Genomic DNA, 57,671 nt, shown 5'->3' with positions numbered 1-57,671 from the left:
CCTGCCCGATGTCCGCCCGCTGCTCGGCGGCGTCGGCGTCGGGCGCCTCGACGTCGCGGTCCTCCGGATCCGGTGCCTGCGCCTCGTCGTCGAAGGTGTCGGGGTCGGTCGGGTCGACGGTCATGCTGGGCTCCCTTCCTACGGACGTCCCCGGGGTGCAGGGGTCACACGCGGGTGCCCACTTCACGAGCCTAGGAGACACCCGATCCGGACGCCATGCGTCGCCGGTCCCGGTCTTGTGCGCCCGGTCCCGGCGCCGACGGCATCCGTACCCGGGCGACGCGCCGCCGCAGCACCCTTGTGACGGCGAACACATGAACCACTGCGTGATCGTCTCGTAACATTGCCGCATGCCTTCGACCGAGCCGCCGTCCGTGCCGCCCGCCAGCGTGCTGCCGAAGGTCGCGGCCGTCAGGGTCGCGGACGGGGAGCGGCTCAGGTCGGTCCACCTCCCCGGCATCACCCTGACGGTGCGGTCGAGACGGCCCGCCCGCGAGGGGCTGCCGCCCGCCCTCTACGTCCACGGCCTCAGCGGCTCCTCGCAGAACTGGTCGGCGCTCATGCCGCTGCTGGACGGCGTCGTCCACAGCGAGGCCCTCGACCTGCCCGGCTTCGGCGACTCCCCGCCGCCGGACGACGGCCACTACTCGATCACGAGCCACGCGCGCGCGGTCGTCCGCCACCTCGACGCGTCCGGGCGCGGTCCCGTGCACCTGTTCGGGAACTCGCTGGGCGGCGCCGTCGTCACCCGCGTCGCCGCGGTGCGTCCCGACCTGGTGCGGACGCTGACCCTCGTGTCGCCCGCGCTGCCGGAGATCCGCGTGCAGCGCAGCGCACTGCCGACGGGGCTGCTGGCGGTGCCGGGGGTGGTTCCGCTGTTCAACCGGCTCACCCGGGAGTGGACCGCGGAGCAGCGGGTCCGTGGCGTGACGGCACTCTGCTACGGAGATCCGGGGCGGGTGACGCCGGAAGGCTTCCGCAACGCGGTGCAGGAGATGGAGCGGCGGCTGCGGCTGCCGTACTTCTGGGACGCCATGGCGCGTTCCACCCGGGGACTCGTCAACGCGTACACGGTGGGCGGCCAGCACGGACTGTGGCGACAGGCCGAGCGGGTTCTCGCACCCACGCTCCTGGTCTACGGTGGACGCGACCAACTCGTCGGCTACCGCATGGCCCAGCGGGCCGCCCGCGCCTTCCGTGACTCCCGGCTGCTGACCCTGCCGGACGCGGGACACGTGGCGATGATGGAGTATCCGGAAGCCGTTGCCACGGCGTTCCGCGAACTCCTCGCGGACACCGCGGACGCTGCGGACACCGCGGCTGCCCCGGACACGGTGGGCACCGCGGACGCGGTGGGCACCGGGAAGCCGGCGGGTGGCGAGAGGACCGACGGGGCCGTCGACGACGAGCCCGCCAACCAGACGTCAGGAGGCTGAGGCGCGACGTGGGACGCCACAGCCGCCGCGGGCCCGCTCCCAAGGCAGACGCCGCGGACACCGCCGCGACAAGTGAGAACCGGGCCGGTCGGCCCGACCCGCGCCGGACGAACGGGCCGCCGCAGGGGCCGCAGGGGCCCTACCGGCCGCAGGGCCCTCATCAGCCACAGTGGCCCCACCAGTCACAGGGCCCCCACCAGTCACGGGGGGTCGAGGGGGCGGCGCCACGCGGGGCGGCGCCGGGCGACGTCCCGGGTGGCCGCCAGGGGTACGTGGGCCCCGGTCCCGGTCCGGGGCGGGGTCCGGGCGCGCGATTCCCGGACGAGACGCCGGCCCACGGTTTTCCGCGGACGGCGGACGGTACGCCCGCGCAGGGCGTCCCCGGGTTCCCCGACGGCACCCCGGCACACGGTGTGCCGCGGGTCCGGGGCGGTCACCCCGAGCAGCGGGAACCGGGCGGAGGCTGGGGCGAGCCGGCCGGGCGGCCCGGTGCCGGGTACGGACCGGCGGCGGGACCGCGCACCGGGGCCCCCGCGCCCTTCGTCCCGCCCTCGCCGTCCGGACCGGCCCCGCCCTTCCCGAGGCAGCGGCAGGCGCCGGCGGAGGGGCCGCGCCAGGACTACCTGGACGCCTTCGGCGCGGACGACGACGTCTTCGCGGTCCGTCCCCGCGGCCGTACCCCCGGTGCGGCCCGGCCCGCCGACCCGTACGCCTCCGTCACCGACTGGAGCGCCGCGGACGGGGGCGCCTCCGGAGGCGGCGGCATCCCCGGCGGTGCCGACGAGGACGCCGACGACGAGCCGCCCACGGGCGAACCCGCACCGGTCAAGGGGGCCAAGGGCCGGACCTTCACCGGTGTCGCGGCGGCCGCCGTCACCACCGTGCTGGCCGTCGTCGTGGCCGGTCAGGTCGCCGACGGGTCGGACGAGGGCGACATGCGCGCGCAGTCCGCCACCGACCAGGCCCGCGGTGCCCACGACCCGGCGTCACGGGACGACGAGCGGCCGACGCCCTCCGCGTCCGCCTCCGCGAAACCGCTGACGTACGAGCAGAAGATGGGCAAGAGGTACCCGCTGGGTGCCACCCTCAAGGCCTCGGGGAAGTTCGACGCGATCCCGGGCATCGCCAAGGGGACCGGGAAGGGGCAGAAGTACACCTACCGCATCGACGTGGAGCAGGGGCTCGGCCTCGACGGCGAACTCTTCGCCGAGGCCGTGCAGAAGACCCTCAACGACGACCGGAGCTGGGCCCACAACGGCGCCCGTACCTTCGAGCGCGTCGAATCGGGGCAGCCGGACTTCGTCCTCACGCTGGCCAGCCCCGGCACCACCGCCGAGTGGTGCGCCAAGTCGGGCCTGGACACCACCGAGGACAACGTCTCCTGCGACTCGGCCGCCACCCAGCGCGTAATGATCAACGCCTACCGCTGGGCCCAGGGCGCCGCGCCGTACGGCGATGCGATCCACGCCTACCGGCAGATGCTGATCAACCACGAGGTCGGGCACCGCATCGGCTACAACCACGTCACCTGCGACAAGGACGGCGAACTCGCCCCGGTCATGCAACAGCAGACGAAATTCGTAGACCACGACGGAATCGACTGCCGCCCCAACGCCTGGGCCTACCCGAACGGCTGACGGCCGGTTCGGGCCCACGCGTCGCACTCGGTGACCGCTTGATCTCTTAACGCGACCGAACGCGCCTCGCACGGGAAAGTTACGACCGTTCACCCCTTTTGGTGGTGCGATGGACAACCGTCCATCGCACCACCTCCTTGTCCGCATACGTTCGTCCCGCTGCGAGCCGCCGGGCCAACGGCGGCTCCCCAAACGGGAGATCGGGGGTGCGCGCGTGCGCATCGGACTGCTTACGGAGGGTGGCTATCCGTATGTGAGCGGTGAGGCCGGGCTCTGGTGCGACCGGCTCGTGCGCGGCTTGGAGCACCACGAGTTCGACGTCTACGCGCTCAGCCGCAGCGAGCGCGAGGAGGACGAGGGCTGGGTGCCGCTGCCGCCGCAGGTCGGCCGGGTGCGCACCGCCCCGCTGTGGGAAACCGTGGACGACGGAATCGTCCACGGACGGCGTGCGCGCCGGCGCTTCGCCGAGTACTACGGCGAGTTGGCCACGGCCCTGTGCACCGCCGCGCCCGGGGATCCGGCCAGGAGCTCGGAGGCGGAGCCGGAAGGGCAGTCGGAAGGGCAGTCGGCCCTTGAGGCGGACCGTTTCGCCAGCGCGCTGTACGGCCTCGCCGAACTCGCCCGCGACGAGGGTGGACTGCCCGCCGCACTCCGCTCGGAGACCGCCGTACGCGCCCTGGAACGCGCCTGTCGCGCGCCTGGCGCCCACCGCTCCGCGCGCGAGGCGCGCGTTCCCGATCTGCTGGCCGTCGCCGCGCGCCTCGAACGCGTCCTGCGCCCCCTGTCCCTCGACTGGTACGAGGACGACGACCTCGGTTCGGTGGACCTGTGCCACGCGGCCTCCGGAGGCACGGGCGCCCTCCCGGGCCTGCTCGCCCGGCACTTCTGCGACGTACCGCTGCTCGTCACCGAATACGGCGTGCGGCTGCGGACGCACTACCTCACGGAACCCGATTCCTCACCCGCGATACGGTCGCTGCTCGCCGCCTTCCACGGTCGGCTGGCCACCGAGACCTACCGGTGCGCGGCCGTGGTCACCCCGGGCAACACCCATACCCGTCGCTGGCAGGAGCGCTGTGGCGCCGAGCGCGCCAAACTGCGCACGGTCCACCCGGGCATGGACGCGGCTCCCTTCGCCGAGGCCGGGGAGTCCCCGGAGTGCGCCGACCCGCAGACCCTCGTCTGGGTCGGCCGCGTCGAACCGGCCAAGGACCTGGTCTCGCTGCTGCACGCCTTCGCGGAGGTCCGCAGGGCGGAGCCCGGCTCGCGGCTCAGGATCGTCGGTGCCCCCTTCGGCCCCGAGGGCCCCGCCTACCTGGCCCACTGCAAGGGGCTGGCGGCGCAGCTCTTCCCGGACGAGGCCGACGGTCCGCACGCCGTCGGCCGCAACCCGGTCTCCTTCGAGGAGACCGGCGGACCCGAACTGCCCTCCCGCGCCGACGCCTACGCCTCGGCGGCGCTGGTGGTGCTCTCCAGCGTCGTCGAAGGGTTCCCGACCGGACTCGTCGAGGCCATGTTCTGCGGCCGGGCGACGGTGTCCACGGACGTCGGCGCGGTGGTGGAGGCCATCGGAGGCACCGGACTGGTCGTGCCCCCGCGCAATCCGCGGGCGCTCGCCGAGGCGTGCGTCGCGCTGCTGCGCGACCCCGAGCGCCGCGAACGCCTGGGCGCCGCCGCGCGCGCCCGCGCACTGGAGCTGTTCACCGTCGAGCAGAACATCACGGCATTTCACGGCATTTACCTGGAGATCCTCTCGCGTACACCGGTCCGCCGCGTCGTCCTCGACGACACCGGCGAACCCCTGCCCTTCGGCGTCCCCGCCGAGGCCCACGTCCCCGGCCGCTGGAGCGATGCCACGGCCCGGATCGCTGCCCGGGGCGGTCCCGGCGCGGTCCGGACCGGTCCCGGCTGGGCGACGGACGGCGGCCGGCCGGGACCGGTCCGGGCCACGACACCGGTTTCGGCGGCCGAGGGAGCGTCCCGATGAGCGGCCTCGGCGAACTGGACCGGCCCGGGGCCCCGCGCGGCACGGGCCCTGGCGAAGGCAGGCAGCCGCCACCCGCGTCAGGCGTTCGCCGCTCCGCCGCGGACCCCGTGAAGGGGCTGCTGCACCGGCACCGCGAACTGTGCGAACGCGCTGTGGACCCGCTGGAGATCGCGGCGGGCCTGGAGGCGCACGGCGTCACCGACCGGACCGCCGCACGCTTCCGCCACCGGGACGTCTTCTCCCTCGCGGAAGAGATGTACGCCCGGGTCCCGCGCGACGGCGACACCCCCGCACCCTCCGAGGACGGGCCGACGCCCCGTCCGGGCGGGCCCCGCGCCGCCGGGTTCGTCCTCGCCCTGCTGCCCGGCGTGCTGTGCGCCGCCGCCGTGGCGGGACTGCGCCTGACCGACGGCCGGCCGCGCCTGATCGCGGCCGCCGTCGGAGTCCTCGCGGTCGCCCTGGCCCTGGGCGCGGCACTGCGCCGCGGGCCGCTGAGCGCCGCGCCGCGCACCACCAGCACCTGGACCTGCTGGCTCCTCGGCTACGCCCTCCTGGGCGACGGGCTCCTGCAGACCGCGGCCAGCGGTGGCCCCGACGGCCTGCCCGACGGCACCGCCGACGGGGAGTGGCCGGTCACCCTTGCCCCCGTCCTGGCCCTCGCGCTGTCCTACGCGCCGGCGGCCGGCTGCGCCCACCTCTTCACGGCGGGCGCCCGCCGCAAACTGTCGTCCAGCCGGGGTCTCACGGACTTCTCCGCCTCCGTGCGCCCCCTGCTGCTCGGCGCGTTCACCCTGTACCTGGGGGCCCTGGCGGCTCTGCTCACGCTGACCGGCGCCGTGCTCGGCGAACCCGCCGGCTGGCCCCAGGGACTCGGTCTGGGCGCCCTGTTGCTGCTCGCCCGGCTGCTCGGCGTGCACGGCCACGCCCACGCCGGTCCGCTCGTCCTCACCGCCACGGCCGCCGCGGAGGCGGCCGCCCTGGCCACGGTCTTCGCCGGCCGCCTCCCCGGCTGCGGCTTCCTGTCCGCGCCCGTGGAGGCACTGGTCGCCGCCTGCGGCCCGGCCGGTGTCCCGACGGCCGCCTGCGGCATCGGCGCCCTCACCCTCCTCGTCCACGCGTGCCGTCGCCTGACCAGGGCCTCGGCCCACGCCCCGACGGAGCGAACGCGGTGAGCGCGCGCACGGACAGCCCCTCAACCGTCCGCAACACCCTCGCATCACCCCCTGAAGGAGCCCCCAGATGACCACCTCCCGACCCGACGCCTCGGCACCGGGAGCCGCCCGATGAGAGTCCTGCTGATCGGAGCCAACGGCTACATCGGCCGCTTCGTCGCCGACCGTCTGCTCGCCGACCCCGCCGTCCAGCTCACCGCCCTCGGCCGCGGTGACGACGCCGACGTCCGCTTCGACCTCGCCACCGGAAGCCCGGGCGCCCTCACCCGCTTCCTGGACGCGGTCCATCCCGGAGTGGTCGTCAACTGCGCGGGCGCCACCCGGGGCGGCGCCCGCGAACTCACCCGGCACAACACCGTCGCCGTCGCGACGGTCTGCGAGGCCCTGCGCCGCAGCGGCTGCGGCGCCCGCCTCGTGCAGGTCGGCTGCAGCGCGGAGTACGGACCCAGCCAGCCCGGTTCCTCGACCGCGGAGGACGCCGTCCCCCGCCCCGGCGGTCCCTACGGCGTCAGCAAACTCGCCGCGACCGAACTCGTCCTCGGCTCCGGCCTGGACGCCGTCGTCCTGCGGGTCTTCTCGCCCGCGGGGCCCGGTACGCCCGCCGGCTCCCCGCTGGGCCGGCTCGCCGAGGCCATGCGCCGCGCGATGCAGTCCGGCGACGGCGAACTCCGGCTCGGCGGCCTCGGCGCCCAGCGGGACTTCGTCGACGTCCGCGACGTCGCACGAGCGGTGCACGCCGCCTCGCTCTCCGCCGCGCAGGGCGTCATCAACATCGGCTCCGGCCGCGCCGTCCGGCTGCGCGACGCCGCCGCCACCCTCGCCCGGGTCGCCGGCTACGGCGGGGCCCTGCACGAACTCGACGGACCCCCCGGAGCGCTGCGGCCCACGATCGGCCACCCCCGTACCGAGTCCCTCGGCCACCGGGTCGACGCCCTCGGCCACCACCGGAGCGACGCCCTCGGCCACCACCGCCCGGACCCCCTCCAGAGCCGCGGCGAGCGCACCGACCCCGAGCACGCGGTCCCGGCGGCGCACCCGTACCCCGACGGCTGCGGCAGCTGGCAGCAGGCCGATGTGCGCACCGCACGCGACCGGCTCGGCTGGCGGCCCCGGATCGCCCTCGAAGAGTCCCTCGCCGACATCTGGATGGAGGCGGCATGTCGTATCTGACCAGCACCAAAGCGGGCGTCCCGAGCACCGGCGTCCGCACCGGCCTCGGTGTCCCGGGGCTGGCCCACCCCCTCGTCGCCCCCGACGAGTGGGCCGGCCTCACCTGCCCCGGCACCCCGCTGCACTGGGTCGTCCTCAACATCGCCGACGGCCCCGGTGCGCACCCCGACCCGCGATGCCTGGAGGCCGCCGGCCGCCTGCGCAACGCGGGCGTCCGCGTCCTCGGCCATCTCGACGCCGCGTACGGAACCCGCAGCCTCGGCGAGCAGATCTCCGACGCCCACCGCTATCTCGACTGGTACCAGGTCGACGGATTCCTCCTCGCCCACTGTCCCTCCGACCGGGCCGCCCTGCCCGAGGTCCGCCGCACGGTCACCACCCTGCGGGCGGTCCGTGACGATGCCCACATCGTCCTCGGCCACGGCACCCATCCCTGCCCGGGCTATGCCGAGAACGCCGACCAGCTCGTCACCTTCTCGGGCACCTGGGCCGACTACCGCTGGTCCCAGGCGGCCGAGTGGAGCGCGGACTATCCGCCCGAGCGCTTCTGCCACTTCGTACACGGCCTGCCGCGCGGGCACCTGGAGGAAGCGCTGCGCATCGCCCGTTGGCAGGGGGCCGCGACGATCTGCTTCACCGACCGCACGGACCGCGGCGGCCGGGCCGACCCCTGGGAGACGATGCCCGGTTACTGGGACGAAATCGTCTCGCGGGTCGGGACGGGTGTCTCGGAATGAAAAAGGCCGTGGCAGTGTTACTTGGAGAACAACCGTAATTACTGACCGACCAACGGAGTCCCCGTGTCGCTGCCACCCCTGGTCGAGCCGGCCGCCGAGCTCACCGTAGACGAGGTCCGCAGGTACTCCCGCCACCTGATCATCCCCGATGTGGGGATGGACGGGCAGAAGCGGCTGAAGAACGCCAAGGTGCTCGCCGTGGGCGCGGGCGGCCTCGGTTCGCCGGCCCTGATGTACCTGGCGGCAGCCGGCGTAGGCACGCTCGGCATCATCGAGTTCGACGAGGTCGACGAGTCGAACCTGCAGCGGCAGGTCATCCACAGCCAGGCCGACATCGGCCGGCCCAAGGCCGAGTCCGCCCGTGACACCATCCAGGGCATCAACCCGCTGGTGGAGGTGATCCTTCACCAGGAGCGGCTCGAGGCCGACAACGTGATGGACATCTTCAGCCAGTACGACCTGATCGTCGACGGCACGGACAACTTCGCGACCCGCTACCTGGTCAACGACGCCTGCGTGCTGCTGAACAAGCCCTACGTCTGGGGTTCGATCTACCGCTTCGACGGCCAGGCCTCCGTCTTCTGGTCCGAGCACGGCCCCTGCTACCGCTGCCTCTACCCGGAGCCCCCGCCCCCCGGCATGGTCCCCTCCTGCGCCGAGGGCGGCGTCCTGGGCGTGCTGTGCGCGTCCATCGGCTCCATCCAGACCAACGAGGCCATCAAGCTCCTCCAGGGCATCGGCGAGCCGCTGGTCGGCCGCCTGATGATCTACGACGCCCTGGAGATGACCTACCGCCAGGTCAAGGTCCGCAAGGACCCCAACTGCGCGGTCTGCGGCGAGAACCCGACCGTCACCGAGCTCATCGACTACGAGGCCTTCTGCGGCGTCGTGTCCGAGGAGGCCCAGGCGGCCGCCGCCGACTCCACGATCACTCCCAAGCAGCTCAAGGAGTGGATCGACGACGGCGAGAACATCGAGCTCATCGACGTCCGCGAGCCGAACGAGTTCGAGATCGTCTCCATCCCGGGCGCCCGACTGATCCCGAAGAACGAGTTCCTCATGGGTTCGGCCCTCGAGAACCTCCCGCAGGACAAGAAGATCGTCTTGAACTGCAAGACGGGTGTCCGCAGTGCGGAAGTCCTCGCGGTCCTCAAGTCCGCCGGCTTCTCGGACGCCGTCCACGTCGGCGGCGGCGTGATCGGCTGGGTCAACCAGATCGAGCCGGAGAAGCCCGTCTACTGATCACCGGCTCCGCTGACCAGCGGGACAGGCGAAGCCCACGGCTCTGACCAGTTCAGATGCTGTGGGCCTCTGTCGTTGGTGGTCGGCGTTAGGTGGCCTCGGACGGCCCAGGGACGGCCCGAGCTCTTAGCTGTGCCGCCGCAAGCTGGGGGATATGACCTCTTCCTGTATGGCAACGGTGTTCAGTTGATTCGCTAGGCTCGCTGAATGATCAGTTGCGACCCGTGAAGCTTGGGAGAGCTATGCCTCGATACATCCGAGTCAAGATCCTTACTCCTGAGGAAGAGGCGGCGGAGTGGCGAGCGGGAATCATCCTCTTCCTCACTGTCGCTGGGGTGGCCATCCAGCTGGTCGGTATTTTCCTTCTGAGTCGAGGGATCGCTGATTCAAGCGTCAGCCAGATCATGGCGGGTGTGATCGTCATACCGCTGGGATCATCGGCGGGGCAGTCTGCAGAGAGCTGGTTACGGCGCCGTCCCTTCAAGACACGGAGAGTCATAGTCGGCACGTGCGTTGCCATCGCCATGGCAGTCCTGCTGGGAACGAATACGTTCTCCCTGTGAACAGAACGTCACGCTCATGGCGTGTTGACTACGTATCTGTCTCCCCTGGCCGATGGAGCGGCTTTGCTCGGCACTCAAATTTGGAGCACCGGTGTGGAAGACCGCGTATGCGCACCCGCTTTGAGCATGAAAGGCGCTGACCCGCGCGTTCTCGAGGCGCTCGCCGAGACTCCCCGTTGTTTCCCCGCTCCGTTCCGCTCCATCGGGCACGTAGGGGGCACAGGCGCCTACCTCCCGCGCTCCCCGGCGAGAGTAGGCCCCCTCGGGGGCCATCCATCCCTGTTCGGTCGTCACGGAGGCGCTGTCGACGCCCAGCCCCGCGTCAAACTACGGTGGGGGCAGTCAGTGCCGGGTCCTGGCCCGAGTGGCGCAGCGCCTCCGCGACGAACCCGGACGCCACCAGCTCGGTCACGAGTTCACTGAGGAACTGTGTGGTTTTCGGACGCCGCTCCTTCGTGGTACCCATGGCCTGTCGGATCGTCATAAACGCTGGCTCTAGCAGGCGCAGTTCGGCCCGCTGGGAAATGTGCGCGGTCAGTGGTTGGCGGATGCCGGCCGCCACGTCCAGGCCCTGGGCGTGAAAGACATCGGTCCCCTCGTCGCCGCGCACCACGCTGGCGTGACGCAGGGTGCGGCTCAGGTGGAGGTCGTACGCGGACCCCTTCTTGACGCCAATGCGCACCCCGTCCCGGTCCACGTCGTCGGCAGAGGCAAAAGCCGAGTTCACTGGTGCCGCGTACACCCCTTCGATGTGCACGTACGGCGTGCTGAACGCGACTTCCTTCTCGCGATCCGGATCCACTGCCAGGAAACACAGGTCGGCGTGGCCCTCGGCCATCGCGGCGTAGGACTTGCGGGCCGCATCGAAGCAAATGAACTGCACCGGCAGAGCCAGACGTGTAGCAACCTCGCGGGCAAGCTCGACAGTGACCCCGGACGGCTCGTCGGGTGTGCCTTGAGCAAGGACTGGGTTGCCGAGGTTGATGGAGGCGCGCAGCACTCCGGTGGGGGCCAAGTCGTGCGCGAGCTCTCCGTCTATAGGCGTCATGGCCCGAGCCTAGATGGCTGTTGCTCAATCGTTCGTGGACGAAGGTTCAAGGGCAGGTAAGGAAGATCGCGTCTGCACGCCGTATGAGCACATTTTGTTGATGCTCCATGGGAACCTGGTCCAGCCCCGTAACCGCCCGGTGTTCGCGCCGCCCAAGGGAGGGAAGACGCGCACGGTCCCGCTCCCCGAGAGCGTCGCGCGGTCCATCGAGGAGCACATCAGCCAGCATCCGCCGCGGCTGTCACGCTCCCTTGGCGGACGGTCGACGGAGAGCCGGTTACGGCGTCGCTGCTCTTCCACCGGGATCAGGCCCGTCCGGTCAACCGAAACGACTTCAACCGTTGGACCTGGCGCCCGGCCCTCGCAGGGGCAGACGTGCCTTTCGGGCGTGCGAGCGGGATGCACGCGTTGCGGCACTTCTACGCGTCCGTTCTGCTGGACGCATGGGAGAGCGTCAAGGCCCTGTCCGAGTACCTCGGTCACCATGACCCGGGCTTCACGCTGCGCACGTACACCCACCTGATGCCCAGCAGTGAGAAGCGGACCCGGGAGGCAGTGAACCGGGCCTTCGCGGACGGCCCCGAAACGGACGACGGCCCCACGACGGCCCAGGAGGAGTGAGACGAGTCCGAACGTGCAGGCCATGGCCCGCCCGCCCTGACTCGCCCGTCTACTGACCGGCTCCCGAACCCGCTTTCCCGGCGGCGGGGGTTTCGCGCACCGCAGGTGCCCGAAGCCCCCGCCGCCGTCATGAGCAGACCTTGCCGTCCTTCGGCACCGTCCCCTTCAACAGGTAGGCGTCCACCGCGGAGTCGACACAGTCGCTCCCGCTCCCGTAGGCACCGTGCCCCTCGCCCTTCCAGGTCAGCACCACGCCGACGTCCTTGCCCAGCTCGTCCGCCATCCTGCGGGCGCCCTCGTAGGGCGTGGCCGGGTCGCCCGTGTTGCCGACCACCAGGATCGGGGCCGCGCCGGGCGCGCTCACCTCCGCGGTCTCGTGCTGACCGGCCACCGGCCAGTCGTGGCACCACCCGGCCGTGTCCCAGCCGAGGAAGGCGCCGAAGACGGGAGAGACCTTCTCGAACCTGGGCAGCAGCTTCTTCGTCTCCTCCGCGGTCGGCCGCTGCTTGTCGTCCAGGCACGATATGACCCTTTGGGAGTGGGTCGTCGTGCCGTAGCGCCCCGAGGGATCACGCTCGTTGTAGCCGTCGGCGAGGGCCAGCAACTCCGAGCCGTCGCCCTCCTCGGCCGCCTCCAGCGCACTGGTCAGGGCCGGCCAGCCGCTCTCGCTGTACAGCGGCAGCACGATGCCGGTGAGCGCGAGGGTCTGCGTCAGCTCGCGCCCCGGCGAGGACGTGGGCAGCGGCTCGGCGTCCAGCCGCTCCAGCAGGTCGGCGATCTTCCGCGAGCCCTGTTCGGGTTCCTGCCCGGTCGACTCCAGGTAGTCGTCCAGCGCGCGCTGGAAACCCCTGGCCTGGTTCTCGGCGTGGCCCATCGTGTCGGCGGCCGGGTCCACCACCGCGTCGAGGATCACGCGGCCCACGTGTTCGGGGAACAGATGGGCGTAGACGCCGCCGAGCTCGGTGCCGTAGGAGATGCCGAAGTAGTGCATCCTCTCGTCGCCCAGGACGTGCCGCATCAGGTCCATGTCCCGGGCGGTGTCCGTGGTCGAGACGTGCTCCATGAGCTTGCCGGCGGCCTTCTCGCAGCCCTTGCCGAAGTCGGCGGCGTCCTTCAGGTAGGCCTGCTCCTCGGCCGGGGTGTCCGGCGTGGAGTCCACCGACTCCGCGGCCTCCATCGCCTCGTCGGTGCGGCAGCGGACGCCCTCGCTGGCGGCCACCCCGCGCGGGTCCCAGCTCACCAGGTCGTACCGCTCGTGCAGGGAGGAGACGGTGTCGGCGTAGGACGGCATCGTGGCGACGCCGGAAGCGCCCGGGCCGCCGAAGTTGAACAGCAGGGAGCCGATGCGGTCGTCCCCGCTCGCCCGGGACCGGATCAGCGCGAGATCGATCGTCTCGCCGTCCGGCTCGGACCAGTCCAGCGGTGCCTTCAGCGTGGCGCACCGCCAGTCGCCGTCCGGTGCCGGGGCGTCGTCGGTGCCCTCGCAACGGGCCCAGTCCAGCGTCTGGGACGCCAGTGCCTCCGGCACTCCGGACGGAGCCGCCGCCGAAGGTCCCGCGCTGCTCCTGCCCCCGTCGTCCCTGTCCTCGTCGGACGAGCCGCCGCTGCAGCCCGCCGTCAGCAGTGCGGCGGCGGCCGTCAGAGCCGTCCACCGGACGAGACGCGCCATGTCCTCTCCCCCCCTGGCAAGCCGTCCGCGCCGTGCGGCGGATGGCGTTGCTGCCATGGTAGGTGGCGCGGGCAGCACCCGCCGACGCCTGTGGATAACGCCCTGACCTGCTATTTCCGTCGACCTGCGGCGGCGTCCGCAGTCAGGAGTGCGCGGTCAGGAGCACACGGTCCCGGCCGCCGGTACCTTTCCGTCGAGCAGGTAGCCGTGCACCGCGTCCTGCACGCACCTGTTCTTGCTGTCGTAGGCACCGTGCCCCTGGCCCTTGTAGGTCAGTTCGACGCCGACGCCCTTGCCGAGCGCGTCCACCATCCTTCCGGCGCCCTCGTAGGGCGTCGCGGGGTCGCCGGTGTTGCCGATCACCAGGATCGGCGCCGCGCCAGGCGCGCGGACGTCCGGGTGGTCGGCGGCTCCGGCGACCGGCCAGTCCGTGCAGCTGAGCATGGACCAGGCGAGGTAGTCGCCGAACAGCGGGGAGGCCTCCCGGAACTCGGGGAGCTTGTCCTCCACGTACGCCGGGTCGTACCGCGGTTTGTCGTCGGCACAGTTGATGGCGACGTTGGCGGCGGTGATGTTGCTGTACTCGCCGTTCTCGTTGCGCCCGTTCAACGCGTCCGACAGCACCATGAGGACCCGCCCGTCCCCGTCGTACGCCTGCTCCAGGCCCTCGGTGAGGTACTCCCAGAAGTCCTTCGAGTACAGCGCCTGCGCGATGCCGCCGGTCGCGGCGGTCTCGGTGAGTTCGCGGGGGAAGACCCCCGGGATCGGCTTGCGGTCGAGGTCCTTCAACAGGCGGGCGATGCGTGCCTCGGCGTCCTCGGCCGTGTCCCCGATGGGGCAGTCCTCGACCTTCGACACACAGTCCTCGGCGAAGTTGTCGAGCGCCAGCTGGAAACCCTTGGCCTGGCCCAGCGAGCCCTGTTCCGCGGTCTGCGTCGGGTCGACGACCGCGTCGAAGACGGCGCGGCCCACGTGCTCGGGGAAGAGGTGGGCGTAGACGCCGCCGAGTTCGGTGCCGTAGGAGATGCCGAAGTAGTGCAGCTTCTCGTCGCCGAGTACCTGGCGCATCAGGTCCATGTCGCGGGCGGCGTCGGTCGTGCGGACGTGCGGCAGGATCTTCTTCGAGTGCTTCTCGCAGGCCGCGTTGAACTCCTCCGTGCTGTCCACGAACTCGGTGCGCTCGGCCCGGTCGTCGGGCGTGGCGTCCTGCTGGAAATAGGTGTCGAGCTGTTTGTCGTCCAGGCACTCGACGGGGTCGCTGCGGCCGACGCCGCGCGGATCGAAGCTGACCAGGTCGTAGCGGGTGCGCAGCTTCGCGTAGTCCTGGCCGAAGGCGGGCAGGGTGGTGACGCCCGATCCGCCCGGGCCGCCGAAGTTGAAGACGAGCGATCCGATCCGCCGGTCCGCCGCGCCGCTCGCCTCGGCCCGGATGAGCGCGAGGCCGATCGTGTCACCCTCGGGGTCGTCCCAGTCGAGCGGCGCCTTCATGGTGGCGCACTGCCACTCGTCGCCGTCCGGCAGCGGGGAGGGGGCGGCGCCGCCGCCCTCGGCCTCGGACGGTGCCGGGCAGTCCTTCCAGTGCAGCTGCTGGCCCGACAGGTCCTCGTCCTCCTCCTGCGACCCGCCGCCGCAGCCCGCCAGCAGGACGGACAGCGCGGCGGCGGTGGCGGTCAGGGCGGCGGCGCGCAGCCGGGAGGGATTCGGCATGCGTCCATCGTGCGGTCGCGCGCGAGCACCCGCGCGGGGCCAGGGCCGTACGAGGTACGGAGCGCCCTTCTCGTATCCGGTTACAGCGCCTCTTTGCGCGTGAGGTGGTTGAAGACCAGCCAGCCCGGCAGTACCGGCAGCCACAGGGTGAGCAGCCGGTAGAGCAGCACCGCGGGCGCGGCGACCTCCTTGGGGAGGCCGACGGCGATCAGACCCACCGTCAGCGTCGCCTCCACCGCGCCCACACCGCCGGGCGTCGGCGCGGCGGACCCGAGCGCGTTGCCCGCGAGGAAGACGACCGCGACGCTGGCCAGGCTGATGGACGACGACTCGTCGCCGAAGGCGCGGATCGAGGCGTCCAGGCACATCACGAAACAGGCGGTGAGCAGCAGCATGCCGCCGATGCCGGTGATCAGCTTCTGCGGACGCTGCAGCACGTCCAGCATGCGCGGCACGACCCCGGCGAAGAGCGACCGCACGCGCGTGACGACGAATTTGCGCAGGAACGGCACCGAGGTCACCACGAGCACCAGCACCGCCACCGTCAGCAGACCCGCGATGACGGTCCGGGACGGCGACAGCGACGGTGTCTTCTCGGTGCCGGTCAGATAGCCGAAGGACAGCAGCATCAGGATGTGGCAGCCGAGCCCGAACAACTGGGACGCGCCGACACTCGCCACCGCGAGTCCGGGACGCACGCCCGCGCGTTGCAGGAAGCGGGTGTTCAGGGCGACGCCGCCGACCGCGGCGGGGGCGACGATCTTCACGAACGACCCGGCGACCTGCGCGGCCACGGTCCGCAGGAACGGCACCCGCTCGGGCACGAAACCCAGCAGGGACATCGCCGCCGCGACATAGCTCGCCGCCGAGAACAGCACGGCCGCGGCCACCCAGCCCCACTGGGCGTTCGAGATCAGCGGGCCGAACTCGATGTGGGTGAGCTGGGTGAGCAGGAAGTAGGCGCCGATCGCGCCGGCGATGAAGCTGATCAGTGTGCGCGGCCGCACCCGCTCCAGCCGGGCCGGCTCGACGGGGGCCTGCGGCCTGATGCGCAGCACCGCGTGGCGGATCTGGGTGAGCAGATCCTCTTCGCGGGCCTCCTCGATGGCCTCGTCCACGGCCCGCTTCTCGGCCCGCTGCTCGGCACGTACGGCCTTCTTGTCCGCTTTGTCGGTCTGGGTGGCCTTGTCGGTCTGCTCCGCCGGGTGGCTCGTGGCGTCGTGACCGGCCGCCTCCGCGCGGGCCAGTTTGGCCTGCCGGGACGACTCCAGCACCGCCTCGCGCTCGCGCTGGGCCCGTTCACGCGCCAGCCTGCGCAGGGTCGCGCGGGTGGAACGGCTGAGCGCGATGGGCTGGAGCATGGGCAGGCAGTCCGCCACCGTGTCGGGGCCGAGGACCGCCACCGCCGACGCGACCGCCCGTTCGGCACCGACCCGCAGGCCGAGTGTCACCAGGAGCTGGGAGATGTCCATGCGCAGCAGCAGGTCGCCGGCGGCGATCTCGCCGATGCGCAGGTCGGTGAGGATCACCGTGCCGGAACGATCCACCAGGATCGCGTCGCCCACCAGCCTGCGGTGCGCGATGCGCCGGGACTGCAGGGCCCGTACCTGCTCCCAGGTCCCGCGCAGCAGGTCGTCGGTGATCTCGTCGTCCGCCAGCGAGTCCAGGGAGCGCCCACCGGTGTGCTCGTAGACGAGCATCACGGCGTCCGGACCCAGCTCCGAGGTCGCGATCAGCTTGGGTGCGTTGGCCCCGGCCGCGATGGCCGCGTAGGCGAGCAGCGCCTCCTGCTCCAGCGCCTGGCGCAGCGAAGGGAGGCTGCTGCGGGTGGCGAAGCCGCGCAGCGTCAGATTGCGCCACGCACGGTAGAAGAAGCCCTGCGCCTGCTGCTCGCGGTCCACCACCGTCACGTCGAGCGGCCGGCCGTCCTCCAGTGTGACGAAATAGCGGCGTCCGCGGTCACCGGTCTCGACGTTGTCGGACGCCGCTTCCTGCCGGGCGGCGGTCACCGGCCGGAAGCCGACGTGCCGCAGGCCCGCCATCAGCGTCCGGCCGGTCGGGCGCACGTTGGGGGAGCCGACGGCGTAGAGGGTGCCGTAGGCGACGGTCCAGCCGATGAGGACGGTCAGGATGATCGAGAACGGCGTCGTGTAGCCCGTGACGAGCATCGAGAAGGCGTCGAGGAGCAGCACGATCCACAGCACCGCGCGCCAGCGGGGCCTGCGGGACATGCCGACGGCCGTCATGTACGCGATGACCGGGGCGAGGTAACCGTGCACGGGATCGGTCAGCGCGTGGATGTCACCCGGGGACGGCTGGGTGAGCGCCTCCTGGATGGAGCCGGGAGCGGCCTTGGCGACCCACAGGTCGGTGGCGAGGGTCACTCCGTGCGCGAGGACCGCCGCCAGCACGCCGTCGGCGATCCGCAGACCGTCCCGTTTGATCAGCCGCTCGATCGCGAACGCGACGGGCACCAGGAGGATCGCGATGCTGGAGGCCAGCCCGGCGATCTTGATGAGCAGGTCGGGGGCCTGTCCGGTGCCCTTGTTGATGTCCTGTTCGAGACCGGACGTGGTGCCGTGCGCGAAGGCCGCGATGGCGAGGAGTACGGCGACGGCGAGCACGCCCACCAGGAGGCGCACCAGGTCGGAGGGCCGGTGCACGCGCGCGGGGAGCAGGGGTTCGTCGCCCTCGACCTCGTCGATGTGCGCCACGTCGTCGGGGTCGGCGGCCGTCGCCGACGGGCCTTCGGCCACCCGCTCACCGGCCTCGCCGTCGCCCGCGTCCGCGGTGTCCGGGCGCGACGAAGCGTCAGAGGTGCCCTCGGCGCCCTCGGGGTGCACACCCTGCTGCTTCATCGCCTCTTCTTGCTCTCGTATCACTGGTCACCGCCCGCACGATGGTGGCATGCCGCGTCGGCCTCGGCAGGCATCAGGGTGCCCGTGCGGGCCGCACAGTCTGCCCGAAGCGCCGCCCGTGGGCGAGGGACGCGGGCCCTCGGGAGCGCGTCGCGTTGTCGGCCCGGTGCGGCAGGATGGGGCGGATGAGCGAGCAGAGCCTTCCGGACGGCGTCCGTCCGGAGAACGCGGACGCGCTGCCCGAGTACGCCGAGCGGGTCCTCGACATGACCGAACTGATCCCGCCGGGCCGCGTCATGACCTACGGAGACGTGGCCGAGTACCTGGAGGAGGGCGGCCCCCGCCAGGTCGGCCGGGTGATGTCCCTCTACGGGGGAGGCGTCCCCTGGTGGCGTGTGGTCCGCGCGGACGGGGTTCTGCTCGCCGGGCACGAGCTGGAGGCGCTCGACCGCTACCGGGAGGAGGGCACGCCCCTGAAGGAGGCGAGCAGGGCCGCAGAGGGGCACCTGCCGCGCCTCGACCTCAAGCGGGCGCGGTGGGACGGCGACGGACGCCCACAGGGGCACGGCGGACGTGCACAGGGTCACACCTGACAGCTTCCGCCATGTGACCGGCCGATGTGCGGCGTGTGATCCGTATGAGGTAAACCACGCACTTCGGGCATGTCCGTGGCATGACGTACGTTCGTGGGGCAGGGGGCGCTCGTGCCGCGAGTGACCCGAGGGAAGAAGAGGAAGCGCCGCTTCCGCCTCGTCCCCCGGCGTAGCGTCGGCCGCACGCGTGCCCCTCATCCCGTGGCCACCGCCCCGCCCACGGCGCGGACGGCCCACCAGCACACCCACCAGGACCGGCGAACCACGTGAGCTCCTCTTCCTCCACCGGACACCCGCCGCACCCCCAGGTGCGACGGGGGAGCCGTGGCGCTTACCGACTGGTGCGTACCCCGCCGGCCCGCATGGACCCCCCTCGTCTGGACGCCGCACAGCGCGCCGTGGTTGACCACCGGTCCGGACCGCTGCTCGTCCTGGCGGGGCCGGGCACCGGGAAGACCACCACCCTGGTCGAGTCGGTGGCGGACCGGATCGCCAGGGGCGGCGACCCCGAGCGCATCCTGGTGCTCACCTTCAGCCGCAAGGCGGCCGTCGAACTGCGCGACCGGATGGCGCTGCGTATCGGCGCCGCGCGGGCGCCCCGGGCGACGACCTTTCACTCCTTCGGCTACGCCCTGGTCCGTGCCCACCAGGACAGCGACCTGTTCGTGGAGCCGCTGCGGCTGCTGTCCGGCCCGGAGCAGGACGTGACGGTGCGCGAGTTGCTCGCCGGTCAGGTGGACCTGGAGCGGCTCGGGCTCGCCCATGTGCGCTGGCCCGACGAGCTGCGGGCCTGCCTGACCACCCGCGGCTTCGCCGACGAAGTCCGGGCGGTGCTCGCCCGCAGCCGCGAGCTGGGACTCGGCCCGGACGCGCTCGCGGCCTTCGCCCGCCGCATCGGCCGCCCCGACTGGCGTGCCGCCGCCGTCTTCCTCGCCGAGTACCTCGACGTGCTCGACCTCCAGGGCGTGCTCGACTACGCCGAACTGGTCCACCGCGCGGTGCTCCTCGCCCGCCGCCCCGAGGTCGCCGCGCACCTTACCGCCCAGTACGACGCGGTGTACGTCGACGAGTACCAGGACACCGACCCGGCCCAGGTACGGCTGCTGCACGCGCTGGCGGACGGTGGCCGCACCCTCGTCGCCTTCGGCGATCCCGACCAGTCGATCTACGCCTTCCGGGGCGCGGACGTGAACGGCATCCTGGACTTCCCGACCGCCTTCCCGCGCGCGGACGGCCGTCCGGCGCCGGTCGGGGTACTGCGGACCGCCCGCCGGTCCGGGTCCGGCCTGCTGGCCGCCACCAGGCTGCTGACCCAGCGCATGCCACTGACCCGCCTCCCCGCCGACAAGGTGCGCGCCCACCGTGAGCTGACTCCGGTGCGGGACGGCGGGCGGGTCGAGGCATACACGTATCCGACCTCCGGCACCGAACTGGACAACATCGCCGACATCCTGCGCCGGGCGTACCTGGAGGACGGCGTCCCGTGGCGCGACATGGCCGTCCTGGTACGCGCCGGCTCGCGCACCATCCCCACGCTCCGCCGTGCCCTCACGGCGGCCGGTGTCCCGCTGGACATCGACGGCGACGACCTCCCCCTGCGCCACGAGCCCGCGGTGGCGCCCCTGCTGATGGCGCTGCGAGCCGTGGCGGAGGCGGAGGCGGATGCGGACACGGGGACCTGGGCGGGGGAGCGGCCCGGGGCCGTCGGGCCCGAGGCCGACGCTGATCCGCGCGCCGACACCGACACCGACGCCGGTGACGATCCCGACGCGGACGCGGACGCCGACGCCGACGCCGACGTTGACGAGGGCGGAGACACCGGGACGAAGCCCCCGCGCGGTGAACGCGTGCACCGCGCGGACGAGCCGTGCTGGCTGTCCACCGAGACCGCTCTCACTCTGCTCACCTCGCCCCTCGCCGGGATGGACGCCGCCGATCTGCGCCGCCTCGGCCGCGCCCTGCGCGACGAGCAGCGCGTCGCGGGCAACCCGCTGCCGCCCCCGTCGGACGAACTGCTCGCGCGGGCGCTGGCCGAGCCGGAGCGGCTCGCCGTGCACGACCCCGCCTACGCGCGCGGCGCCCAGCGGCTCGGCGCGCTGCTCCGCAAGGCACGCGAGCGACTGGCGGGGGGCGGCAGCGCCGAGGAGGCGCTGTGGGACCTGTGGAACGGCACCCCTTGGCCCACCCGCCTGGAACGCTCCGCCCGCCGCGGCGGCGCCGCCGGGCGCAACGCCGACCGCGACCTGGACGCGGTGTGCGCCCTGTTCGCGACCGCCGCCCGCGCGGAGGAGCGCACCGGCGGCCGGGGCGCCCTGAACTTCCTCGAGGAGATCGACGCCGAGGACATCGCCGCCGACACGCTCGCGCGGCGCGCGGTACGCCCCGACGCCGTCCGCCTGATGACCGCGCACCGTTCCAAGGGACTGGAGTGGCGGCTCGTCGTCGTGGCCGGCGTCCAGGAAGGCCTGTGGCCGGATCTGCGCCGCCGCGGTTCCCTTCTGGAGGCCGACCGGATCGGCCGCGACGGGCTCGCCGAACCCCTCACCCCCGGAGCCCTGCTCGCCGAGGAGCGCCGCCTGTTCTACGTGGCCGCCACGCGCGCGCGTGAACGGCTCGTCGTGACCGCGGTGAAGGCACCGGCCGACGACGGGGACCAGCCGTCCCGCTTCCTGACCGAACTCGGCGTGGAACCCGCCGATGTCACGGGCCGCCCGCGCCGCCCCCTCGCCGTCGCGGCGCTCGTCGCGGAACTGCGCGCCACCACCGTCGACCCGCGCGTCTCCGAGCCGCTGAGAGAGGCCGCCGCGCGACGCCTGGCCCGCCTCGCCGCCCTGACCGACGAGGACGGCCGTCCCCTGGTGCCGTCCGCCCACCCCTACCGCTGGTGGGGCATGTGGGACCCGACCGAGAGCAAGGTGCCGCTGCGCGACCGCGACCAGCCCGTCACGCTCTCCGGCAGCGCCCTGGACCAGCTGGCCAACACCTGCGCCCTGCAGTGGTTCCTGGGCCGTGAGGTGAAGGCCGACGCGCCCGCGACGACCGCCCAGGGCTTCGGCAACGTGGTGCACGTGCTTGCCGACGAGGTGGCCTCCGGACACACCCCCGCCGACCTCGCCGTCCTCATGGAGCGTCTGGACTCCGTGTGGAACGCGCTCGCCTTCGACGCGCCGTGGAAGTCGGCCCAGGAGAAGGCCAACGCGCGCGTGGCGCTGGAACGCTTCCTGAAGTGGCACGTCATGGACCGTGCCGGGCGCACCCCGGTGGCGAGCGAGCACGACTTCGACGTGACCCTGGACGCGGGCGACTACGAGGTGCGCATCCGCGGCCAGATGGACCGCGTGGAGGCCGACGGCGACGGCCGCGCCTACGTCGTGGACTTCAAGACCGGCAAACAGGCGCCCACCTCCGCGGAGGTGGCCCGCCACCCCCAGCTCGCCGTGTACCAGCTCGCCGTCCGCGAGGGCGCCGTCGACGAGGTCTTCGACGGCGTGCGCCCGCAGCCGGGCGGCGCCGAGCTCGTCCACCTGCGCCAGGGCGCGCCCAAGCGGGACGGCGGCGAGACCCTGCCCAAGGTGCAGGCACAGGAGTCGCAGGAGGGGCCGGAGGGCGAGTGGGTCGGCGACCTGCTGGCCACGGCCGCCGGAAAGGTCCTCGACGAACGGTTCACCCCGAGCGCGGGCCAGCACTGCACCCACTGTGCGTTCCGCGCGTCGTGCAGCGCTCGCCCCGAGGGGCGGCACGTCGTGGAGTGAGCGACGGGCGCCGGGAGGCCGGGGCCGGGAGGCCGGGCGTGGGCCCGGACCGGAGCCGCCCCGGCCGACCCGGAGCCGCCGCGCCGAGCGGTCGGTGTGACACGTCGCACCACAGGGGCTGACCTGCGCTTCCGCTCGGCCCGAGAGGACATCCGGCACCCGCTGTCAGTGGCCGCCGCTAGCCTCTGTGACGTGCCCGCCCACATCACCGATCCCGAGCAGCTCAAGGAGCTCCTCGGCATCCCCTTCACCCCCGAGCAGACGGCCTGCATCGTCGCGCCGCCCGCGCCGCAGGTGATCGTGGCCGGAGCAGGATCCGGCAAGACGACGGTGATGGCGGCACGCGTGGTGTGGCTGGTCGGCACCGGCCAGGTCGCCCCGGAGCAGGTCCTCGGGCTCACCTTCACCAACAAGGCGGCCGGCGAACTCGCCGAACGCGTCCGTACGGCCCTGATCAGAGCGGGCGTGACCGACCCGGACGTGATCGACCCGGACCACCCGCCGGGCGAGCCCGCGATCTCGACGTACCACGCCTTCGCGGGCCGCCTCCTGACCGACCACGGTCTGCGCCTGGGACTGGAGCCGACCTCCCGCCTGCTCGCCGACGCCACCCGCTACCAGCTCGCCGCGAGGGTCCTGCGCGAGGCCCCCGGGCCGTACCCGGCGCTCACCCGGTCCTTCGCCGACCTGGTCAGCGACCTCCTCGCCCTCGACGGCGAACTGGCCGAGCACCTCGTGCGCCCCGAAGACCTGCGCGCCTGGGACGCCGGCCTCCTGGACACCCTGGAGGGCGTCCGGCTCAGCAACGCCGAGCTGCGCAAGGTCCCCGAGGCCGCCGCCGCCCGCCGCGAACTGGCCGACCTGGTGATCCGCTACCGGGCCGCCAAACGCCGGCAGGACCTGCTCGACTTCGGCGACCAGATCGCCCTGTCCGCGCAACTCGCCGGACTCCCCGAGGTGGGCCGCGTCCTGCGCGACGACTACCGGGTCGTGCTGCTGGACGAGTACCAGGACACCTCCGTGGCCCAGCGCATCCTCCTGGCGGGCCTGTTCGGCGGCGGCACCGGCCACCCCGTGACCGCCGTGGGCGACCCCTGCCAGGCGATCTACGGCTGGCGCGGCGCCTCCGTCGCCAACCTCGACGACTTCCCCGAACACTTCGCCCACGCGGACGGACGGCCCGCGGCCCGCCAGGCGCTCAGCGAGAACCGCCGCAGCGGCGGCCGCCTCCTCGACCTCGCCAACGGCCTCGCCGAGCCCCTGCGCGCCATGCACGCGGGCGTGGAGGCCCTGCGCCCCGCCCCGGGCGCCGAACGCGACGGCATGGTCCGCTGCGCCCTGCTGCGCACCCACGCCGAGGAGATCGACTGGATCGCCGACTCCGTCGCCCACCTCGTGCGCACCGGCAAGGCGCCCGGTGAGATCGCCGTCCTGTGCCGTACGGCGACCGACTTCGCGGAGATCCAGGGCGCGCTGGTGGCCCGTGACGTCCCCGTGGAGGTCGTCGGCCTGTCCGGGCTGCTGCACCTGCCCGAGGTGGCAGACCTGGTCGCCGTCTGCGAAGTCCTCCAGGACCCGGGTGCCAACGCCTCCCTGGTCCGGCTGCTCTCCGGCCCGCGCTGGCGCATCGGCCCGCGCGACCTCGCCCTCCTGGGCCGCAGGGCCCGGCTGTTGGTGAGCCACGCGCGCGTGGAGGGCGACGACGACCCCGACCGGCGGCTCGCCGAGGCCGTCGAGGGGGTCGACCCGTCCGAGGTGATATCGCTCGCGGACGCCCTCGACACCTTCCTGGAGACGCCGCTGGACGGCACCGGGGACGATGACGGGCTGCCCTTCTCGGCGGACGCGCGCGTGCGGTTCGCCCGGCTCGCCACCGAACTGCGCGAGCTGCGCCGGGCCCTGTCCGACCCGCTCATGGACGTCTTGCACCGCGTCCTCGCCGTCACCGGCCTGGAGGTCGAGCTGTCGGCGTCCCCGCACGCCCTGGCGGCCCGCCGCCGCGAGACCCTGTCGAACTTCCTCGACGTCGCCGCGTCCTTCGCCGCGGGCGACGGCGAGGCCACCCTGCTCGCCTTCCTGGGCTTCCTGCGCACCGCCGCCCAGTACGAGAAGGGCCTGGACAACGCGCTGCCCGGCGGGGAGAACACCGTCAAGGTACTCACCGCGCACAAGTCCAAGGGCCTCGAGTGGGACGTCGTCGCCGTGCCCGGCCTGGTCACCGGCACCTTCCCCAGCGGTCAGGGCCGGGAGAAGTGGACCGCCCAGGGCAAGGTGCTGCCGCACGGCCTGCGCGGCGACGCCGAGACGCTGCCCGACGTCGCCTCCTGGGACTCCCGCGGCCTGAAGGCCTTCCACGAGGCCATGAAGGACCACCAGCACACCGAGGAGCTGCGCCTCGGCTACGTCACCTTCACCCGCCCCCGCTCCCTGCTCCTGGGCTCCGGCCACTGGTGGGGGCCCAGCCAGAAGAAGCCCCGCGGTCCGTCCGACTTCCTGACGGCCCTGTACGAGCACTGCGCGGCCGGACACGGCGAGATCGAGGCCTGGGCGGACGAACCGGCGGAGGACGAGGAGAACCCCGCCCTGCACCGGGCGACCGCCGACGAGGTCTGGCCCCTGCCCCTGGACGACGCGGCACTCGCGCGGCGCCGGGCCGCCGCCGAGACGGTCCTCGCCCACCTGGACGGACTCGCCGCCCGGGAAGGCGGGCTTCCCCCCGGCGCCGTCACCTACGAGGACCCGGACTGGCCGCCGCCCCCGGAGGACGACGAGGAACTCCCGGAGGAAGCGGAGCCCGACTGGACCGGGGACCCCGCCGACTGGGACAGCTGGACCACGGACCGCCCCGCCGCCGCACAGGAGTCCCCCACCGCGCCGCAGAGCCCTGCCACCCCGCAGGGCAGCCCCACCGTCCCGCACCAGGCAGCGCCCCCCGAACAGCCTCCAGGCACCGCACCCCTCACCGCTCCCGCTCGCCTCACACCCGAGGAGGCCCGCACCGTCGCCTCCTGGGACCGCGACCTCGACGCGCTCACCGGAGAGCTTCTGCGCGCCCGTGAGAGCGTCACCGAAGTTCCCCTTCCGGCGTCGCTGACCGCCTCCCAGCTGCTGAGCCTGGCCGCCGACCCGGACGGGTTCGCCCAGGAGCTGGCCCGGCCCATGCCCCGCCCGCCCCAGCCCGCCGCCCGCCGCGGCACCCGTTTCCACGCCTGGGTGGAGGCCCGGTTCGAACCGCTGACCCTGCCCCTGCTCGAACCGGAGGAGCTGCCCGGCGGCGACGCCGAGATCGCCGACGACCACGACCTGGAGTTCCTGAAGGACGCCTTCGAGCGCACCGAGTACGCCCGCCGCACACCGTTCCGCGTCGAGGCGCCGTTCCAGCTCTCGCTCGCCGGGCGGGTCGTACGCGGCCGCATCGACGCCGTCTACAAGGAGGGCGACGGCGACACCGCGACGTACGAGATCGTCGACTGGAAGACCAACCGCGCCGCCACCGCCGACCCGCTCCAGCTCGCGCTCTACCGCATCGCCTGGGCCGAGCAGCAGGACGTACCGCCCGCCTCGGTGACGGCCGCCTTCCTGTACGTACGCACCGGCGAGGTCGTACGGCCCGAGGGGCTGCCGGACCGCGCGGCGCTCGAGAAGCTGCTGCTGGCCGAGCCGGTCGGTGACGAACCGCACGACCGGGGTGTCCGCGCGGGCCGATAGGCTCGTAAGTATGAGCCACCCCGTTGACAATGCTGTCAGCGCTGTCCGCACGTACATCGAGCGGCACCGCGCCGCCTTCCTGGACGACCTCGTCGAATGGCTGCGCATCCCGTCCGTGTCGGCCCAGCCCGACCACGCGACCGATGTGCGCCGCAGCGCCGACTGGCTCGCCGCCAAGCTGAAGGAGACCGGCTTCCCGACCGCGGAGGTCTGGCCGACCCAGGGCGCCCCCGCGGTGTTCGCCGAGTGGCCCTCCGGGGACCCGCGGGCACCGACGGTCCTCGTCTACGGCCACCACGACGTACAGCCCGCCGCCCGCGAGGACGGCTGGAACAGCGAGCCCTTCGACCCCGTCGTCCGCGAGAACCGCCTCTACGCGCGCGGGGCGGCCGACGACAAGGGGCAGGTGTTCTTCCACACACTCGGCGTCCGCGCCCACCTCGCCGCCACCGGCCGTACGGCTCCCGCGGTGAACCTCAAACTGCTGATCGAGGGCGAGGAGGAATCCGGCTCCCCGCACTTCCGTACCCTCGTCGAGGAGCGCGCCGAGCGGCTCACCGCCGACGCGGTCGTCGTCTCCGACACGGGCATGTGGTCCGAGGACACCCCCACCGTCTGCACCGGCATGCGCGGCCTCGCCGAGTGCGAGATCCGGCTGCACGGCCCCGACCAGGACATCCACTCGGGGTCCTTCGGCGGCGCGGTCCCCAACCCGGCCACCGCAGTCGCGCGCCTCGTGGCCGCCCTGCACGACGAGCACGCGCGCGTGGCGATACCCGGCTTCTACGCCGGAGTGGCCGACCTCACCGACCGGGAGCGCGAGCTCTTCGCCGAGCTGCCCTTCGACGAGCGGCAATGGCTGCGCACGGCCAAGTCGTACGCCGCCCACGGCGAAGCCGGACACACCACCCTGGAGCGCATCTGGGCCCGCCCCACCGCCGAGGTCAACGGCATCGGCGGCGGCTACCAGGGCCCCGGCAGCAAGACGATCATCCCGTCGTCCGCGATGGTGAAGCTCTCCTTCCGCCTCGTCGCGGGCCAGGACCCCGACCACGTGGAGAAGGCCGTCCGCGCCTGGGCCGACGCACAGGTACCCGCGGGCATCCGCTGCGAGGTCGTCTTCGGCTCCGCCACCCGCCCGTGCCTGACGCCGCTGGACCACCCGGCGCTGCGCTCCGTCGTCCGCGCGATGGGACGGGCCTTCGACAAACCGGTCCGCTTCACCCGCGAGGGCGGCTCCGGCCCGGCCGCCGACCTCCAGGAGGTCCTCGGCGCCCCGGTGCTCTTCCTCGGCATCTCCGTCCCGTCCGACGGCTGGCACGCCCCCGACGAGAAGGTGGAACTGGACCTGCTCCTCAAGGGCGTCGAAACCTCCGCCCACCTCTGGGGCGACCTGGGGGAGCACTGGCGTCACGCGCCCTGAGCGCCGAGCACGGTCCGGACCCGACCGGCATCGCGCGCGGCACACTGGAAAGGCCGCCCCGCACCCGCCGAGCCCTCCCGGACCCGGTCACCACCCGCCGTACGAACCGCCGAAACCGCCTGCCGAACCGAACCGCTCACCGGGGGAGTTGGAAGCACCCGTGACCACCTGGACCGACCACACCGCCGACCGTCCCATCTCGCTCACCGCCGCCAGCGGCATCGACCGCGCCGCCCACCACCGCCTCGACGAGGCCTGGCTCGCGGCGGCGTGGAGTCACCCCTCGACGCGCTGCTTCGTGGTCTCCGGCGGCCAGGTCCTCATCGACGAGACGCCCGACGGGGCCACCGAACTCGTCATGACCCCCTCCTTCGAGGCCCCGCTCACCGAGGCGCACCGCTACTTCCTGGGCACCGACGAGGACGGGACCAGCTACTTCGCCCTCCAGAAGGACTCCCTGCCCGGGCGCATGGACCAGTCCGCGCGCCCCGCCGGCCTGCGCGAGGCCGGCCTACTCCTGTCCCCGCGCGACGCCGGGCTGATGGCCCACGCGGTCGCCCTGGAGAACTGGCAGCGCCTGCACCGGTTCTGCTCCCGCTGCGGAGCCCGCACCGTCATCGCCGCGGCCGGCCACATCCGCCGTTGCCCCGCCTGCGGCGCCGAGCACTACCCGCGCACCGACCCCGCGGTGATCATGGCGGTCACGGACGGTGCGGACCGCATCCTGCTCGGCCGCCAGGTGCACTGGCCCGAGGGCCGCTTCTCGACCCTCGCCGGTTTCGTGGAGCCCGGCGAGTCCATCGAGCAGTCGGTGCGCCGCGAGGTCCAGGAGGAGGTCGGCGTCACCGTCGGCCCGGTCGAGTACGTCGCGAGCCAGCCGTGGCCCTTCCCGTCCAGCCTGATGCTCGGCTTCATGGCCCACGCCACCTCGACCGAGATCAACGTCGACGGCGACGAGATCCACGAGGCCCGCTGGTTCTCCCGCGAGGAGCTGGGCGCCGCCTTCGAGTCCGGCGAGGTGCTGCCGCCCTACGGCATCTCGATCGCGGCCCGCCTCATCGAGCTCTGGTACGGCAGGCCGCTGCCGACGCGCGGCGCTTTCTGAGCCCGGACACCGCAGACGCCACGAGAGGGGCGGCCGTCCCCGTCGGGGGAGGGCCGCCCCTCTCGTCGTGCCGTCCGGCCGACCGGCTACGCGCCGATCTTCTGCTTCACCTGAGCCAGCGACGGGTTGGTCAGAGTGGAGCCGTCGGAGAAGAGCACGGTGGGCACCGTCTGGTTTCCGCCATTCGCCTTCTCCACGAACGCGGCGGACTCCGGGTCCTGCTCGATGTTGACCTCGGTGTACGCGATGCCCTCGCGGTCCATCTGGCTCTTCAGCCGACGGCAGTAGCCGCACCAGGTGGTGCTGTACATCGTCACAGTGCCCGACATGTCTCTCGTGCTCCTTAGGCGACTCGGAAAGCGGCGGCCCGGGGATGAGGTCGCAGGAGGTGAACGTCCGCGGCGGCACGCCCATTCCCGTCGCGCACTCCCGCCGTGTGATGTCTGTCGTATTGGTACGACTGTCGGTGCGTGCCTGTGGACAACCGACTCATCCGTCCCGCGAGACCTGGCAGCATGGCGGTGTGACAGCAGCAACGCACTCCACCCTCTTCCCGCAGGTACCGGACTCGGCCGACGCGGTGCTCGACGGGCTCGACCCCGAGCAGCGCGAGGTGGCGACCGCCCTGCGCGGTCCGGTGTGCGTGCTGGCGGGAGCCGGCACGGGCAAGACCCGCGCGATCACCCACCGCATCGCCTACGGCGTGCGCGCCGGGATCCTCCAGCCCTCCAGCGTGCTCGCCGTCACCTTCACCAACCGTGCGGCCGGCGAGATGCGCGGTCGGCTGCGCCAACTCGGCGCCTCCGGTGTGCAGGCCCGCACCTTTCACTCGGCGGCGCTGCGGCAGCTCCAGTACTTCTGGCCGAAAGCGATCGGCGGTTCCCTGCCCAGGCTCGTCGACCGCAAGATCCAGCTCGTCGCCGACGCGGCCGCCGCCTGCCGCATCCGCCTCGACCGGGGCGAGCTGCGCGACGTCACCGCGGAGATCGAGTGGTCCAAGGTGACCCAGACGGTGCCCGCCGACTACGCGCCGGCGGCGGCCAAGGCCGGCCGTGAGGCGCCCCGCGACCCGGCGGAGATCGCGCAGCTGTACGCCGCCTACGAGGACCTCAAGCGCGCGCGCTCCGTCATCGACTTCGAGGACGTGCTGCTGCTGACGGTGGCCGTCCTCCAGGACCGTCACGATGTCGCCGAGCAGGTCCGCGCCCAGTACCAGCACTTCGTGGTCGACGAGTACCAGGACGTCAGCCCTCTCCAGCAGCGTCTGCTGGAGCTGTGGCTCGGCGACCGCGACGACCTGTGCGTGGTCGGCGACGCCAGCCAGACGATCTATTCGTTCACGGGAGCAACCCCCGACCACCTGCTCGACTTCCGCGGCCGCCACCCCGGCGCCACCGTCGTCAAGCTGGTCCGCGACTACCGTTCCACCCCTCAGGTCGTCCACCTCGCCAACGGCCTGCTCGCCCAGGCCCGGGGCCGGGCCGCCGATCACCGCCTGGAGCTGGTCTCCCAGCGGCCCGCGGGCTCCGAGCCCGTCTACGCCGAGTACCCCGACGAGCCGGCCGAGGCCGAGGGCGCCGCCCGCCGCATCCGCGAGCTCATCGACTCGGGCGTCCCGGCCGCCGGGATCGCGGTCCTGTTCCGGACCAACTCGCAGTCGGAGACCTATGAGCAGGCGCTCGCCGACGCCGGGGTGCCGTATCAGTTGCGGGGCGCGGAGCGCTTCTTCGACCGGCCCGAGGTGCGCAAGGCCGGCAGTGCCCTGCGGGCCGCCGCCCGCTTCGGCGGCAACGACTCCCTCCTCGACGACGCCGTCGACCTGCCCTCGCAGGTGCGCGCGGTGCTGTCCGGGGAGGGCTGGACGACCGAGCCCCCGGCCGGGTCGGGCGCCGTCCGGGAGCGTTGGGAGTCGCTGGCCGCCCTGGTGGGACTGGCCCAGGACTTCGCCGCCGCCAGAGCGGGAGCCACGCTGAGCGACCTCGTCGTGGAACTCGACGAGCGCGCGGGCGCCCAGCACGCCCCGACGGTGCAGGGCGTCACCCTCGCCTCCCTGCACTCGGCCAAGGGCCTGGAGTGGGACGTCGTGTTCCTGGTCGGCGTCGCCGAGGGCATGATGCCGATCACCTACGCAAAGACCGACGAGCAGATCGAGGAGGAGCGCCGCCTTCTCTACGTCGGTGTCACCCGCGCGCGTGAACGCCTGCACCTGTCCTGGGCACTGGCCCGGTCGCCCGGCGGCCGGCCGAACCGCAGGCCCAGCCGCTTTCTGAAGGGGCTGCGGCCCGGTTCGGGCACGGCGGGCGGGCAGGCGGCCGCCGGGGGCGCCGGGGGCGTGGAGCGCGGGTTCCGAGGCGGCGGGAGTGGTGGCGCGGCCGCCGCGCCGAGGCGGACCCAGCGGACGCCGGCCCGCTGCCGGGTCTGCGGTCGCACCCTCACCGACGCCGGTGAGATGAAGCTGATGCGCTGCGAGGGGTGCCCGTCGGACATGGACGAGGGCGTCTACGAGCGGTTGCGCGAGTGGCGGGCGGTGCAGGCGGGGCGCAGCGGACAGCCCGCGTTCTGCGTCTTCACCGACAAGACGCTGATGGCGATCGCCGAGTCCGTCCCGGAGGACGAGCGGGAGCTGGCCAGGATCCCGGGAGTCGGGATGCGCAAGCTCAATCGGTACGGGACCGACGTCCTGGCCATCTGCGCAGGCCAGGAAGGTGTGGGGCTTGACGAGGACGACTGATACAAACTCGTCGAAAAAATAGTTTGCGCATGCCCCGGGAATCCCCATAGGTTCTTGGTCACGGGAACAGCGGCCTTCCCGGAGGCCCTGAATCCGTGTTGTACTTGCATATCCGCGGACTGGTTCGTCCCAGTCCCCCGAGACGCCGAGAGGAGGCGAGTCCAGTGATCAGCATCAACAGCAGCTTCGTCGTCAGCTCCACCGCCAAAATGACCGATCGCTCGGCCGTCTCCCTGTGCACGCTCGGCGCTTCTCACTCGGGCACCGGTCTGTCCGGCATTCGTGCCGTGCGTCCGGCTGCCGCCGCTGCTGCTCCCGCGGGCCTTCCCGTCCGGGAGCGCAATGAGCGACCGACCAAGGCACTGGAAGCAGCAGTAGCGGCACAGGCGCAGGCCTATGCCTTTACCGCGACCGGTGCCGGATTCCGGAAGCAGACGACGCAGCACCACCTGATGTGGGCCTTCCGTGGGCCAGAACCCTGGAGTGATCCAGCCTGATCGCCGATCAGGCCGGCGCCTTCAGGGCCGCGGAACCCCACCCGGGATCCGCGGCCCTTCTGTTTGTCCCCGAACGGGGGCGACAGCACGAAGGAGCCTCGGGACAAGAAAAGAACCCGGTACCAAGCCGCCACCCGGTCAACCGGCCGGAACGAACAGACGAGGAAGACCACCCCGTGCAACTCGAAGCGCACGCCCCGTCCGTACCGCCTTCCGACACGATCCCCAAGCCCTGTTCCACGGAGGACTCCACCTTGACCCCGCTCACCGCGCTCACCGCGCTCGACGACGCCATCGAGAACCTCGGCGTGCCCGTCCCCTGCCGTTCCTACGACCCGGAGGTCTTCTTCGCCGAGTCTCCGGCGGACGTGGAGTACGCCAAGTCCCTCTGCCGCACCTGCCCGCTGATCGAGGCCTGCCTCGCCGGTGCCAAGGAGCGGCGTGAGCCCTGGGGCGTCTGGGGTGGCGAGCTGTTCGTCCAGGGTGTCGTCGTCGCCCGGAAGCGGCCCCGTGGTCGCCCGCGCAAGAACCCGGTTTCGGCATGAACACCGCAGGAACGATCGACCGCCCCCTGACGTACGACCCCCAGAAGCAGGCCCCGATGAAGCCGTCCACCCACGACATCGCAGGCACCGCGCCTGAAGACTTCACCACCAGTGGCGCGAAGGACTCGCGTCAGAACAGGACCCGTGAAATGCAACTCATCCCAGAAGCCCTGGCACGTGCGCATATGCACGACCGCCTGCATGAGGCCGAGCAGGAACGCCGGGCGCTGCGCCTGGCGACCGCTCGCCGGATGCAGCGCCGGGCGGAGCGCGCCTCGATGCGTGCTCGGCGTGCGCTGGCCATGGCGGTCATGCAGTAACCGACACACCTGAAGCAGTGGTCTCCCGACGGGAGACGAAGCTCCGCCCGTGGGGGCCGGTCCGTCCGAACGGACCGGCCCCCACGGCGCGTTCGGCTCCGGTGGATCAGTGGATCAGTGGATCAGGCCTCGGCGGGCGTCCCCTCCACCTCGTACACGTCCTCCTCCGCTTCCTCGGCCGCTTCCGCCTCGGCCTCGTCCTCGGCGACGAACCCGACCAGCCACTCCTCCAACTCGTCGCGCAGCCGGACCGTGGCCCCCAGCTGGCAGAGCACACCGATGGTGCTCAGGGTCACGCGGTGGATCAGGAGATACGCCGGCGGCAGGTTGAGCTGCTTGGCCAGCTGGTACGCGGGGGAGCGGGGGTCACCGATGCGGGCGGCCTGGCTCCGCATCCAGCCGCGGGTGAAGGTGAACGCGTCGACCCTGGCCGGCTCGATGATCGGAAGCAGATAGTCGAGAACGGCATCGGGGTCCAGCTCTATCGACTCCTTGACGAAGCCCTCCGTGCAGAGCATCTCGTAGACGGCCTCCGCCTCGCCGTCGAGCGTCATGCGCAGGGCGTCGCCGATGGGTTCGGGCAGACCGCCCGGAAGGCGGTCGACCGTGCCGAAGTCCAGGACGCCCAGGCGCCAGTCGTCCTCGCCCCGAGGCCCGCCGGGCAGCAGCCGGAAGTTGCCGGGGTGCGGGTCGGCGTGCAGGAGCCCGGTGCGCGCGGGGCCGGAGAACAGGAAGTGGGCCAGCAACTGACCCGCCCGGTCGCGCTGCTCCTGCGTGCCGTTCGAGATGATCTCCGACATCGGGATGCCGTCGATCCACTCGGTGATCAGCACCTGCTCGCACTGGTGGACGACGTCCGGCACCACGATGTCCGGGTCGTCGCCGAAGACCTCGGCATGCGTCCGCTGGGCCTGCGCCTCCAGGTCGTAGTCCAGCTCCTCCGAGACCCGGTCCTTCAGCTCTGTGATCAGCGGCTTGATGTCCATGCCGGGGACCAGCGGGCCGAGCAGGCGGGCGAAGCGGCTGAGCTGGTTCAGGTCGGACAGCAGTGCTTCCCCGGCGCCCGGGTACTGCACCTTGACCGCCACCTCCCGGCCGTCGTGCCACACCCCCCGGTGCACCTGGCCGATCGAGGCGGCCGCGGCGGGCTTGTCCTCGAACTCCAGGAACAGGTCCTGCCAGTCCTCACCGAGCCGCTCCGCCAGCACGGAGTGCACGGTGCGCGTCGGCATCGGCGGTGCCGCCTCCTGCAGCTTGGTCAGCGCCGCACGATAGGGACCGGCGACCTCCTCGGGCAGCGCCGACTCGAAGACGGACAGGGCCTGCCCGAACTTCATCGCCCCGCCCTTGAGCTCGCCCAGCACCTTGAACAGCTGCTCCGCGGTGCGCTGCTGCAACTGCTGGCCGACGATCTCCGCGGACTCGCCGACGATTCGCTTGCCCAGCCCCCAGGTGGCCCGCCCGGCGAAGCCGAGCGGGAGCGCGGCGAGCTTGGCGGTCCGGGTGACCGCCTTGCGCGGAAGATCAGACATGCGCCCTCCAAGTCCCAGCCGGCCGCTCCGGTTCCGCCTCCTGGCGTACTTCCGCTGACGGCCCTTGCCCAGCCATTGTCGCGCGCCGGCCCCCGTCCTCGGGGATGTGTTCCTGCTTACCTTTCCGGGCCGCCCCGCAGGGGCAGGCGGGGTGTGGCCGGACCGGCCGCAGCTGCCATCGCAGGCCGGGCAGCGAGACCTCCCAGCGCGCGCCGGTGCCGGAGGGCGTCCTGCCGTCCAGGAAGGCGAGCGCCTGAGCCGCCGCGAACCCGGCGACCGTCGTCGCCAGGGCGAGGTCGCAGGGCGGCACCCGGCGCTGCCGGCCGGAGCGCCACTGTGCCACCAGCCGCGGCCAGGCGGGGTCCCGGTCCGTGCGGTCCGCGTGCAGGCAGCCGGCGCACCCCGTCTCGCCGGGCAGGACCAGGGGGCCGACGACACCGGTTCCCTCCACGACACCGGCGTAGAGGTGGGGTGTGCCGGAGGCCATCAGGGATTCCGCGGCGGTGGGGTCGGGCGTGTGCACGGCGACGTCGTCGCGCGGGGCGACGATCACCAGGGAGAGGCCCGGGGTGCCTTCCTCGGGCGGTGTCGTCGGGCCTCGGCGGGGAGCCCGGTCGGGAGCGGCCCGGCGCACCAGGCGGCGGGCCGTCTCGTCCCGGCGGTCGCCGACCGAGTCGGCGGGCAGGCCGCCCGGAGCGACGTCCCACGGCTCGACGCGTCCGCCGTCGCGCACGTCGATCCCGCCGACGCCCGCGCCCGACAGCAGGCCCGCCAGCACCGCGCCCACCCGTCCGGCGCCCCGCACTCCCACCCGCAGGGCGCGTCGGGCGGCCAGGTGTCTGATCGCGTCGCCCGGTTCCGAGGTCGTCAGGGACAGCGAGGCCAGGTCGGGGCGGAGTCGGTCGAGGACCTCCTTCTTCGCGCGCAGCGCGTCGGCGGCGGGCCCGCCGCCCCGGGAGTCGTCGAGCAGACCGGCCAGCGCCAGGCGCTCCACGACCCGGTCGACGTGCCCGTCCGGCAGGTCCATGCGGTGCCCCGCCTCGCGCAGCAGCGCCGGGCCACGGGTGCCGTTGAGCAGTTCGAGGAAGCTGCCCGTCGCCGTGTCCACGGGTGCCAGTGTCAGCGCGTGCGCCGGTGTCATTCCGAACTGCACGGTGTTCAGGTCGCGCCAGCCGCGCCTGAGCGCGGGCTTCACCATCGGATGCATGCCAGGTCCCCCCCGTAATGTCGTGCGGTGTCCTTGTGCGGTCCCGTCGTCGGCCGCGAATCCGCCGGCGAGTGCCAGCATGCCCGGATGCGCAAAGAGGCGTCGAAAGTTGTCCACAGGCGGTGGGTATTAGTCGTACGAATCAGCCGCCCGTCTCCCAGGACGAGTGGTGGATCGGCACCGATGCGTCCCGGAGCCGGGACTTCCCCGTGTGCAGCGGGTAACGTCGTGGCGTGTCCGCCGACCCACTGCACCGCGCCGGGGCACCCCCGCGCACACCGACGAATCCACTGCCGAGCGGCCCGGGGACGAGCGCGATCGAGGTGCGCAGAAGCACCCGGCGACGCCGGACGGTCTCCGCGTACCGGGAGGGTGATCGCACCGTCGTGCTGATCCCCGCCCGGATGTCCGAGGCGGAGGAGCAACGCTGGGTGAGCGTCATGCTGGACAAGCTGGCCGCCCAGGAGAGCAAGCGCGTCCTGGGCGACGCCGAGCTGGCCGAGCGCGCCGAGCGCCTGTCGGGACAGTATTTCGAGGGCCGGGCCCGGCCCACCTCGGTCCGCTGGGTCACCAACCAGAACACCCGCTGGGGCTCGTGCACCCCGTCCGAGGGAAGCATCCGGCTGTCGCACCGCCTCCAGGGCATGCCCGAGTACGTCGTCGACTACGTCCTCCTGCACGAGCTGGCCCACCTGCTGGTCCCCGGGCACGGGCCCCGGTTCTGGCGGCTCCTGGAGGCGTATCCGCGGACCGAGCGCGCCAGGGGCTACCTGGAGGGTGTGGTCGCCGCGGACCGGCTGCCGCACGTGCCCGGAGCCCGCAGCGAGTAGCCCGGGCGGCCCCGAACGGGGTCCGACACGGTCGCGCACGGGTTTCGTACCGGGTCTGTACCGACTTCCTCCGGTGTCGGTGTTTGCCGTTAGCCTGTCGCGACGCACTCACATTCGGATGGGGGACGGTCGTAACGCATGGCCAGGGAATTTCAACGCGGCCACAAGGCCAGGATCAGTGACCTCACCTCGGGCACGGATCTGTACGTAGGCGTACAGATCTCCGGCCCCGGGCTGAGCTTCGACATCAGCTGCTTCGGTCTCGACGCCGACGAGCGGTTGTCGGACGACCGGTACTTCGTGTTCTTCAACCAACCGAAGACCCCCGAGGAGTCCATCCAGCTCCTGGGCGCGCAGGCGGGTGACACCGAGTCCTTCCGGGTCACCCTCGACAGCATCCCGCAGCAGATCCAGAAGCTGTCCTTCACCGCGACGATCGACGGCGCGGGACAGATGTCGCAGGTGGGGCCCGGATACATCCGGATCGTCGCGGGCGGCGAGGAGGTGGCCCGGTACCCGTTCAGCGGTTCGGAGTTCTCCACCGAGCGCGCCGTGATGCTGGGCGACTTCTACCTGAAGGACGTGTGGCGCTTCGCCGCCGTCGGCCAGGGCTTCGACGGCGGTCTCGACGCGCTGCTGAGGAACTTCGGCGGCGAGGTGGCCGAGGACGAGGCTCCCGCACCGCAGCAGGCCCCGCAGCCGCAGGCCGGTGCCGCCCCGGGCTTCGCCCCGCCGGCCCAGGCCGCGGCGCCGCCGAGCTTCGGCGCGCCCGCCGCCCCGGCTCCCGCGGCCCCCGCCCCGGCTCCCGTGCCGCAGCAGCCCGCACCGCAGCAGCCCGCACCACAGGGCTTCGCCCCGCCGCCGGTCGCCACGCCGCCACCGGCTCCCGGGCCGGACGTGCACGCCGCGCAGACCATCGTCGCGCCCATGAACACGTCGCCCGGCGGCGCCCCGGTGCCGCCTCCCGCCCCGGCGCCCGCGCCGTACGGCCAGCCGGGCCAGCCCGGTCAGCAGCCGCCCTACGGCCAGGTCCCCGGCCAGACCGCCCCGCCGCCCCCCGGCTACGGCCAGCCCCAGGCCCCCCAGGCCCCGGCCCCGCCGCCCGGCTACGGGCAGCCGCCCGCGCCTCCCGGCTACGGGCAGCAGCCCGGACCGCCCGCGGGCTACGGCCAGCCGGCGCCGCCGCCCGGCTACGGGCAGCAGCCTCCCCAAGGCATGCCTCAGGGCATGCCCCAGGGCGCGCCGCAGGGCGCCGGTGTGACCGCGGCGCTCCAGCAGTTCCGGGAGACCGCGACCGGCCAGCGCTGGACGCAGCAGAACAAGAAGCTGGTCCGGGTAGACCTCGGCGCGGAAGGCCAGCCCGTGCTCGCCCGGCAGGGCAGCATGGTGCTCTACCAGGGCAAGGTCGACTTCAGCTACAAGGGCGCCGGATTCGCCGGCCGGGTCGTGGGCAACGCCACCGGCCAGGAGATGCAGCTGATGCGCTGCACCGGCAAGGGACAGGTGTTCCTCGCGGAGAACTCCGCGATGCTGCACCCCATCGAGCTCCAGGGCGACGCCGTCTGCGTCTCCGCGGAGAACGTCCTGGCCTTCGACGAGAGCCTCCAGTACGAGGTTCGCCGCATCGAGGGACACGGCATCCCGGGCGGCGCGCTGTTCACGATGCAGTTCCAGGGCACCGGCACGATCGTCGTGAAGACGCGCGGTGTGCCCGTGGTGCTGCCGGTGACGCCCACGACCTTCGCCGACTGCAACGCCGTGGTCGCCTGGTCCGCCGCCGCCCAGGTGGTCGTCTCCAGCCAGGTGCGGATGCGCCGCAACTCCTACGCCGGCGACACGGGCGAAAGCGTCAACCTGCAGTTCCGGGCCGCGCCCGGCAGCTTCGTCGTCGTCCAGCCGTACGAGATCTGAGGGAGAGCCCGACATGAACCAGCCGCTCGCGGGCTACGCTCCCGCACCCGTCGCCGCCCGCATGGAGAACCACGGCAACCACATGCTGAAGGTCGCCATGCAGACCGGAAACGACCTCCTCGCGCGCGTGGGCTCGATGACCGCCTACGAGGGCTTCGTCCAGTACGAGCCGAACCCGCCGGCCGTCCGCCAGATCGCCAAGGACTGGATGACCGGCGAGGGCGCGCCCCTGATGAAATGCTCCGGCGACGGGCTGCTCTACCTCGCCGACTACGGCGCCAACGTCGTCGTGATCAACCTCAACGGCGACGGGATCTCCGTCAACGCCACCAACCTGCTCGCCTTTGACGCCCACCTGACGTGGGGCGTGGAGCGCGTCAAGGGCCTGGCGAAATTCGCCGGGCAGGGCCTGTGGAACACGAAGATCTCCGGGCAGGGCTGGGTCGCGCTCACCTCCCGGGGCAAGCCGATCGTGGTCGACTGCGGCGGCGGCGAGGACGAGACCTACGTCGACCCGGACGCGCTCGTGGCCTGGTCCCCGAACCTCAAGGTGAAGGGCAAGCGCAGCTTCAAGGCGCAGTCGCTGATCGGCCGCGGCAGCGGCGAGGCCTTCCAGATGGCCTTCTCCGGTCAGGGCATCGTCGTCGTCCAGCCCAGCGAGGACAGCACCGACCGCCTCCGGGTCCGGGGCTGAGGGGGAGCCAGAACATCATGCAGAGCCCGATTTTCGCCTACAACGACCAGCAGACCCAGGAAGCCTGGAGCCTGCAGAACAAGCACATGCTCCGGGTCGCCCTGACCGGCCACGACGACGTGCTCGCCCGCAAGGGCACGATGGTCGCCTACCAGGGGCTCGTCGAGTTCGACGCCGAGTACCAGAGCAACAACCAGTCGCGCTCGCGTGCGCACACCGGCGAGGGCCTGGACCTGATGCGCTGCCACGGGCAGGGCACGGTCTACTTCTCCAACCTCGCCCAGTGCGTCCACGTGGTGGACGTCGACCAGGACGGCCTCACCGTCGACAGCAGCTACGTGCTCGCGATGGACTCGAACCTGCACCACGAGGTCATCGCGGTGGACAGCCTCTACGGCATCTCCGGCTCGGGGAAGTACCAGCTCAACATCACCGGCCGCGGAAAGGTCGCCCTGATGACCTCGGGCTCGCCGCTGTTCATGCAGGTGACACCCGACAAGTACGTCAACTGCGACGCCGACGCGATCGTCGCCTGGTCCACCGGCCTGCGCGTGCAGATGCAGGCCCAGACGCACTCCTCCGGGGTGTGGCGGCGGCGCGGGAACACCGGCGAGGGCTGGGAGCTGAGCTTCATGGGCAGCGGCTTCGCGCTCGTCCAGCCCAGCGAGCTGCTGCCGCCGCAGAACGCCCAGGTCGGGCAGGGCGTCGCCGCCCAGTACGGCATGGGGCAGCACGGGGCCCGCGGTCAGAACCAGGGCAACGTCTGGAGCTGAGCCGCCCGGCCGCCACTGTCCGGTAAGGGGTGATCGCCACAGCGGTCACCCCTTACCGGTCACAGGCGGGCGCGGGTCGCCTCCAGCAGGCGTACGACCGAGTCGTCGGCCACCTCCGCGACCTCGGCGTAGGGGAACCAGCGCAGGTCGAGGGACTCGTCGCTGATCGTCTCCACGGCACCCTCGGGAGCCAGGGCCGCGTACTGGACGTCCAGGTGCCAGGCGCAGGGCGTGTGGTGGCGGTCCAGCCGCACGGGGCCGCCGGACAGCAGGGTCAGTCCGGCGATGCCCGACTCCTCCGTGCCCTCGCGCAGGGCCGCCCGGGCCAGCGTGTCGTCGACCGGCTCGCAGTGACCGCCCATCTGCAGCCACATGCGCATCTTCTTGTGCAGGGTGAGCAGGACCCGCTCGCGCGACGGGTCGATCACCAAGGCGCTCGCCGTGACGTGTCCGTCCGCGCACGCCTTCCACATCCCGTCCGGGTGCGTCGCGAGATGGTCCAGGTAGACCTGGCGCAGCTCGTCCTGGCCCTCGTACGCCTTCAGGACCAGGACCGCGTAGTCGTGGAGGCTCACTCGCCGTCGTCGCCCTTGGGCTTGTCCTGGTCGTCGGCCCGGGTCTCGCCCCGGTCGCCCTCGCCCCGGTCGCCCTCGTCCTTCTTCCTCGGATCGGGCTTCTTCAGGTCGGGCTTGCCCGCCGCCTCGCCGAGCATCTTGTCCAGCTCGGAGAAGTCGAGCTGCTCACGGTGCACGAAGCCGTCCGGGTCGTCCAGGTCGGTCGCGGTCGGCAGCATGTCCGGGTGGGCCCACAGCCCGTCCCGGCCGTCGACACCGCGCGCGTCCGTCAGGGACGCCCACAGGCGGGAGGCGTCGCGCAGCCGGCGCGGGCGCAGCTCCAGGCCGATCAGCGTGGCGAAGGTCTGCTCTGCGGGCCCGCCCGAGGCGCGACGGCGGCGCAGCGTCTCGCGCAGCGCGTCGGCGGAGGACAGGCGCGGCTTCGCGGCGGTGTGCACCACCGCGTCCACCCAGCCCTCGACGAGCGCGAGAGCGGTCTCCAGCCGGGCCAGGGCCGCCTTCTGCTCCGGAGTGTCCTCCGGCTGGAACATGCCCTGCTGGAGAGCCTCCTGCAGCTGCTCGGGGTTCTGCGGGTCGAACTGGCCGACCACGTCCTCCAGCTTGGCCGTGTCCACCTTGATGCCACGGGCGTAGCCGTCGACGGCACCGAACAGGTGCGAGCGCAGCCACGGCACGTGCGCGAAGAGGCGCTGGTGGGCGGCCTCACGCAGCGCCAGGTACAGCCGCACCTCCTCCTGGGGCACGCCGAGGTCCTTGCCGAACGACTCGATGTTCGCCGGCAGCAGCGCGGCCTTGCCCGCCGGGCCGAGCGGCAGACCCACGTCGGTCGAGCCGACGACCTCGCCGGCGAGCACACCGACGGCCTGCCCGATCTGCGTGCCGAACATGGCGCCGCCCATGGACCGCATCATGCCGATCAGCGGGCCGGCCATGGCCTGCATCTCCTCCGGCAGCACGTCGCCCATGGCGTTGCCGACGCGCTCGGCGACCGGGTCGACCAGCTCGCGCCACGCGGGCAGGGTCGCCTCGACCCACTCCGCGCGGCTCCAGGCCACGGCGGTGCCCGCGCCGGACGGCAGGGCCGTCGCGTCGTCCAGCCACAGGTCGGCCAGGCGCACCGCCTCCTGGACGGCATTGCGCTCGGCGGGGCCGACGCTGGCGTCCTTGCGGCCGTCCGGCGTGCCCTGGGAGACCGTCTGGCGGGCGATCTGCTTGGCCATGTCCCAGTTCACCGGGCCGCCCTCGTAGGAGAGCATCTGGCCCAGCTGCTGGAACGCGGCGCCCAGGTCGTTGGGGTTCATGGAACCGAACATGGCAGCGAACGGGTTGTCCGCGCCGGGGCCGCCCAGGCCTCCGGCTCCGGACATCCCGAAACCGAACGGGTTGGCCGGTCCCTGACCACCGCCGCTCTGCTGGTCCTTCTTCTTGCCCTCGTCGCCGTCGTCCGGCTCCTCCGGCGGAAGGCCGAATCCGAATGGGGTGTCACTCACGGGGTTCCTCGGCTGGTAGGGCCGCCGGTTCTTTCCGGCGGCACGGCTGCCCGACTTCACCACCCAGCGTAGACACCCGAAGCCGATCGGGCCTCGGTGCTTCGCCGACTGACGGCCTGCGGCAGGATGGATGCCACCTGGTACGCACGCGTCGCTCGCGCTCGTACTGAAGACAACCTCTGGAGACGCCCGGTGAGTTCCCCAGATCCGCAGGTTCGCGCAGCGCGAAACCAGTCAACCAGTTCCGCCCGCCCCGGCGCGCGCGGACCCGTCGTCGCGGTCACCGGTGCCGCGTCCGGGGTGGGGGCGCTGCTCACCGCGCGGCTCGCCGCGTCCGACGAGGTCAGACAGGTCGTGGCCATTGATGAGCGGCGCGGCGGGTGCGAGGCGGCACAGTGGCAGATCCTGGACGTACGGGACCCGGCCATCGCCGAGAAACTGCGTGGTGCGGACGTCGTGGTGCACCTGGCGCTCGACCTCGACCTGGAGACCGACGCGGCCGCCCGCACGGCTTACAACGTCCGGGGGACGCAGACCGTCCTGACCGCCGCCGCGGCGGCCGGCGTGCACCGGGTGGTGCTGTGCACCTCCGCGATGGTCTACGGCGCACTCCCGGACAACGAACTGCCGTTGTCCGAGGACGCCGAGCTGCGCGCCACGGCCGAGGCCACGGGCGTCGGAGACCTGCTGGAGATCGAGCGGCTCGCGCGGCGCGCACCCCGGGCCCACCCCGGCCTGAACGTCACCGTGGTGCGGCCCGCCGTGCTGGTCGGGGGCATGGACACCGCGCTGACCAGGTATTTCGAGTCGCCCCGGCTGCTGGTCGTGGCCGGATCGCGGCCCGCCTGGCAGTTCTGCCACGTCGACGACCTGTGCAGTGCCCTGGAGTACGCCGTCCTGGAGAAGGCCGACGGAGAGCTGGCCGTCGGGTGCGACGGCTGGCTGGAGCAGGAGGAGGTCGAGGAGCTCAGCGGCATCCGGCGCATGGAGCTGCCCTCCGCGGTCGCGCTCGGCGCGGCGGCCCGGCTGCACCGGATCGGCCTGACACCCTCCCCGGCCGGGGACCTGGCGTACACGATGTACCCCTGGGTCGTGAGCGGCAGCCGCCTGCACGATGCCGGATGGCGTCCGAAGCACACGAACGAGGAGGTCCTGGCGGAGCTGCTCGAGGAGGTCTCGGGCCGGCACACGGTCGCAGGCCGGCGTCTCGGCCGCAAGGACGCGACGGCGGCGGGCGCCGCGGGCGCGACGGTGGCGCTGCTGGGCGCGGCCGCCGTGGTGCGTCGCGCGCGCAAGGCCCGGCGCCGCATCTGAGGCGCCCCGCCCGCCGGCCGGTGGCCGCCGGCGCGGCCCTGTAGGAGACTCCGACGCCTCACGCGTGCGTGCCGGGCGATCACGCTATTCCGCCCCGTCCGTGGCGTGGGGCACGATGGAGCCATGGCAACCACGAACGACCACCCCGGTGAGCTGGCCGCGGCCGACCCGGTCAAGCTGATCGGCATCCGTGAGACGCCGCTGTCCCTGGACGAGGTCTTCGGTGCGGTCGGGGACGACGCGTCGGGCGGCACCGCGCTGTTCGTGGGCACCGTGCGCAACCACGACGGCGGCACCGACGTCGACCGGCTCGGGTACTCGTGCCACCCGAGCGCCGAGGCCGAGATGCGGCGGATCGCTGAGAAGGTCGTCGCGGAGTACCCCGTACGGGCGCTCGCGGCACTGCACCGTGTGGGTGACCTGGAGGTCGGGGACCTCGCGGTGGTCGTCGCCGTGTCCTGCCCGCACCGGGGCGAGGCCTTCGACGCCTGCCGGAAGCTCATCGACGACCTGAAGCACGAGGTGCCCATCTGGAAGCATCAGACGTTTTCGGACGGTACCGAGGAGTGGGTGGGAGCCTGTTGAGCACGGGTGTCACCTGCGCGGCTCCGGTTGCGTAACCCGCCCCCCGGCGTGAGCGTTGTCACTGCGAATGGTTAATCTGCTGATCAGTCAGTCGCGGACGCTCATGGGGTTGGGAGGTCGGCATGGGAGCGCTTGCCTGGTTGCTGATTCCACTGGTGGCCGCTATCGGTGCGGGCCTGTGGGGAAGCTGGGCCAACCGGACCCGCAGGGCACGGAGCGACGGCCCCGAGCTGGACGGGTACGCCCGGTTCCGTGAGGCCATGGAGAAGCCGCGCACGGGTGCCTGACGGCAGCCCGACGGTCGTCCGGCGACGGTCGCCCTGACGGTGTTCCGACAGCCGCGTCCCGTACTGTCGTGCCATGCCACGCCGCACCGCGACGATGCTCGCCTCCACCCTGATGCTGATCGCACTCCTGTGCGCGGGTGTTTTCATCCCCGTGCCGTACTCGGAGATGTCGCCCGGGCCGACGGTGAACACCCTCGGGGACCACGACGGCGAGCCGGTGCTCCAGATCTCCGGTCACAAGACCTACGAGGCGAGCGGCCATCTGAACATGACCACCGTCCGGGTCACCAGCGCCGAGTACCGGATGAACCTGGTGGAGGCCGTCTACGGCTGGCTGGCACACGACAACAGCGTGGTGCCGCACGAGACCCTCTACCCGGACGGCAAGACCGAGGAAGAGGCCACCCAGGAGAACGCGGAGGAGTTCAGCCAGTCCCAGGAGAGCGCGAAGGTCGCCGCCCTGAAGGCGCTCGACATCCCGGTGAAGTCCTGGGTGGTCGTCTCCGCCGTCGTCAAGAACTCCCCGTCGCAGGACCGGCTGCACGCCGGCGACGTGATCAAGGCCGTGGACGGCACGACCGTCAAGAAGCCCGCGGACGTCGCCGAGCTGGTGACCAAGCACGAACCGGGACAGGACACCGTCTTCACGATCGTGCCCGCCAAGGAGCAGGCCGCCGCGGAGAAGGAGGGCCGGACGGCGACGAAGACCCAGAAGGTCACCATCAAGACCGAGACCTCCCAGGACGCGGGCGCGCAGCGCGCCGTGGTCGGGATCTCCGCCGGAACCGACCACACGTTCCCGTTCGAGATCGACATCAAGCTGGCCGACGTCGGCGGCCCCAGCGCCGGTCTGATGTTCGCCCTCGGCATCTACGACAAGCTCACCCCCGGTGACCTCACCGGCGGCAAGTTCGTCGCCGGCACGGGGACGATCGACGACAACGGCAAGGTCGGCCCGATCGGCGGCATCGGCATGAAGACCATCGGCGCGCACGACAAGGGCGCCCAGTACTTCCTGACGCCCGCGGACAACTGCGCGGCGGCCGCCGAGGACACCCCCGACGGACTCACCCTCGTGAAGGTCGACACCATCGACGACGCCCTCGGCGCGCTCACGGACATCCGTTCCGGAAAGACCGCCGACCTGCCGAAGTGCACGCAGGGGTAGCGGGGTAGTAGCCGGGTGGCCCCACCCCAGCACCGCCGTCCTGCTCCTGCGGGACTACTCCTCGAAGGTCGCCGTCAGCGCCGCGGCCAGACCCGGCACCAGATCGGAACCCGTCAGGACCTCCGTGGCCGTGTCCTTCTCCCGCAGCCGCAGGGCCGAGTCACGACTGCCGTCGCGCAGGACCGCCACCGTCATGCGGACCTCCTGACGGTCCGGGTGCTCCGCCACCCACTGCGCGAGCTTCTTCTCGTTGAGGCCCGAAGGCACCTGGGCCTCGGCCGAGGGCGGCAGCATCAGGCGCTCCACGGCGAGCGCGCAGCCGACCACGGCGTCGGGCCAGGCGATGGTGCCCAGGAACTCGTCGAGCGCCTGGTCCGTTGGAATTTCGTCCTGCTCGATCGGGGTGAGGCCGGAGGTCTCCGGCTCCTCCTGCAGACCGAGCCGGTCCGCGAGCGAGGGCTGGTCGGCCCGCAGCCGTGCGGTGTCGACAAGTGCAAAGAGGCGTGCGGGCTGGTCCCAGCCGAGGCCGGAGACGTACTCGTCGATCTCGAGTACGGCCCGGGTGAGGGGGCTCGCTGCCATGGGGGTGTTGGACATGGTCACAATCCTGCCTCGTTCATGGCCGGAATCGGGAACCGAGTAAACGATGAGTAAGTTGCATAAGTGTGGGCCCACGATCACGGGGGCGCACGGGGGGCCCGCGAACCCGAGGGCCTGACGGATCAACAGCGAACTTCGAGGTGCGCACCTTGGCTTTCCAGATGCCGGACCGCGGCGGAGGCCCCCCGTCGGGGCCGCGGATCAGAGTGGGCCGCCCGTCCCGGCGTGTCCGAACCCTGCTGCTGACACTTGGTGTCCTAGCCGTGCTCCTCATGGCGTTCACCATGTTCGCGGGATTCTGGACGGACTGGCTCTGGTACCGGTCGGTCCACTACTCGTCGGTGTTCACGACGACCCTGTGGACCAAGATCGGTCTCTTCTTCGTCTTCGGCCTGCTGATGGCGCTCGCCGTCGGGTTCAACATCTGGTTGGCCCACCGCCTGCGCCCGCCGCTGAGCGCCATGTCGATGGAGCAGCAGAACCTCGACCGGTACCGGATGGGCATCGCCCCGTACAAGAAGTGGCTGCTGCTCGGCATCACCGCCCTGGTCGGCCTGATCGCCGGCGCCTCGGCCTCCGGGCAGTGGCGGACCTGGCTGATGTGGGTCAACGGCGTGCCCTTCGGGCAGAAGGACCCCCAGTTCAAGCTGGACGTCTCCTTCTACGCCTTCGACCTGCCCTGGTACCGGTTCCTGCTCGGCTTCGGCTTCGCAGCCGTGATCATCTCCGTGATCGCCGCCGCGCTGACCCACTACCTGTACGGCGGGCTCCGCGTCACCAGCCCGGGCGCGCGCGCCACGGCCGCGGCCACCGGGCACCTCTCGGTGCTCATCGGCGTCTTCGTCGCCCTCAAGGCGGTCGCCTACTGGCTCGACCGGTACGGCCTCGCGGTGAAGTCCAGCGACTTCAAGGCCACCGACAACTGGACGGGCCTCAGGTACGTCGACGCCAACGCCTACCTGCCCGCCAAGACGATCCTGTTCTGCATCGCGGTCATCTGCGCCCTGCTGTTCTTCGCCACCCTGTGGCGGCGCACCTGGCAGCTGCCGGTGATCGGCTTCGGCCTGATGGTGCTCTCCGCGATCCTCATCGGCGGCCTGTACCCGGCGCTGGTCCAGAAGTTCCAGGTCCAGCCGAACGAGCAGGCCAAGGAAGCGCCGTACGTCGAGAAGAACCTCGCGGCCACGCGCGACGCGTACGGCATCGAAGGCACCCAGGTGTCCGAGTACCCGGGCAAGAGCGAGACCAAGGACAAGACCAAGCTTCGTGACGACGTGGACGCCGCGGCGTCCGTCCGCATCATGGACCCGAACGTCATCTCGCCGACGTTCCAGCAGCTCCAGCAGATGCGTAACTACTACGCGTTCCCGACCAACCTGGACGTCGACCGCTACGCCAAGGACGGCAAGGACCAGGACACGGTCATCGGTCTGCGCGAGCTGAACCTGGCGGGCATCCCGAAGAAGAACTGGATCAACAACCACTTCCGCTACACCCACGGCTACGGCGTGGTCGCGGCGAAGGGCACCCAGGTCGACTCCGAGGGACGCCCGGTCTTCACCGAGTCCAACCTGCCGTCCGAGGGCGACCTCGGAAAGTACGAGCAGCGGATCTACTACGGCGAGAAGACCACCACCTACTCGATCGTCGGCGGTCCCCAGAAGGAGATCGACTACTCCGACGACACCGGCGAGAAGACGTTCAGCTACAAGGGCGACGGCGGCGTCGACCTGTCCAACCCGATCAACCGGGCGGCGTACGCGGCGGCGTTCAGCGAACCGCAGATCCTCTACTCCGGTGCCATCGGCGACGGGTCGCGGATCCTGTACAACCGCACGCCCAAGGAGCGCGTCGAGGCGGTCGCCCCCTGGCTGACCATCGACGGCGACGCCTATCCGGCGGTGGTGGACGGCCGCATCCAGTGGATCGTCGACGCCTACACGACGACGAACGGCTATCCGTACGCCTCGCGCACCACGCTCGGCGACACCACGGCCGACTCGCTGACCGCCAACAACAACTCGCGCGCGGTGGTGGCCCAGCAGAACCAGGTCAACTACATCCGCAACTCCGTGAAGGCGACCGTCGACGCGTACAGCGGTGACGTGAAGCTGTACCAGTGGGACACCCAGGATCCGATCCTGAAGACCTGGATGAAGGCGTTCCCGGACACGGTGAAGGACAAGGGCGAGATCTCCAAGGAGCTGATGGCGCATCTGCGCTATCCGCAGGATCTCTTCAAGGTCCAGCGCGAGCTGCTCACGCGCTACCACGTGAAGGACGCCAACACGTTCCTCAGCGGCAGCGAGGTGTGGCAGGTGCCGGACGACCCGACCAACAAGTCGGGCGACGCCGTACCGCCGTACTACCTGAGCATGAAGATGCCCGACCAGAAGGCGCAGGCCTTCTCGCTGACGACGACCTTCACACCCAACGGGCGTGACAACCTGAGCGCGTTCATGGCGGTCGACGCCGAGGCGGGCACCAGCGACTACGGCAAGATCAGAATTCTGAAACTGCCGACGAGCACGACCGTCGACGGGCCCAAACAGGTACAGAGCCAGTTCAACTCCGAACAGGACATCGCCGAGTCCATCAGGCTGCTGAGAGGCGGCGACTCGGAGGTGGAGTACGGCAACCTGCTGACGGTGCCGCTGGACGGCGGACTGCTGTACGTCGAGCCCGTCTACGTCCGCGGCGGTGACCTCAAGTACCCGTTGCTCCGCAAGGTCCTGGTGAGCTACGGGGGCAACACCGCCTTCGAGAACACGCTCGACGCGGCCCTCAACAAGGTCTTCGGAGCGCAGGCCGCCGAGACCGAGCAGCCACCGGACGAGGGCGACGACACGACCGAGCCGCCACCGACGTCCACCAACCCCACGGTCCGGGAAGCGCTGAGCGACGCGCAGAAGGCCTTCGACGCAGGGCAGAAGGCCCTGGAGCAGAAGGACCTGGCCGCGTACGCCGAGGCGCAGAAGGACCTCGAGGAGGCACTCCAGCGGGCCGAGGACGCACAGGCCAAGGCCGACCAGGGCGCCGGCGGCAAGAACGGCGACGACAAGAACGCCGGCGACAAGAACAGCGGCGACAAGGCCGGGGGCGACAAGGCCGATCCGGACGCGACACCGACCGGTGATGCCGGTGGCGGAGCGGACACCGGCTGACCGTCCGGTCGCGTCGGGCCGGCTGTTCCAGCTGGTCAAAGCCCATCCCGCGCCGTGCTAGGGTTGTGAACACAACGGCGCGGGGTGGAGCAGCTCGGTAGCTCGCTGGGCTCATAACCCAGAGGTCGCAGGTTCAAATCCTGTCCCCGCTACTGATGTCGTGAGCTGTGTGCGAGCGACCACGAAGGCCCGGATTCCCACAAGGAATCCGGGCCTTCGTGATGTGCGAACGCATGTACCGGAGAACGCGACGGCCGCGCCGCCAAGGGGAGTTGGGCCGATCTGTGTTTGACTTGTCTCCCTGTGGGCATGTCGACAAAACGCTGAAGTGACCTCACTGACTGCGGTATACCGGATGTACCGAGGTTGCGGGTGGTGCGACGATGAACGTTATGGGGGACATGGCAAATCTGTTCGGGACAGGGCGTTTTGCGCAGCCGTCCGGTCAGCCGTGCGGCCAGGAGGAGGCCACGGACGAGGCTCAGGAAGCCGCCGACGAGGCCGCCGAGGAAGTGCGCCTGCGACTCGCCGTCGACGGAGGTGACGCCGAGGCCATGAGCGTGCTGGGCGCGATGCTGCTGCGCCGCGGCGACTTCGACGGAGCCGAGTCGCACCTGCGTGCCGCCACCGCGGCCGGCGACCGGGCCGCCGCCAACAACCTGGGCGTCCTGCTGCACCAGCGCGGATACGCCGAGGAGGCGGCCGGCTGGTGGCGCATCGCCGCCGTCGCCGGATCCGCCGCCGCCGCGCACGCGCTCGGCCGGCACTTCCGCGAACGCGGGGACGAGCCCGCCGCCGAGTACTGGCTGTGCCAGTCCGCGGAACAGGGGCACGTGCTGGGCGCCTACGCGCTCGCCGACCTGCTGGAGCACCGCGGCGACGACACCGGGTCCGAGCGGTGGATGCGGGCCGCCGCCGAACGCGGGCACCGGGAAGCGGCGTACCGGCTGGCGCGGACGCTGGACCGGCGGGCCGGGCAGAACGGCGACGACAAGGCCGCCGCCCGCACGGCCGACGAGGCCGAGCAGTGGTACCGGCAGGCCGCCGCGCGCGGTCACCGGCGCGGCGCGCTGCACCTGGGGACGATCCTGGAGAAGCGCGGCGAGCTCAAGGAGGCGGGCCGCTGGTACCTCACGTCCGCCAAGGACGGCGAGGCCCGCGCCGCCTGCGCGCTCGGCTTCCTGCTGCGGGACGCCGGGGACACCGAGAGCGCCGCCGTGTGGTGGCTGCGCGCCGCCCAGGACGGCGACGGCAACGCCGCCAACGCGCTGGGCGCGCTGCACGCCGAGCGCGGCGAGACCCAGACCGCGGAGCGCTGGTACCGGGCCGCGATGGACGCGGGCGACGACAACGGGGCGTACAACCTCGGGCTGCTCTGCGCCGAGCAGGGGCGCACCACACAGGCCGAGCAGTGGTACCGGAGGGCCGCGTACGCCGGGCACCGGGAGGCCTCCAACGCGCTGGCCATCCTGCTGCTGCGCGCCGGGGACGAGAGCGGCGCCGAGCCGTGGTTCTCCAAGGCCGCCGAGGCGGGCAGCGTCGACGCCGCCTTCAACCTCGGGATCCTGCACGCCGGGCGGAGCGAGGAGCGGGCGGCGCTGCGCTGGTACGAGCGGGCCGCCGCCGCCGGGCACACCGAGGCGGCGCTCCAGGTCGGGATGGCGCGGCTGCGCGGCGGGGACGAGCGCGAGGCGGAGCGGTTCCTGCGCTGTGCGGCCGGGGGCGGCAGCGCGGAGGCCGCGTACCGGCTGGCGACGGTGCTGGACGCGCGTCGGCCGCCGGCGCCCGCGCACGAGCTGGGTGAGCCCGCGCAGGACAAGTCCGAGTGCGAGGAGTGGTACGAGCGGGCGGCCTCCCAGGGACACCGGCGCGCGCAGGTGCGGGTCGGGATGCTCGCCGCGGCGCGGGGTGACGTGGTGGAGGCCGCGCGGTGGTACCGCGAGGCGGCCGAGGCCGGGTCCCGCAACGGTGCGTTCAACCTGGGGCTGCTGCTGGCCCGTGAGGGGAGCGAGCCCGAGGCCGTCGTGTGGTGGCGCAGGGCGGCCGACGCCGGGCACGGGCGGGCGGCGCTGCGGCTGGCGCTGGTCTGTGCGCGGCGGGGGGAGCTGGCGGAGGGGCAGCGGTGGGCGGACCTGGCGGTGTCGCTGGGGCCGGCGGAGGTGGGGGAGCGGGCGGCGCGGTTGCGGGACGCGTTGCGGCAGGAGCTGTCGGCGTGACGCTGCGCTGAGCCGGGGGCGCCGTTTGAAGGTGCCCGGCGTTGGAGTGGGGCGGGGGTGCGCACCCCGGCGCGGGCGGGGTGCCGCTGCGCCCACCCGTGCCGCCCCAGCGGCACGACTGCCCGCAGCTGGGGCGGACGTACCTAGGGCCGGAATCCGAAGGATTCCGGCCCTAGGGCTTCAGTAGCGGGGACAGGATTTGAACCTGCGACCTCTGGGTTATGAGCCCAGCGAGCTACCGAGCTGCTCCACCCCGCGTCGATGAAGAGAACACTACGTCAAGATGAAGACGTGAGGCAAATCCCTGCTCAGGCCGCCGCGCAGTTCGGGCAGGTGCCGCGGTACGTCACCTCGACGTCCGACACCGTGAAGCCGAAGCGCTCCGAGTCGGGAAGGTCGGCCAGCGGGTTGCCGGTCGGGTGCACGTCGCGGATCGCGCCGCAGCGCGCGCAGACCAGGTGGTGATGCGGCTGGTGCGCGTTCGGGTCGTAGCGCTTGGCGCGCTTGTCCGTCGCGACCTCCAGCACCTCGCCGAGCGAGACCAGCTCGCCCAGGGTGTTGTAGACCGTCGCCCGGGAGATCTCGGGGAGCCTGTCCACGGCCCGGGAGTGCACCTCGTCGGCCGTCAGGTGGACGTGCTCGCCGTCGAGGACCTCGGCCACGACGCGCCGCTGCGCGGTCATGCGCCAGCCGCGCCCGCGCAGCCGTTCCAAAAGGTCACTCATACACATCAGCCTAACAGCAAGGGGGACCAGGTCCCGAATGGGTGTGACTTTGGAGTCCTGCTCGACTTAGACGCAGTCCATTGTAGGAACCGGGGCGGCATTGGCCAAGAGGCACGGCCCGTGCGGGCCGGCACGCCCCGTGCCGGCCCGCATCCCGCTCGGTCCCGTCAGGCGGTCACCGCCGGGGCGTTGTGCGGGGAGCGCGCCGGAGCCCAGCGGCGGATGATGTCGCGCACCGAGACGATCCCGACGGGCTCGCCGCGGTCCAGGATGATGAGGTGGCGGAAACCGCCGTGCGCCATCGCGCCCGTCGCCTCCTCCACGGTCCAGGTCGGTGCGGCGAAGACGACGTCGGTGGTGGTGTGGCCGTGGGCGCGCTCGGTGTCCGGGTCCTGGCCCCGGCCCACGGAGACCAGGACGTCGCGTTCGGTGAGGATGCCGATGCCGCCGGCGTCGGGGTCGTACACCACGGCCGCGCCGACGCGGCGTGCGGACATCAGGGCGGCGGCCTGGCGGAGCGTGTGGGCGGGACCGATGGTGAGGACGACCGTGCTCATGACTTCGCGGACGAGCATGGGTGGAGCCACCTCCTGCCGGTGATCCATGAGTTGGTTCATGGATTCACAAGTTCACAAGTGAGGGAACTCTCAGAGTGGCAGGTAAAGCACGGGTCAACAAGGGGGCGCGGAGGGCGAGTCGGCGGGCGCTCAGTAGCGCTGGTTGAGATACCCGAGCAGCTCGTCGTGGAGCCGTCCGTTCGACGCCGCCGCGTTGCCGCTGTGCGGGCCGGGGCGGCCGTCGAGGCCGGTGAAGGTGCCACCGGCCTCCGTGACGATGATCGCGTTCGCGGCCATGTCCCAGAGGGAGAGCTCCGGTTCGGCGCAGATGTCCACCGAGCCCTCGGCGACCATCATGTACGGCCAGAAGTCGCCGTACGCGCGCGTGCGCCACACCTCGCGGGTCAGGTCGAGGAAGCCGTCGAGGCGGCCCTGCTCCTCCCAGCCGCTCAGCGAGGAGTACGCGAAGGAGGCGTCGGAGAGCGTGGAGACCTGGGAGACGTGGATCCGGGAGGCGGAGGTCAGGCTGCGGCCGGTGAACGCGCCGTGGTCCTGCACCGCCCACCAGCGGCGGCCGAGCGCGGGCGCCGAGACGAGGCCGACGACGGGCTGGTAGCCGCCCTCCTGGGCCTCCATCAGGGAGATGAGGGTGGCCCAGACGGGGACACCGCGCACGTAGTTCTTGGTGCCGTCGATCGGGTCGATGACCCAGCGCCGCGGGCCGGTGCCCGCCACGCCGAACTCCTCGCCGTGCACCGAGTCGCGGGGGCGGGCGCGGGAGAGGTGGCCACGGATGAGTTCCTCGGCGGCCTTGTCCGCCTCGCTCACCGGGGTCATGTCCGGCTTCGTCTCGACCTTCAGGTCGAGGGCCTTGAAGCGGTCCATCGTCGCGGCGTCGGCGGCGTCGGCGAGTACGTGGGCGAGGCGGAGGTCGTCGAGGTAATCGGGCATGCCGTCACGCTATCTGCCGCGGGCGGGGCGGGGCTACCAGGGGTTTGGCGGGCGTGGCGGGGCGGGCCGGGCGGTGCGGGGGCTCCGCCCCGCGGGTGCGAGGACCCTTGACAGTGCTCCCATACCCGTCAAATCTGGCAGCAAGTCGCTCGGCACATCCGGCAGCGTTCGCTCGGCCCGAGGGAGGCGAGGGTGCCTGCAGCCCGGGAGTCCCTGCTCGACGCCGCGTACACGGCGCTGGCGCGCAGGCCGTGGTCCGCCGTGCGGATGGTCGACGTGGCGGCTGCCGCCGGGGTGTCCCGGCAGACCCTCTACAACGAGTTCGGCAGCAAGGAGGGGCTCGCCCGGGCGCTCGTGAGGCGGGAGGCCGACGGCTATCTCGCCGGAGTGGAGCGCGCGCTCTCCGCGCCCAGCGACCCGCGTGAACGACTCACCGCCACCGCCGAGTGGATGATGTCGGCGGCCCACGACAACGCGCTGGTCCGGGCCATGCTCACGGGGTGCTGGAGCGAGCGGCTGCCCGCACCGGCCCTGACGGCGGTGCCCTCCTCCTCCGCCGTGCCGGCCCAGCGACGGGCCGACGGTCCGCTGCCCTCACCCGGCGACTTCGTGGGCCTCGTCCGCGACCGTGCCGTGGCCGTCCTGGGCGGCGCCGGTCCGCTCCCGCCGCCGGACGCCGCAGAACTGGCCCGCTCCTGCGAACTGACCGTGCGCCTCGCCCTCTCCTGCGTCGCCGCGCCGCCCGCCGAGGGCGGGGTGGCCGACCTCGTACGCACCGTCCTGCCACGCCGCCCGACGGCATAGCGGCCGCCTGCGCCTGCGCCGGTTCCGGTGCCGGGGAGAATCCTTAGTGCGCCGAGCCCGACAGCTGCAGCCCGATCACGCCGATGATGACGAAGCTGATCGAGACGATCTTCAGGGTCGAGACCAGGTCGCCGAGGAAGATCATGCCGTAGATGGCGGTGCCCGCCGCGCCGATGCCGGTCCACACCGCGTACGCGGGGCCGACGTCGAGCTTCTTCAGAGACATCGTCAGCAGGCCGAAACTGCCCAGCGCGAAGGCGCAGAAGGCGATGGTGGGCCAGAGCCGGGTGAAGCCGTGCGACAGCTTCAGACAGACGGCGAAGCCGGTTTCGAGCACTCCGGCCACTATGACCAGCAGCCACGCCATGTCTTGTCCTCCCGTGGTCCCTACCGCGACCGCTGTGTCGGTGCCGGTCGGCGTCAGGCTTTGCTCAGGCTTGGTTCCGGCTTGGTGCGATTATGCACTTACCGGCCGCACGGCACGCCAAACAACGCGATGGTCAGTCGCCTTCCTTGCGTTCCCGCGTCGACAGCAGCCGGCGCAGCGAGTACAGCCGGGCCGGGTCGGCGTGCCCCTCGGCGACCCAGGCGTCCAGCGCGCAGTCGGGCTCGTCGTGGCTGCACGCCCGCGGACAGCCCTCGGTGCCGGGCACCAGGTCGGGGAAGGCGTTGATCACCCGGGACGGGTCGATGTGCGCCAGCCCGAACGACCGTACGCCCGGGGTGTCGACGACCCAGCCGCCCTCCGCGGAGGACAGCGGCAGGGCGAGGGCCGAGGTCGTGGTGTGCCGGCCGCGGCCCGTCACCGCGTTGACATGACCCGTCACCCGGCGGCGGTCCTCGGGCACCAGGGTGTTGACCAGGGTCGTCTTGCCGACGCCGGAGTGGCCGACGAAAGCCGTGATCTTCCCGTCCAGGTGCTCGCGCACCAGGTCGGCGGCGGCCCCGTTCTCCAGCTCCTCCCGGCTGGTGACCACGTACGGGATGTCCAACGCGCCGTACAGCTCAAGGAGTTCGTCCGGCGGTGCCAGGTCCGACTTGGTCATCACCAGCAGCGGGGTGAGGCCGCCGTCGAACGCCGCGACCAGGCAGCGGTCGATGAGGCGGGGGCGCGGCTCGGGGTCGGCGAGGGCGGTGACGATGGCGAGCTGGTCGGCGTTGGCGACGACGACCCGCTCGTAGGGGTCGTCGTCGTCGGCCGTGCGGCGCAGGACCGAGGTGCGCTCCTCGATGCGGACGATGCGCGCGAGCGTGTCCTTCTTGCCGGAGAGGTCGCCGACCAGGGCCACCCGGTCACCGACGTTCGCCGCCTTGCGGCCCAGTTCGCGGGCCTTCATCGCCATGACGACCCGGTCGTCGACCAGGCAGGTCAGCCGGCCGCGGTCCACGGTGAGGACCAGGCCCTCGGCGGCGTCCTCGTGCTTGGGCCGGATGTGGGTGCGCGGTCGGTTGCCCTTGCGGTTGGGGCGGGAGCGGATGTCGTCCTCGTCGGTGTGCTTGCCGTAGCGGCGCATGGCGATCCGTCCCTACGCCCCGAGCATCCCGGTCCACAGGTCGGGGAAGTCGGGCAGGGTCTTGGCGGTCGTCGCCACGTTCTCGATCCGCACGCCCTCGACCGCGAGGCCGAGGACGGCGCCGGCGGTGGCCATGCGGTGGTCCTCGTAGGTGTGGAAGACGCCGCCGTGCAGCCGGCGCGGGCGGATGTGCAGACCGTCGGCGGTCTCGGTGACGTCACCGCCGAGTTCGTTGATCTCCTTGGTGAGCGCGGCCAGCCGGTCCGTCTCGTGCAGCCGCAGGTGGGCCACGCCGCGCAGGGTCGAGGGGGAGTCCGCGAGGGCGGCGACGGCCGCGATGCCCGGGGTCAGCTCGCCGACCTCGCTCAGGTCGACGTCGATGCCGTGGATCGCACCCGATCCGGTGAACACGAGCCCGAAGTCCGTCAGTTCGCAGGAACCGCCCATGTCGGTGAAGATCTCGCGCAGCCGGTCGCCGGGCTGGGTGGTGCGGGACGGCCAGTCGGGGATCACCACCTTGCCGCCGGTCACCAGCGCCGCCGCGAGGAAGGGCTGGGCGTTGGACAGGTCCGGCTCGATGGTCAGGTCCCGGCCGAGCAGCGCGCCCGGCGTGACCCGCCACACGTTCGGCTCGCCGCCGGACTCGGGGGTGTCGACCTGGGCGCCGACCGCGCGCAGCATGTCGACCGTCATACGGATGTGCGGCATGGAGGGCAGCGCGGAACCGGTGTGGCGCACCTCGACGCCCTGGTTGAAGCGCGGCCCGGACAGCAGCAGGGCGCTGACGAACTGGGAGGAGGAGGACGCGTCGATCTCGACCGGGCCGCCCTCCAGGGCCCCGCCGCCCTGCACGGTCAGCGGCAGCGCGCCGCGCCCGTCGTCGTCGACCCGGGCGCCCAGGACACGCAGCGCGTCGATCACGCCGTGCAGCGGACGCTCGTACGACCGTGGGTCGCCGTCGAAGCGGACGGCGCCGTCGGCCAGCGTGGCGACCGGCGGCAGGAAGCGCATGACCGTGCCGGCGTTGCCGACGTCGACCGTGGCCGGGCCGCGCAGACCGGCCGGGATGACCCGCCAGAACTCGCCGGTGCCCTCGGGGCCGACGCCCTCCTCGATCTCGACGCCCATCGTGCGCAGCGCCTCGGCCATCAGCAGGGTGTCGCGGGAGCGCAGCGGGCGGCGCAGCCAGCCGGGCTCGGAGGCGAGGGCGGCCAGCACCAGGGCACGGTTGGTGACCGACTTGGACCCGGGCACGTGGACGGTCGCGTCGACGGCTCCGCTCGCGTGCGGGGCGGGCCAGAGGGCGGTGTGCGTGGGGTTCACGGTCATGGGGCCCACTTTAATGGCTGAGGACGATCGGAGATCTTGATCAAAAGCACCGAAACCTGACCGAAAACGCAACAGTGCACTTGCCGTGCATATATGCGGAGCGTGCGGCGGCCCCCGCGGCCCCCGCGGACCGCGCCCGGCGTCTCACAGCTCCAGCAGCCAGCGCGCCCCGCCGATCAGCGAGCACAGCGACACCGCGTGGAAGAGGAAGAACCACACTCCCGCCGGCGCGTGCGTCAGCCGTGCCAGCTGGTCGGCGTCCGAGTCGCCGGCGCCGCCCCGCGACCGCTTGGCCTGCAGCTCGAAGGCCGGGCGCACCCCGCCGAGCAGCAGGAACCACACCGCCGCGTACGCGAACGCCGCCTGCACCTGGGGCCCGGCCAGCCACGACACCAGGACGAACGTGGCGCCGGTGACCACCACCGTCAGCACCCCGTACGCGTTGCGGACCATCACCAGCAGGGCCACCAGCAGCGCCGTCGCCAGCCACAGCAGCAGCGTGATGCGCCCCGCCGCCAGCAGCGCGGCGCCGCCGAGGCCGAGCAGCGGGGGAGCGGTGTAACCGGCGACCGCGGTGAGGATCATGCCGATGCCGTGCGGCTTGCCCCGGCTCACCGTCAGACCGCTGGTGTCCGAGTGCAGGGTGATCCCGGTCAGGGTACGGCCGGTCAGCAGGGCCACCAGGCCGTGGCCGCCCTCGTGGGCGATGGTGATCGCGTTGCGCGCTATCCGCCACGACCCGCGCGTCGCGACGACGGCGAGCGCGGCCACCAGGGTCGCGACCACCACCCACAGGTCGGGGTCGGGCTGGATGCCGGAGACCTCGTCCCACAGGGAGGTGGGCGAGGCCGTTGCGAGGTGGTCCATGTTCGGGGAGGGCTCCTCGTTGACGCGTGGGGTCTGGCAGTGTGGCACGTATGTGCG

The 57,671-nt window shown here is 72.1% G+C and carries 47 protein-coding genes and 2 tRNA genes (2 of these 49 only partly in view); 30 read left to right on the top strand and 19 right to left on the bottom strand.

The window, feature by feature from the left end:
* On the bottom strand, positions 1-124 hold the 5' portion of the coding sequence (locus tag ACH4D3_RS21475) for a hypothetical protein (RefSeq protein ID WP_361004023.1). Its footprint begins 104 nt before the window's first position; only the first 124 of its 228 coding nucleotides appear in the window; the start codon lies at positions 122-124; the stop codon falls past the left edge of the window.
* 226 nt (positions 125-350) lie between these two features.
* On the opposite strand from ACH4D3_RS21475, the gene ACH4D3_RS21470 reads away from it, so the two are divergent.
* From ACH4D3_RS21470 to moeZ, 7 genes are all read left to right on the top strand, one after another.
* Positions 351-1,436: an alpha/beta fold hydrolase gene (locus ACH4D3_RS21470; protein WP_398324172.1), complete on the top strand. Its 1,086-nt coding sequence runs from the start codon at positions 351-353 to the stop codon at positions 1,434-1,436.
* 8 nt (positions 1,437-1,444) lie between these two features.
* Positions 1,445-3,073: a DUF3152 domain-containing protein gene (locus ACH4D3_RS21465; protein WP_398324170.1), complete on the top strand. Its 1,629-nt coding sequence runs from the start codon at positions 1,445-1,447 to the stop codon at positions 3,071-3,073.
* 214 nt (positions 3,074-3,287) lie between these two features.
* Positions 3,288-5,060 carry a DUF3492 domain-containing protein gene (locus tag ACH4D3_RS21460; RefSeq protein ID WP_398324168.1) on the top strand — a complete coding sequence of 591 codons (1,773 nt, stop codon included), beginning with the start codon at positions 3,288-3,290 and terminating at the stop codon, positions 5,058-5,060.
* Positions 5,057-6,232 carry a hypothetical protein gene (locus ACH4D3_RS21455; RefSeq protein ID WP_398324166.1) on the top strand — a complete coding sequence of 392 codons (1,176 nt, stop codon included), beginning with the start codon at positions 5,057-5,059 and terminating at the stop codon, positions 6,230-6,232. The genes ACH4D3_RS21460 and ACH4D3_RS21455 overlap by 4 nt, the downstream gene beginning before the upstream one ends.
* 111 nt (positions 6,233-6,343) lie before the next feature.
* Entirely contained in the window at positions 6,344-7,402 is a 1,059-nt protein-coding gene (locus ACH4D3_RS21450; protein ID WP_398324165.1) for an NAD-dependent epimerase/dehydratase family protein, read from the top strand.
* Complete coding sequence (locus ACH4D3_RS21445) at positions 7,390-8,139, top strand: spherulation-specific family 4 protein (protein WP_398324163.1); 750 nt, start codon at positions 7,390-7,392, stop codon at positions 8,137-8,139. The genes ACH4D3_RS21450 and ACH4D3_RS21445 overlap by 13 nt, the downstream gene beginning before the upstream one ends.
* A gap of 63 nt (positions 8,140-8,202) precedes the next feature.
* On the top strand, positions 8,203-9,381 hold the full coding sequence (moeZ, locus tag ACH4D3_RS21440; protein ID WP_398324161.1) for an adenylyltransferase/sulfurtransferase MoeZ: 1,179 nt from the start codon (positions 8,203-8,205) through the stop codon (positions 9,379-9,381).
* Positions 9,382-10,266: 885 nt separating this feature from the next.
* Here moeZ and ACH4D3_RS21435 read toward each other — a convergent pair.
* The gene (locus ACH4D3_RS21435; protein ID WP_398324159.1) at positions 10,267-10,992 is read right to left on the bottom strand and encodes a transporter substrate-binding domain-containing protein; all 726 of its coding nucleotides are present in this window, start codon (positions 10,990-10,992) and stop codon (positions 10,267-10,269) included.
* A gap of 288 nt (positions 10,993-11,280) precedes the next feature.
* On the opposite strand from ACH4D3_RS21435, the gene ACH4D3_RS21430 reads away from it, so the two are divergent.
* Positions 11,281-11,613 carry a tyrosine-type recombinase/integrase gene (locus ACH4D3_RS21430; protein WP_398324369.1) on the top strand — a complete coding sequence of 111 codons (333 nt, stop codon included), beginning with the start codon at positions 11,281-11,283 and terminating at the stop codon, positions 11,611-11,613.
* Positions 11,614-11,740: 127 nt separating this feature from the next.
* Here ACH4D3_RS21430 and ACH4D3_RS21425 read toward each other — a convergent pair whose 3' ends face one another.
* From ACH4D3_RS21425 to ACH4D3_RS21415, 3 genes are all read right to left on the bottom strand, one after another.
* Positions 11,741-13,282: an alpha/beta hydrolase gene (locus ACH4D3_RS21425; protein ID WP_398324157.1), complete on the bottom strand. Its 1,542-nt coding sequence runs from the start codon at positions 13,280-13,282 to the stop codon at positions 11,741-11,743.
* A 156-nt stretch (positions 13,283-13,438) separates the two neighbouring features.
* The gene (locus tag ACH4D3_RS21420; protein ID WP_398324155.1) at positions 13,439-14,989 is read right to left on the bottom strand and encodes an alpha/beta hydrolase; all 1,551 of its coding nucleotides are present in this window, start codon (positions 14,987-14,989) and stop codon (positions 13,439-13,441) included.
* 80 nt (positions 14,990-15,069) lie between these two features.
* Positions 15,070-17,847, bottom strand: a complete 2,778-nt coding sequence (locus ACH4D3_RS21415; protein WP_398324154.1) for a lysylphosphatidylglycerol synthase domain-containing protein — start codon at positions 17,845-17,847, stop codon at positions 15,070-15,072.
* Positions 17,848-18,032: 185 nt separating this feature from the next.
* Between ACH4D3_RS21415 and ACH4D3_RS21410 the strand changes: the two genes are divergently transcribed.
* From ACH4D3_RS21410 to nudC, 5 genes are all read left to right on the top strand, one after another.
* Entirely contained in the window at positions 18,033-18,440 is a 408-nt protein-coding gene (locus tag ACH4D3_RS21410) for an MGMT family protein (protein ID WP_398324152.1), read from the top strand.
* Positions 18,441-18,706: 266 nt separating this feature from the next.
* A complete protein-coding gene (locus ACH4D3_RS21405; RefSeq protein WP_398324150.1) occupies positions 18,707-22,192 on the top strand; it encodes an ATP-dependent helicase in 3,486 nt (1,161 codons plus the stop codon).
* A 192-nt stretch (positions 22,193-22,384) separates the two neighbouring features.
* Positions 22,385-25,900: a UvrD-helicase domain-containing protein gene (locus ACH4D3_RS21400; RefSeq protein ID WP_398324148.1), complete on the top strand. Its 3,516-nt coding sequence runs from the start codon at positions 22,385-22,387 to the stop codon at positions 25,898-25,900.
* 10 nt (positions 25,901-25,910) lie between these two features.
* On the top strand, positions 25,911-27,323 hold the full coding sequence (locus ACH4D3_RS21395) for a dipeptidase (RefSeq protein ID WP_398324146.1): 1,413 nt from the start codon (positions 25,911-25,913) through the stop codon (positions 27,321-27,323).
* Between the two features lie 160 nt (positions 27,324-27,483).
* Positions 27,484-28,428, top strand: a complete 945-nt coding sequence (gene nudC, locus ACH4D3_RS21390) for an NAD(+) diphosphatase (RefSeq protein WP_398324144.1) — start codon at positions 27,484-27,486, stop codon at positions 28,426-28,428.
* 86 nt (positions 28,429-28,514) lie between these two features.
* On the opposite strand, the gene ACH4D3_RS21385 is transcribed toward nudC, so the two are convergent.
* Positions 28,515-28,757, bottom strand: a complete 243-nt coding sequence (locus ACH4D3_RS21385; RefSeq protein WP_398324143.1) for a mycoredoxin — start codon at positions 28,755-28,757, stop codon at positions 28,515-28,517.
* 194 nt (positions 28,758-28,951) lie between these two features.
* Here ACH4D3_RS21385 and ACH4D3_RS21380 point away from each other — a divergent pair, with 194 nt between their 5' ends.
* The 4 genes from ACH4D3_RS21380 to ACH4D3_RS21365 all read left to right on the top strand — a co-directional run bounded on the left by ACH4D3_RS21380 (position 28,952) and on the right by ACH4D3_RS21365 (position 32,521).
* Positions 28,952-31,159: an ATP-dependent DNA helicase UvrD2 gene (locus ACH4D3_RS21380; protein ID WP_398324141.1), complete on the top strand. Its 2,208-nt coding sequence runs from the start codon at positions 28,952-28,954 to the stop codon at positions 31,157-31,159.
* A gap of 164 nt (positions 31,160-31,323) precedes the next feature.
* Positions 31,324-31,656, top strand: coding sequence for a hypothetical protein (locus ACH4D3_RS21375; RefSeq protein WP_164278389.1), 333 nt, complete (start codon positions 31,324-31,326; stop codon positions 31,654-31,656).
* A gap of 176 nt (positions 31,657-31,832) precedes the next feature.
* A complete protein-coding gene (locus ACH4D3_RS21370; RefSeq protein ID WP_003973786.1) occupies positions 31,833-32,201 on the top strand; it encodes a WhiB family transcriptional regulator in 369 nt (122 codons plus the stop codon).
* Entirely contained in the window at positions 32,198-32,521 is a 324-nt protein-coding gene (locus ACH4D3_RS21365; protein WP_109033322.1) for a hypothetical protein, read from the top strand. Before ACH4D3_RS21370 ends, ACH4D3_RS21365 begins: the two co-directional genes overlap by 4 nt.
* A 122-nt stretch (positions 32,522-32,643) precedes the next feature.
* Here ACH4D3_RS21365 and ACH4D3_RS21360 read toward each other — a convergent pair whose 3' ends face one another.
* Together ACH4D3_RS21360 and ACH4D3_RS21355 are read right to left on the bottom strand one after the other, a co-directional pair.
* Positions 32,644-34,053, bottom strand: coding sequence for an ABC1 kinase family protein (locus ACH4D3_RS21360; RefSeq protein WP_398324138.1), 1,410 nt, complete (start codon positions 34,051-34,053; stop codon positions 32,644-32,646).
* Positions 34,046-35,260 (bottom strand): TOMM precursor leader peptide-binding protein, encoded by a 1,215-nt coding sequence (locus tag ACH4D3_RS21355; protein ID WP_398324136.1) that lies wholly within the window; start codon positions 35,258-35,260, stop codon positions 34,046-34,048. The genes ACH4D3_RS21360 and ACH4D3_RS21355 overlap by 8 nt, the downstream gene beginning before the upstream one ends.
* Before the next feature lie 233 nt (positions 35,261-35,493).
* Between ACH4D3_RS21355 and ACH4D3_RS21350 the strand changes: the two genes are divergently transcribed.
* The 4 genes from ACH4D3_RS21350 to ACH4D3_RS21335 all read left to right on the top strand — a co-directional run bounded on the left by ACH4D3_RS21350 (position 35,494) and on the right by ACH4D3_RS21335 (position 39,468).
* On the top strand, positions 35,494-36,090 hold the full coding sequence (locus ACH4D3_RS21350; RefSeq protein WP_162833304.1) for a M48 family metallopeptidase: 597 nt from the start codon (positions 35,494-35,496) through the stop codon (positions 36,088-36,090).
* A gap of 138 nt (positions 36,091-36,228) precedes the next feature.
* Complete coding sequence (locus ACH4D3_RS21345) at positions 36,229-38,001, top strand: TerD family protein (protein WP_398324134.1); 1,773 nt, start codon at positions 36,229-36,231, stop codon at positions 37,999-38,001.
* Between the two features lie 13 nt (positions 38,002-38,014).
* Positions 38,015-38,695 (top strand): AIM24 family protein, encoded by a 681-nt coding sequence (locus ACH4D3_RS21340; RefSeq protein WP_007444540.1) that lies wholly within the window; start codon positions 38,015-38,017, stop codon positions 38,693-38,695.
* Positions 38,696-38,712: 17 nt separating this feature from the next.
* On the top strand, positions 38,713-39,468 hold the full coding sequence (locus ACH4D3_RS21335; RefSeq protein WP_398324132.1) for an AIM24 family protein: 756 nt from the start codon (positions 38,713-38,715) through the stop codon (positions 39,466-39,468).
* A gap of 59 nt (positions 39,469-39,527) precedes the next feature.
* Here the strand turns inward: ACH4D3_RS21335 and ACH4D3_RS21330 are convergent, their stop codons facing one another.
* Both ACH4D3_RS21330 and ACH4D3_RS21325 read right to left on the bottom strand, forming a co-directional pair.
* Positions 39,528-40,043 carry an NUDIX hydrolase gene (locus tag ACH4D3_RS21330; protein WP_398324131.1) on the bottom strand — a complete coding sequence of 172 codons (516 nt, stop codon included), beginning with the start codon at positions 40,041-40,043 and terminating at the stop codon, positions 39,528-39,530.
* Positions 40,040-41,533, bottom strand: coding sequence for a zinc-dependent metalloprotease (locus ACH4D3_RS21325; protein ID WP_398324129.1), 1,494 nt, complete (start codon positions 41,531-41,533; stop codon positions 40,040-40,042). Before ACH4D3_RS21325 ends, ACH4D3_RS21330 begins: the two co-directional genes overlap by 4 nt.
* Before the next feature lie 192 nt (positions 41,534-41,725).
* Here ACH4D3_RS21325 and ACH4D3_RS21320 point away from each other — a divergent pair, with 192 nt between their 5' ends.
* From ACH4D3_RS21320 to ACH4D3_RS21305, 4 genes are all read left to right on the top strand, one after another.
* Positions 41,726-42,847 (top strand): SDR family oxidoreductase, encoded by a 1,122-nt coding sequence (locus ACH4D3_RS21320; RefSeq protein WP_003973776.1) that lies wholly within the window; start codon positions 41,726-41,728, stop codon positions 42,845-42,847.
* A 123-nt stretch (positions 42,848-42,970) separates the two neighbouring features.
* Complete coding sequence (locus ACH4D3_RS21315; RefSeq protein ID WP_398324127.1) at positions 42,971-43,432, top strand: molybdenum cofactor biosynthesis protein MoaE; 462 nt, start codon at positions 42,971-42,973, stop codon at positions 43,430-43,432.
* Positions 43,433-43,554: 122 nt separating this feature from the next.
* Positions 43,555-43,719, top strand: coding sequence for a hypothetical protein (locus tag ACH4D3_RS21310; RefSeq protein ID WP_398324125.1), 165 nt, complete (start codon positions 43,555-43,557; stop codon positions 43,717-43,719).
* 73 nt (positions 43,720-43,792) lie between these two features.
* Complete coding sequence (locus tag ACH4D3_RS21305) at positions 43,793-44,887, top strand: PDZ domain-containing protein (RefSeq protein WP_398324124.1); 1,095 nt, start codon at positions 43,793-43,795, stop codon at positions 44,885-44,887.
* Between the two features lie 54 nt (positions 44,888-44,941).
* Here the strand turns inward: ACH4D3_RS21305 and ACH4D3_RS21300 are convergent, their stop codons facing one another.
* Positions 44,942-45,484 carry a PPA1309 family protein gene (locus ACH4D3_RS21300; protein ID WP_398324122.1) on the bottom strand — a complete coding sequence of 181 codons (543 nt, stop codon included), beginning with the start codon at positions 45,482-45,484 and terminating at the stop codon, positions 44,942-44,944.
* Positions 45,485-45,648: 164 nt separating this feature from the next.
* On the opposite strand from ACH4D3_RS21300, the gene ACH4D3_RS21295 reads away from it, so the two are divergent.
* From ACH4D3_RS21295 to ACH4D3_RS21285, 3 genes are all read left to right on the top strand, one after another.
* Complete coding sequence (locus ACH4D3_RS21295; protein ID WP_398324366.1) at positions 45,649-48,651, top strand: UPF0182 family protein; 3,003 nt, start codon at positions 45,649-45,651, stop codon at positions 48,649-48,651.
* A 78-nt stretch (positions 48,652-48,729) separates the two neighbouring features.
* A tRNA-Met gene (locus ACH4D3_RS21290) sits at positions 48,730-48,803 on the top strand.
* Between the two features lie 231 nt (positions 48,804-49,034).
* Complete coding sequence (locus tag ACH4D3_RS21285; protein ID WP_398324121.1) at positions 49,035-50,867, top strand: tetratricopeptide repeat protein; 1,833 nt, start codon at positions 49,035-49,037, stop codon at positions 50,865-50,867.
* 184 nt (positions 50,868-51,051) lie between these two features.
* Here the strand turns inward: ACH4D3_RS21285 and ACH4D3_RS21280 are convergent.
* From ACH4D3_RS21280 to hisN, 4 genes are all read right to left on the bottom strand, one after another.
* A tRNA-Met gene (locus ACH4D3_RS21280) sits at positions 51,052-51,125 on the bottom strand.
* A gap of 50 nt (positions 51,126-51,175) precedes the next feature.
* Positions 51,176-51,592 carry a Fur family transcriptional regulator gene (locus tag ACH4D3_RS21275; protein ID WP_398324119.1) on the bottom strand — a complete coding sequence of 139 codons (417 nt, stop codon included), beginning with the start codon at positions 51,590-51,592 and terminating at the stop codon, positions 51,176-51,178.
* Between the two features lie 167 nt (positions 51,593-51,759).
* Positions 51,760-52,167: a cyclic nucleotide-binding/CBS domain-containing protein gene (locus ACH4D3_RS21270; RefSeq protein WP_398324117.1), complete on the bottom strand. Its 408-nt coding sequence runs from the start codon at positions 52,165-52,167 to the stop codon at positions 51,760-51,762.
* A 132-nt stretch (positions 52,168-52,299) separates the two neighbouring features.
* Positions 52,300-53,100, bottom strand: a complete 801-nt coding sequence (hisN, locus tag ACH4D3_RS21265; protein ID WP_398324115.1) for a histidinol-phosphatase — start codon at positions 53,098-53,100, stop codon at positions 52,300-52,302.
* 192 nt (positions 53,101-53,292) lie between these two features.
* Between hisN and ACH4D3_RS21260 the strand changes: the two genes are divergently transcribed.
* Complete coding sequence (locus tag ACH4D3_RS21260; protein ID WP_398324113.1) at positions 53,293-53,904, top strand: TetR/AcrR family transcriptional regulator; 612 nt, start codon at positions 53,293-53,295, stop codon at positions 53,902-53,904.
* 43 nt (positions 53,905-53,947) lie between these two features.
* Here the strand turns inward: ACH4D3_RS21260 and ACH4D3_RS21255 are convergent, their stop codons facing one another.
* The 4 genes from ACH4D3_RS21255 to ACH4D3_RS21240 all read right to left on the bottom strand — a co-directional run bounded on the left by ACH4D3_RS21255 (position 53,948) and on the right by ACH4D3_RS21240 (position 57,614).
* On the bottom strand, positions 53,948-54,271 hold the full coding sequence (locus ACH4D3_RS21255; protein WP_003973762.1) for a multidrug efflux SMR transporter: 324 nt from the start codon (positions 54,269-54,271) through the stop codon (positions 53,948-53,950).
* Between the two features lie 133 nt (positions 54,272-54,404).
* Positions 54,405-55,418, bottom strand: coding sequence for a ribosome small subunit-dependent GTPase A (gene rsgA / locus ACH4D3_RS21250; RefSeq protein ID WP_398324111.1), 1,014 nt, complete (start codon positions 55,416-55,418; stop codon positions 54,405-54,407).
* Positions 55,419-55,430: 12 nt separating this feature from the next.
* Positions 55,431-56,747, bottom strand: coding sequence for a 3-phosphoshikimate 1-carboxyvinyltransferase (gene aroA, locus ACH4D3_RS21245; protein WP_398324109.1), 1,317 nt, complete (start codon positions 56,745-56,747; stop codon positions 55,431-55,433).
* 144 nt (positions 56,748-56,891) lie between these two features.
* Positions 56,892-57,614 (bottom strand): M50 family metallopeptidase, encoded by a 723-nt coding sequence (locus ACH4D3_RS21240; RefSeq protein WP_398324107.1) that lies wholly within the window; start codon positions 57,612-57,614, stop codon positions 56,892-56,894.
* 50 nt (positions 57,615-57,664) lie between these two features.
* Here ACH4D3_RS21240 and ACH4D3_RS21235 point away from each other — a divergent pair, with 50 nt between their 5' ends.
* Positions 57,665-57,671: the 5' end (the start) of an SOS response-associated peptidase gene (locus ACH4D3_RS21235; protein ID WP_398324105.1), read on the top strand. The gene runs 809 nt beyond the window's last position; only the first 7 of its 816 coding nucleotides appear in the window; its start codon is at positions 57,665-57,667; its stop codon lies off the right edge, out of view.

It is taken from the genome of Streptomyces sp. NPDC018026 (genome assembly GCF_044327745.1).
GTDB classification, from domain to species: domain Bacteria; phylum Actinomycetota; class Actinomycetes; order Streptomycetales; family Streptomycetaceae; genus Streptomyces; species Streptomyces rubrogriseus.
Note: the sequence above shows the minus strand (reverse complement) of the source record. Positions and strands in the feature narration are given on the sequence as shown.

Excerpts from the sequence above, each read along its gene's own strand:
- ACH4D3_RS21470 (WP_398324172.1), top strand. The coding sequence starts at position 351 with ATGCCTTCGACCGAGCCGCCGTCCGTGCCGCCCGCCAGCGTGCTGCCG.
- ACH4D3_RS21455 (WP_398324166.1), top strand. The coding sequence starts at position 5,057 with ATGAGCGGCCTCGGCGAACTGGACCGGCCCGGGGCCCCGCGCGGCACG.
- ACH4D3_RS21450 (WP_398324165.1), top strand. The coding sequence starts at position 6,344 with ATGAGAGTCCTGCTGATCGGAGCCAACGGCTACATCGGCCGCTTCGTC.
- ACH4D3_RS21445 (WP_398324163.1), top strand. The coding sequence starts at position 7,390 with ATGTCGTATCTGACCAGCACCAAAGCGGGCGTCCCGAGCACCGGCGTC.
- ACH4D3_RS21435 (WP_398324159.1), bottom strand. The coding sequence starts at position 10,992 with ATGACGCCTATAGACGGAGAGCTCGCGCACGACTTGGCCCCCACCGGA.
- ACH4D3_RS21425 (WP_398324157.1), bottom strand. The coding sequence starts at position 13,282 with ATGGCGCGTCTCGTCCGGTGGACGGCTCTGACGGCCGCCGCCGCACTG.
- ACH4D3_RS21420 (WP_398324155.1), bottom strand. The coding sequence starts at position 14,989 with ATGCCGAATCCCTCCCGGCTGCGCGCCGCCGCCCTGACCGCCACCGCC.
- ACH4D3_RS21415 (WP_398324154.1), bottom strand. The coding sequence starts at position 17,847 with ATGAAGCAGCAGGGTGTGCACCCCGAGGGCGCCGAGGGCACCTCTGAC.
- ACH4D3_RS21410 (WP_398324152.1), top strand. The coding sequence starts at position 18,033 with ATGAGCGAGCAGAGCCTTCCGGACGGCGTCCGTCCGGAGAACGCGGAC.
- ACH4D3_RS21395 (WP_398324146.1), top strand. The coding sequence starts at position 25,911 with ATGAGCCACCCCGTTGACAATGCTGTCAGCGCTGTCCGCACGTACATC.
- ACH4D3_RS21385 (WP_398324143.1), bottom strand. The coding sequence starts at position 28,757 with ATGTCGGGCACTGTGACGATGTACAGCACCACCTGGTGCGGCTACTGC.
- ACH4D3_RS21365 (WP_109033322.1), top strand. The coding sequence starts at position 32,198 with ATGAACACCGCAGGAACGATCGACCGCCCCCTGACGTACGACCCCCAG.
- ACH4D3_RS21360 (WP_398324138.1), bottom strand. The coding sequence starts at position 34,053 with ATGTCTGATCTTCCGCGCAAGGCGGTCACCCGGACCGCCAAGCTCGCC.
- ACH4D3_RS21355 (WP_398324136.1), bottom strand. The coding sequence starts at position 35,260 with ATGCATCCGATGGTGAAGCCCGCGCTCAGGCGCGGCTGGCGCGACCTG.
- ACH4D3_RS21345 (WP_398324134.1), top strand. The coding sequence starts at position 36,229 with ATGGCCAGGGAATTTCAACGCGGCCACAAGGCCAGGATCAGTGACCTC.
- ACH4D3_RS21340 (WP_007444540.1), top strand. The coding sequence starts at position 38,015 with ATGAACCAGCCGCTCGCGGGCTACGCTCCCGCACCCGTCGCCGCCCGC.
- ACH4D3_RS21335 (WP_398324132.1), top strand. The coding sequence starts at position 38,713 with ATGCAGAGCCCGATTTTCGCCTACAACGACCAGCAGACCCAGGAAGCC.
- ACH4D3_RS21315 (WP_398324127.1), top strand. The coding sequence starts at position 42,971 with ATGGCAACCACGAACGACCACCCCGGTGAGCTGGCCGCGGCCGACCCG.
- ACH4D3_RS21310 (WP_398324125.1), top strand. The coding sequence starts at position 43,555 with ATGGGAGCGCTTGCCTGGTTGCTGATTCCACTGGTGGCCGCTATCGGT.
- ACH4D3_RS21305 (WP_398324124.1), top strand. The coding sequence starts at position 43,793 with ATGCCACGCCGCACCGCGACGATGCTCGCCTCCACCCTGATGCTGATC.
- ACH4D3_RS21300 (WP_398324122.1), bottom strand. The coding sequence starts at position 45,484 with ATGTCCAACACCCCCATGGCAGCGAGCCCCCTCACCCGGGCCGTACTC.
- ACH4D3_RS21295 (WP_398324366.1), top strand. The coding sequence starts at position 45,649 with ATGCCGGACCGCGGCGGAGGCCCCCCGTCGGGGCCGCGGATCAGAGTG.
- ACH4D3_RS21285 (WP_398324121.1), top strand. The coding sequence starts at position 49,035 with ATGAACGTTATGGGGGACATGGCAAATCTGTTCGGGACAGGGCGTTTT.
- ACH4D3_RS21275 (WP_398324119.1), bottom strand. The coding sequence starts at position 51,592 with ATGAGTGACCTTTTGGAACGGCTGCGCGGGCGCGGCTGGCGCATGACC.
- ACH4D3_RS21270 (WP_398324117.1), bottom strand. The coding sequence starts at position 52,167 with ATGCTCGTCCGCGAAGTCATGAGCACGGTCGTCCTCACCATCGGTCCC.
- hisN (WP_398324115.1), bottom strand. The coding sequence starts at position 53,100 with ATGCCCGATTACCTCGACGACCTCCGCCTCGCCCACGTACTCGCCGAC.
- ACH4D3_RS21255 (WP_003973762.1), bottom strand. The coding sequence starts at position 54,271 with ATGGCGTGGCTGCTGGTCATAGTGGCCGGAGTGCTCGAAACCGGCTTC.
- rsgA (WP_398324111.1), bottom strand. The coding sequence starts at position 55,418 with ATGCGCCGCTACGGCAAGCACACCGACGAGGACGACATCCGCTCCCGC.
- aroA (WP_398324109.1), bottom strand. The coding sequence starts at position 56,747 with ATGACCGTGAACCCCACGCACACCGCCCTCTGGCCCGCCCCGCACGCG.
- ACH4D3_RS21240 (WP_398324107.1), bottom strand. The coding sequence starts at position 57,614 with ATGGACCACCTCGCAACGGCCTCGCCCACCTCCCTGTGGGACGAGGTC.